Here is a 57671-nt window from a genome sequence, read left to right as displayed (position 1 = left end):
GGCCAGCAGCGAGTTGCCGCCGAGATCGAAGAAGCTGTCGTGGACGCCGACCCGCTCGCGCCGCAGGAGCCCCTCCCAGATGGCCGCGATGCGCGCCTCCAGCTCGTCGCGCGGCGCCAGGTAGTCTTGGCCCGGAGCGAGCGAGCTGGCGCGTGGCTCCGGCAGCGCGGCGCGATCGACCTTTCCGTTGGGTGTGAGCGGAAGCACCTCCATCACCACGAACACGCCGGGCACCATGTAGTCGGGGAGCCGGCCGCGCAGGTGCTCACGAAGCTCCGGCACCAGGGACTCGCCGTGGGCGGCCAGCACGACGTACGCCACCAGTTGCCGCTCGGCCCCCGTGCCGCGGGCAACGACGACGGCCTCCCTGACGGCCGGGTGGTTGCGCAGCGCCGTTTCAATCTCCTCGAACTCGATGCGAAAGCCGCGCACCTTCACCTGGTGGTCCGCGCGGCCCAGGAATTCGAGCGAACCCTCCGCGCGGTAGCGCACGATGTCACCCGTCCGGTACATCCGGGCGCCTGGAGTCTCGCAGAAGGGATCCGGTAGGAAGCGCTCCGCCGTCATCCGCGGCCGGCCGAGGTAGCCGCGGGCGACACCCGCGCCCCCGATGAACAGCTCGCCCCGGACGCCCACGGGCACCGGCGCGAGGTGCCGGTCCAGGACGTAGACCTGGGTGTTGGCCACGGGCCTGCCGATGCTAACGGGCTCGACGGCCTGGGCGGGCAGCGGCGTGTACGTGGAGTACGTCGTGGTCTCCGAGGGGCCGTACAGGTTCATCACCCGGGCCGCCGGAGTCTCCGCGTACAACCGGGCCACCAGGTCGCTGGTGAGCGGCTCCCCGGCGAGGTTGATGGTGCGGACGGAAGAAGGAATCCCACTCGCGTTGAGCAGCTCCGTGATGGCGGAGGGCACGGTGTTGATGAGCGTGACCTCGGACGCCGCGGGCAGCTCCAGCAGGTGCAGCGCGGTGTCCGCCAGGATGACCCGGCCGCCGTGGCTCAGCGGCACGAACAGCTCGAAGACCGACAGGTCGAAGCAGATGGAGGTGGCCGCCAGGACGCCCGTCAGCTCCTCCGTGGAGAACGTCTCGCCGGCCCACTGCACGAACGTCGCGGCGCTGCGATGGGAGATGGCCACGCCCTTGGGCTGCCCCGTCGAGCCGGACGTATAGAGGACGTACGCCAGCTGTTCGGGCTGGACTGGCGCAGGCGTCGGGAGGGAGCCCTCCTGCGTGTCCGGCTCCTCCAGGAACAGGAGGCGGGCCCCGTGCGGGCTCAGCCGCGAGGCCAGCGCACGCTGCGTGAGCAGGACGGGCATCTCCGCGTCGCGCACGATGAAGTCCAGGCGCTGCCGCGGATAATTCGGGTCGAGCGGCACGTACGCCCCACCGGCCTCCAGCACCGCGAGCAGGCCCACGACCAGGTCCGCGGTACGGAGGGAGAAGACACCGACGCGAACCTCCGGACCCACGCCGTGCCGGCGCAGCCGCGCGGCCAGCGTCCGGACACGCGCCATCAACCCCGCGTACGTGAGCCGCTCGGCGCCACACACCAGGGCGATCCCCTCCGGCGTTCGCTTGGCCTGGGCCGCGACCAGATGGTGAAGGCACGCGTCCTCGGGATACGGCCGGGTGGTTGCGTTCCAGTGACGCAAGAGCTGCTCGCGTTGCGCCTCGGGCAACAGGGGCAACCGCGACACGGGGGTGTCCTCCGCGTCGAGCGCGGCCGACAGCAGGCGCTCGTACTGCGCCCCGAGGCGCTCGGCGGTGCCGGCATCGAACCGCGCCGTGTCGTACTCCAGCGTGCAGGCCAGCCCCTCACCGACCGGCGCCACCGCGAGCGTGAGCTCGAACTGGGCGGCCCCTGGCGGCAGCGGGAGCAGGGACATGCTGGCCTCGCCCAGTCGCAGCCGCGCCGAACCATCACCGACGGCGAACCCCGCCAGCTCCGGCTGCTCCGACAGCGGCGCCCGCTGGTAGACGAACAGCGACTGGAAGATGGGGGTGCGGTCGCCAAGCCGCTCTGGCTGAAGGCGCTCGACCATCAGCGGAAACGGGAAGCCCTGGTGCTTCAGCGCCCCCCGCACCGCCTCACCCACGCGGTCCACCAGCAGGGAGAAGCTGGGCTCGCCCGACAGCGCCACGCGCAGCGGCAGCGTATTGACGTAGTAGCCCACCAGCCGGGAGGCGCCCTTCCAATTCCGGGTGGCCACGGGCGAGCCCACGACGATGTCGTCCTGGCCGGTCAGGCGATGCAGCAGCGCATGGAAGCCGGCGAGCAGCGTGACATAGGGGGTGAGCCCCCGCTTGCGCGAGAAGGCCGCCACGCGCTGCCGCAGCGCCCCGCCCAGCATGAACCGGTGGTACGGCTCGGAGGGCGCGGCGCCGGAAGAGGACAGGGCTGGCGCCGGCAACTCGAGGCGAGGCAGGGGGCCGGCGAGCCGCTGGCGCCAGTACCCCCAATCCTCCTCGTGGCTGGGGCCGGCCATGTACTCGGCCTGCCAACGGATGGCATCCGCGGGCTGGCCCACCGGGGGCAGCACCACCCCGTCGCCCCCCGCCTCATACAACCGGCGCAGCTCGTCGACGAGCACCGCGAGCGACCAGAAGTCCACGATGATGTGGTGCACGGACAGCAGCAGCACATGCGCGTGCGCCGCGCGGGAGAAGAGGTGGGTCCGCAGCAACGGCCCGCGCCCCAGGTCGAAGGGCCTGTAGGCCTCCCGCAGAAGCCTGCGCCGCAGCGCGGCCTCGTCATCACCGCTCGCGTCCACCACCTGGAAGGAGGCCGGGACGTGGGCGTGGACCTGCTGGACTGGCTCCTCGCCGACCATCGGGAACGTCGCGCGCAGCGCCGGGTGCCGTGCCACGAGTGACTGGAACGCGCGGCGCAGGGCCTCGACATCCAGCGCCCCCTGAAGACAGATGGCTCGCGCGATGGTGTAGCCTGGCGAGTCGGGGGCGAGCTGGTGCAGGAACCACAGGGCGCGCTGCCCGGGGGGCACGGGCAGTCGCTCCCCGGTGCCCGGCGTCGGCGCGGAAACCGGCCGCGCGTCCCGCCCTGCGGCCTCCAGCAGGTGCACGGCCAGCGCGCCGAGCGTGGGGCCCTCCAGGAGCAGGCGCAGCTCTAGCGCCACCTCCAGGTCCTGCTCGATGCGGTGCTTCAACTCGACCAGGGCCAGGGAGTCCAAGCCCAGGGCTGGGAGCCGAGCCTCTCCGGTGAGGATGGCGCGTGGCAGGCTCCCAGCGCGGGCGGCCGCGCTCGCAAGGTACGCGACGAGGGCGGGAAGCCGCTCGGCCTCGGGGCGCTCCAGCAACGAGGCGCGGGAGAGCGAGAATTCGCCCACGGGCTCCTGCGCGGTGTCCGCGCTGACGGTGTCGAGCTGGCCCTCGAGGTACGCCTCGCGGGTGGCGCCGCGTTGCACCTTGCCACTGGAGGTCTTCGGGAGACTGCTGGACTTGATGAGGACGACGGCGTGGACGCGCAGCGCGTGCTGCTCGGAGATGTCCCGCCGGATGGCGGCGATGACGTCCGGCCAGTCCCCGCCCGGGTAGCGGCGATCAACCTCCTGGACGACGACCACCTCCTCCGACGCGCCCACGCTCACGGAGAACACCGCCGCGCAACCGGGGCGCAGCGCGGGGTGGCTGCGCTCCACGGTGAGCTCGAGGTCCTGGGGGTAGTAGTTGCGGCCCTGGATGACGAGCAGGTCCTTGCGCCGGCCGGAGACGAAGAGCTCCCCGTCATGAAGGAAGCCGAGGTCCCCCGTGCGAAGCCACGGCTCCCCCGCCCCACCAGCCAGGCGGGCCTGGAAGGTCCGCGCCGTCTCCTCGGGGCGCAGCCAGTACCCCTGCGCGACGCTCGGGCCACGTACCCAGATCTCTCCGATGTGCCCTGGAGGAAGCTCGGTGCGCGACTCTGGGTCCACGATGAGGACCTGCTCATCCGGCACGACCGTGCCACAGCTCACGTGCCGCACGGTGTCGCGCGCGGCCTCCCGCGGGGACGAGGCCGCGACCGCCCGATGCGCCTCCAGCGCCCCGCGCTGGAAGTGCTCGACGCGGGCCACCCGCCCCTTGCTCACGCCAGTAACGATGAGCGTGCCCTCCGCCAGGCCGTAGCAGGGGTAGAAGGCCTCACGACGGAAACCGCACGGCTCGAACGCCTTGCTGAACGCCTCGAGCGTGTCGGGCCGGATGGGCTCGGCGCCACAGAAGGCCAGCTCCCACGAGGAGAGGTCCAACCCGGCTTTCTGCTCGTCGGAGATCTTCCGCACGCACAGCTCGTAGGCGAAGTTCGGCCCGCCGCTGCATGTCCCCCTCCGCTCGGAGAGCGTCTTCAGCCAGCGCAAGGGCTCCTGCAGGAACGAGAGCGGCGACATCAAGTCGACGGGAAGGCCCCCAAAGATAGGGGTGAGCACTCCGCCGATGAGGCCCATGTCATGATACGGCGGCAACCAGATGACGCCGCGGCTGCTGCGGCTCAACTGGAAGCGCTCATGGATGACGGAGAGGTTGTGCATCAGGTTGCGATGCGTGAGCACGACCCCCTTGGGGTCCGTCGTCGAACCGGAGGTGTACTGCAGGAAGGCCACGGAGTCTCCGCTCAGTCCCGGCGGCGTCCAGGCCCCCGCCTCCTCCAGCGCAATGCCATCCGTGGCGACCCAGCTCAGCCGCCCTAGCTCGGGAGCCAGCTCGAACATCGCTCCCGCCAGCCCTTGCAAGAAGGAGGTCGTGAGCACCACGCTCGCGCGTGAATCCCTCGCGACGGTGCGAAGCCTCAGCAGGCTGCGTTCCAGCCGCGCTGTATCCGGTGGATAGACGGGAACGGCAACAACGCCCGCATAAAGACAACCAAAGAAGGCCGCCACGTACTCCGGCCCCGGGGCATAGAGAAGCAGTGCCCGCTCCCCCACCCGACCATCGGCTTGCAAATGCGCCGCGATGGCCCGGGCCAAGACATCCATGGAGGAATAGTCCACCCGCACTGCGGGTGCCCCCGCATCCCCAAGAAATGTGAACGCCTCATGGCGTGGCTCACTCAGCGCACGCTCCTGGAGCAACTCCACCAGCGTGTGACGCATTCGTCTCCTCGACGTGACAGCAGCGGCATGCAAGGAATCGGAACGGCATGCCATCAGGATCACCCCTCAATCCTGACTTAGCGGCGCCCAAACCTAATTCGCGTCTTGCTTACTTGTCAATCAATCTGATTGATAGTATTGACACTGCCGATTCCGGGATTCCCCGCGCAGCGCGTGGGGCTCTCTTTTAGCCAGGGGGAACGACAGTGACAGAAAACTTCTATCTGTTGCGCCCGGAGCAACTGCCCCGGGAGCACAGGGAGCTGAGCGGTAATGAGGTTGCGTGTCTTGAGCCCCTGGCCACGCAGTACCGACGGGCGCCAGAAGCTCAAACGCTGTCAGCGACCCGCAAGGCCATTACCCGGCTCGGGCTCCGCCCCGAGGACTTCCAAGCCGTGGGAGAGGATCCAGAAGAGTCCCAGGGCAACCGGGACAATGACCGGGCATTCCTCATCGTGCGCGTCCAGGGAGAGGTCATGCCCCTGCTCGTGCATAGCACCCTGCAGGGCTTCGCGACGCTCCTGGACGAAGCGCTCGTCAACGGGACAGATCTGGAGCCGCAGGCGTGGGGCCAGCTGCGTGCCGCCTACAACACCCTCTTCGACACCTTCCTGGGCCGCCCTCCCGCGCGGGACGAAGAGGTTCCCATGCCGCCTCCGCGCTCCACCAGCGAGGGCGAGCGCGACGCACTGCGACGCTGGACCCGAGGCCACTATGTCTTCATGTCCATTGTGCAAGGCCTGTCCGTGGTCCTCAATGGGTTGACCCGTGACATCAATGCCTCAGACATCCCGTCCGCCCAGGTCAACTTCGAGCGGGCCACGACCATCATGATGGGTGCGGAGTCCGCCCTCCGCTTCACGGGTGACTACTCCTACAACGCATACGAAAAATCCGTTCGTCCCACCCTCATGCCGCCCATTGCGCCCCCGGGAATGACCGGCCTGCGCTGGCGCGATCACGAGCACCTGGTCAAGATCCTCTCAGGAATGCGGCCCCTGTTCTCCGCCCTGGACCCCGCCCTGGAGCCCTATCGCGAGGCATTCTACGCGTCGATCTCCCACACCTATGACTCACACAAGCTTGTCTGCTCCAGCTTCGTGGGCACCGAGCGCACCAGCCTCCTGATGGCGGAGCGCACTGAGAAGTCAGCAATCGAGATCCTCGACCACTTCAAGCGCGTGCGCCTCCAACTCGTAAAGAGCTGAGCCCGGCGGCAGCCCATTCCACTCTGCCTGCCAAACAACCATTTCATCAAACACAACCAAGACTCGCGCAGCACTCGCGCCAGGGCATTTGATGGCCACCTTTCTTGGCAGTGATGATTCCGTGAAGTGCAAGGTCGTGGTGAATCACGAGGAGCAGTACTCCATCTGGCCGGAGGATCAACCCAACCCGGCGGGATGGAGCGATGAGGGCTACCGCGGGACGCGCCGCGACTGTGTGGCGCACATCGAGGAAGCCTGGAAGGACATGCGGCCCAAGCGGTTACGTGAAGCAATGCGGTAGCAGTCACAGCTCGCAGACTCACAAGCCGATGCAACGCACACATGCCCCTCTCGCAGGAGCAGGGGCGGAGCCTTGCCGTCATCCAGACGATGACGACAGACCACGAGGAGTGGAAGACACCATCATGAAGACTGACAACTCCCTTCTGACGGTGGCGGCCCGGCCCGCCACCGGCCCGCTGTCCCTGGACGATCTCACCCTCATCCTGTTCGGCGCATCCGCCTTCCAGTACCTGAACGCGGCGTGCGAGCTGAATCTGTTTGAGCTGCTGCGAAGCAAGCCCAACAGCACCAAGGAAGAGATCGCCAGGCGCCTGGAGCTCCAGCCCCGCGCCATCGACATCCTCCTGCTCGGCACGACCTCGCTCCGGCTGACGGAACGGGTGAACGGCACCTACCGCAACGCCGCTGCCGTCGAGCAGTTGTTCGAGGAGGGGACCTGGGCGAGCTTCAAGGCCGTGGTCGGCTTCGAGCAGCACATCTGCTACGAGGGCCAGGTCGACTTCACCGAGTCGCTACGGACCAACAAGAACGTGGGCCTGCGCCGCGTTCGGGGCACGGGCCGTGACCTGTACCACCGCCTGTCCGAGAACCCTCACCTGGAGCGCTACTTCTACGACTACATGCGCTCGTGGTCGGAGCTGTCCAACCCGCTGCTCTTCAAGAGCGTGGACTTCACCCAGGTTCGCAAGGTGCTGGACGTGGGTGGCGGCGACGGCGTGAACGCCATTGCGCTCGCCAAGGCCTACCCCAACCTCGAGGTGACCGTCCTGGAGATTCCCGGCACCGCGCCCATCACCCGTCGCCGGATAGAGGAGATGGGTCTGTCGGCTCGCGTCAAGGTGCACGCGGGCGACATGTTCGCGGAGGCCTTCCCCACGGGTCACGACTGCGTCCTCTTCTCCCACCAGCTCGTCATCTGGACCCCCGAGGAGAACACGGCCCTGCTGCGCAAGGCCCATGAGGCGCTGACGCCCGGCGGACGGGTGGTCATCTTCAGCTCCATCTCCAAGGACGAGGGCGACGGTCCGCTGATGGCCGCCCTGGACAGCGTGTACTTCGCCGCCATCCCGGCCGAGGGCGGCATGATCTACTCCTACGAGCAGTACGAGGGGTGGATGAAGGACGCGGGCTTCAAGAGCGCCCAACGCATCCCCTGCGGCGCCTGGACGCCCCACGGTGTCCTCATCGGCGCCAAGTAAGGGCGCGTGGGCGGCGGCCCTCCCGGGCACTACCGCCCGCATCCTGGCACACCCCAACCCCAGCCAACGTGTCCCATGAGCATTCTTCAAAACGCATACCGCAAGCTGAGCCTGCACGACTACCGCGTGCGAGCGCATTACGGGCTTCTGGCCCGGGGCGGCTCCCTCTCCGAGGAGAGCATGTTCATGAACATGGGCTACTGGAAGGACCAGCCCAAGACGCTGGACGAAGCCGCCCGCGCGCTCGTGCGACTCGTGGCGGAGACAGCCCGGCTGGGCAAGGGTGACCGGCTCCTCGACGTGGGGTGTGGGTTCGGAGACCAGGATCTCTTCTGGATGGAGGAGTTCGGGCCGACGCGCATCGACGCGGTCAACATCAGCACGTACCAGCTCAAAGTGGTGGCTGATCGCGTCAAGGCCCAAGGGCTGGAGGACCGGTTCGGCCTGTGGGCCGCCTCGGCCACGGAGCTGCCCTTCGAGCCCGCCACGTTCGACAAGGTAACGTGCGTCGAGGCCTCCCACCACTTCAGCTCGCGGGAAGCCTTCCTTCGCGAGGCCCTCCGCGTGATGAAGCCCGGGGGGCAGATCGTCCTCGCGGACATCCTGCCGCGCCCTGGTTACAAGGTGGGTGCCTTCGAGCGGCGCAACATGCACGTCGCGGACGTCAACATGTACACGGCCGATGTCTACGCCACGAAGCTCCAGCAGATGGGCTACACCCACGTGGAGGTGCGCTCCATCCGCGAGGACGTGTGCCCGCCCTACTCCGCGTTCCTCCTGCGTCGCGTGGGCGATGGCGCGGTGGCCCAGCGGATGAATCCGCTCGTGCGGTGGGTGGCCCAGGCATATCTGCGCAGGTTCGGTACGTTCGAGAATCTGGACTTCGTGATTGCCTCCGCCGAGCGGCCCGCTCAGTAATCACCTGGGACATGGCCCCCCGTCCGAGGGCCATGGCCCCTCCCCAGAGTCCTGAACGGCCCCGCGGGGCATACGCCAGAGCGCCATGGCCCTCCGGCTTGCACATTGAGGAGGTCTGAATGATTGCGACGGAGACTCGGCCCGGGGCGCGCCTTCCCGGGCCGCGCCATGTTCCAGTGATTGGCTGGCAAATCCAGGGCTTGAAGATGTTGCGGGATCCACCGGCGCACTTCACGGAGGCGTTCCGGCGCTATGGGCCCGTCAGCGCGTGGGATCCGCGCAAGCCGCGCCATGTGTACGCGCTCGGCCCGGACTACAACAAGCTCCTGTTCACCCAACCGGAGCGGTTCATCGTGGACGCGTTCCGTGAGAGCAACCTGCCGCGCGACTCATCCATGGAGCGGCTGACCTTCGGCCTGCTGCGGCTCAACGGAGACGCGCACCGCAAGCACCGTACGCTCATGCAGCCCGCCTTCCGGGTGCAGCGCATCGAGGCGTGCCGGGAGACGATCATCGCCTCCACGCAGCACGAGCTGGACAGCTGGCGGGTCGGCGAGCGGCAACGCATCGACCTGGACCTGATGCGACTCATCGTGCGCGTGGCGATGCAGACGATGTTCGGCCTGGATTCACTCGATGGCACCGGCGTGCGGCTGCACAGCCTCATCCAACGGCTGCTCACCCTGGCCGCCGCCCCCACCACGATGCTGCTGCGGCTCAATCTGCCCGGCACGCCCTACCGGCAAATGCTGCGGGTGGCACAAGAAATCGAGCAGATCCTCGCCGGGCTCATCCGCCGCAAACGGCAGGAGCCGGGAGAGGGGCTGGACGTGCTCTCCGCGCTGGTGTCGGCACGAGACGAGAATGGCAACGCCCTCACCGACAACGAACTCATCGGCGAGGCCTACAACGTGCTGTGCCATTCAACCAGCGCCGCCTCCATGACGTGGACCCTGTTCCTGCTGGATCAGCACCCCGAGGTCATGAACACGCTCGTGGACGAGCTGCGCACGACGCTGGGCGGCGCGCCGCCCACGCTAGAACAGCTCAAGAAGCTCGAGTACCTGGACCTGGTCCTCAAGGAGAGCCTGCGGCTGTTCCCCCCTGCGTCCTTCCTGATGCGCTACGCCAGTGAGTCCTGTCAGCTCGGACCGTACGAGATCCCCGAGGGCGCCATGGTGTTCGCGAGCGGGTTCGTTACGCACCGCCTCCCCGAGCTCTTCCCGCGTCCGCTGAAGTTCGACCCCCTGCGCTGGAAGTCCACCAACCCCACCGTGTACGAGTACATGCCGTTCGGCGCGGGGCCCCACAACTGCCTGGGGCGCCATATGGCCATGCTGGAGATGAAGCTCATCCTGTCCATGGTGCTGCAGCGCTTCCGCCCATCCCTCGTCTCCGGCACGAGCGTCAACCGCGCCATGCGCATCTCCCTCGTGCCACGAGAAGGGTTGCCCGTGGTCATCCACCCCGCGGGGACGTCCCTGGCCCGGCCCGTCGCACGAGGCAACATCCACGAGTCCATTGAGCTGAACTGAGCCCACCCAGCTCACCGCCCCCCAAGCGAAAGGAACACCGTGTCGCTCGCCCCGAAGGTCATCATCGTCGGAGCTGGACCTACCGGCCTGGCACTCGCCGCCGACCTCGCCGGAGCGGGCATCCCCTGCCGGGTCCTGGAGCGCCGGGCCCAGCGCTCCTCCTGGTCCCGCGCCTTCGGCATCACCCCCTACACGATGCAGTTGCTGGACATGCGGGGTGTGGCGGACACCATGGCGAAGCACGGGTTGCCCTGGCGCCACGGCCCCCTGGGGGATGGGAAGAGCTACCTGGACTTCGGCATGTTGGACTCCCGGTTCCCCTACATGCTCATCATCCCGCAGAACCGAACCGAGGACGTCCTGGAGGAGTGGGCCCGCCAATCCGGCGCGGACATCATCCGCGGGGCGCAGGTGATGGGACTGGAGCAGGACGCCGCCGGGGTGACGCTCCAGGTCGAGGGGCCGAACGGGCCGTGGACGGAGCGCGCCAGCTTCGTCGTGGGCTGCGACGGCGTCCGTAGCGCGGTGCGCTCCCTGGCCGGCGTGCCATTCCACGGGATGTCGTATGACGGCTCGCTCATCACCGCCGACGTGCACCTGAAGCACCCGCCAAACCCTCCGGTGCATGCCCGGACGTGCGGGCGGGGGACCGTGGCCGTCTTCCCCTATGGCGATGGCACGTTCCGGTTGGTGGTGCTGGACCGCAAGCGCCTGAACGTTCCCGTCGAACAACCCGTGACGCTGGAGGAGATCCAGGAGAGCGTGACGGAAATCCTCCGCATGGACCTGGGTATCCACGAGGCACTGTGGATGTCCCGCTTCCGCAGCGATCAGCGCCAGGCGGAGCGCTACCGCGTCGGCCGGGTGCTGCTCGCTGGAGACGCGGCGCACACCCACATTCCATCCGGTGGGCAGGGATTGCAGGTCGGCATCCAGGACGCCATCAACCTGGGCTGGAAGTTGAAAGCCGAACTCGAGGGCTGGGCGCCCGAGGGGCTGCTGGACTCGTACGAGCAGGAGCGGCACCCCATCGCGGCGGCGACCCTGCGCAAGACTGACCTGGTGTACAAGTATGAGATCTCCAGCGCCGCGCCCTTGCGTTTCATCCGCTGGCTCATCATGCAGACGATGAAGGTCAAGGCATTCCAGCTCCCGGTGGTGAAGGAGCTCACCGGCCAGTCGCTGCGTTATCCCCCCCCGCGCGGCGCCGATGCTCACGCGATGGTGGGCCGCGGCATTCCAGACGCCCACCTCGAGCAGGGCGGTGAGGCCTCCCGCGTGTACGAGTTGCTCCGAACGCGCCGCTTCGTGCTCGTAGACCAGACACCCGAGGGCCTGTTCGCCGCATGTGCCGGCAGCGGCTGGGAGGGGCGGCTCGACGTGAGGCAGGGGAAGCTCACGAACCGGAAGGAGCTGCCCGCCGCACTGCTCATCCGGCCGGATGGCATTGTCGCGTGGGCTCCCACCCGGACGGGTACCCATGGACTGAGGGCCGCGCTTCGCCAGTGGTGTGGCGATCCACTGACCCACGACGCGGAGCGTACGCCCCCCCGTGTCGCCGCGCGAGCCTGAGTGGCGGTGACAGAGAGCTGCGTGAGGTGGGCGGCGCCATCGACGTGGACGTGCGACTGGAGAGGCAGTGTGGAGGAAGGAGCACGGGATGCCTACGGAGTCGGGGCAGGCCTGGACTTCGGGAGTCCTCTCCAGCCGTGTCGGTGCACGGCCCCGAAAAGCGCCGCATTGACCTGCTGGTCGGCGCGCCGGGCGCACGCCCAGAGCCGGTCCTCAAGGTCCGCCACTGCGTTGTCGCTCTCCAGCAGCGTGACCAGAACTGGGACGGAGCCAGCGAGCACGGCGGAAGCCGCGTGAGAAGTGGAAGCCAACGCTCTCGCGGCCTGCCCCAGTGACGAGGCATGGCGGATGCGCGCGGCGGACTCCGTGTCGAGGCGCAAGTCCTTGCGCGCGGTCCGTGGGCTGCCCGCACAGGCCAGAAGCAGGACACTGCTCGCCCAGAGGAGGACTTGCTTCCAGGTCGGGGATTGGCGGAAGGGCATGCCTGCCTCCGGACAACCGTCAGGGGCAGGCCGACTTTTTCGAGCGGGGTTTCCCGCCTAGGCCTGATGCGTTTTCGCGAGTGAGGAATTGAAGAAGACCGCCTGCTCGCGGGGTTGCGTTCGCGAGGGATGACCGGATTCGTGCTCGACCCGACGACGGATGCTCCCGCTGATCCCATCCACTGGTGGGAGGGCTGCGCTCAAAATAGTCCCCATGGCAACGTCGGACCAGACAGCCGCCCACACGCGTATGAGTTCCCCCGAAGGGTCCCCACGCCCGGGCCGAGACAAGCTCATGGGTTGCGCCACCCTGGCCCCAGAAACGAAAAAGGCCCCCGAGTCTTTCGACTCGGAGGCCTGATTCGGAGTGCCCAGGGCGGGATTCGAACCCGCACACCTTTCGGCGCCACCCCCTCAAGATGGTGTGTCTACCAGTTCCACCACCTGGGCGTTTGCTGCGGCGTCCATCTACCGGAGCTTGCTGATTCACGCAACGACAATCTCAACCGCTGCGTGAATCAGATTCTTCCTACTTCGAACCGCGTACCACGAAGCCTACTGCGCCGGAGCCGGCTCCTGCGCCGCGGGAGCGGCCTCATCCGTCGCCGGGTTGCCACCTCCCTCGACAGGCGGGGTCGACTGCTCGCCGCGCGGCTGCTCCATGCTGCCCGGCGCCGCGCCACCCGGGGTCGCCGGGGCCGTCTGCGCCGGAGGCGTGGCCACCGAGCCACCCGCCGCCACCGAGGAGCGCAGCCCCACGAAGGACAGGCCGAGCGAGCTGAAGAAGAAGAGCGCGGCGAAGACGCCGGTCAGCTTGCTGAGGAACGTCACCGCACCCCGGCCGCCGAAGGCGCTCGTGGCGGCACCACCGCCCAGCGCGGAGCCCATACCGGCGTCCTTACCCGGCTGGAGCAGAATGACGAAGATCATGAACACGCACACCAGGACGTGCACGATCGTGACGAAGGTCAGCATGTGGACTCTTTCAGACGTTCCGTGAAAGGAGGCGCACCCTACACCAAAGTAGTGAACGGGTGACAACATCTTCCGCCCGCCTCCTGGATCAACTCGAAGTGGCCGCCTTGACGATGGCCGCGAAGTCGCCCGCCTTCAGGCTCGCGCCCCCGACAAGCGCCCCATCCACGTCCGGCTGCCCCAGCAATTCCGCGGCGTTGTCCGGCTTCACGCTGCCGCCGTACTGGATGCGCACCCGCCCGGCCGTCTCCCCGTCATACAGCCGCTCAATCAGGCCCCGGATCGCCGCGTGGACCTCCTGCGCCTGCGCCGCCGTGGCGTTGCGCCCCGTCCCAATGGCCCACACCGGCTCGTAGGCCAGCACGAAGCCCGCCACGTCCTTGGCGCCGAAGCCCTCCAGCGCCCCGCGCACCTGGCGCTCCACCACCGCCAGCGTCTGGTTCGCCTCGCGCTCGGCCAGCGTCTCACCCACGCAGATGATGGGCGTCATCCCCGCCGCGCGGACCGCCTTCGCCCGCTTGTTCACCTGCTCGTCCGTGTCCCCGAAGAGCTGCCGGCGCTCGGAGTGCCCCACGATGACGTAGGCGCACCCCAGCTCCGCCAGCATCGGCGCGGAGATCTCACCCGTGAAGGCGCCCGAGGACTCCCAGTGGCAGTTCTGCCCCGCCAGCGCCAGCGGCGCGCCTTCCAACGCCACATGCAGCGGCTGCAGCGCCACGAACGGCGGCGCCACCACCACCTCCACCGTGTCCCCCAGGGAGGCCACCTGGCCCCGCAGGTCCCGCACCAGGGCCAGCGCCTCCGGTACCGACTTGTTCATCTTCCAGTTGCCAGCAACGATCTTCCGGCGACGCGCGGTGGCCATGGTGCCCCCCAGGGGTGTTTGGTGTGTCGGACGCGGAGCCTACCGCGTCTCCAGCGCCTTGATGCCCGGCAAGTCGCGTCCTTCCAGGAACTCCAGGGACGCACCTCCACCAGTGGACACATGGCTCATCTTGTCGGCGAAGCCCATCTGCTCCACGGCCGCCGCGCTGTCCCCGCCGCCGATGACGGTGGTGGCCTGCGTGTTGATGGACATGGCCGCGGCGACGGAGCGGGTGCCCTCGGCGAACTTGGGCACCTCGAACAGGCCCATGGGCCCGTTCCACACCACCGTCCTCGCGTCGCGGATGTGCTGCGAGTAGATGGCGCGCGTCTTGGGACCGATGTCCAGGCCCATCATGTCCGGCGGAATCGCGTTGTCCGGCGTCTCCTGCGCGGGGCTGTTCTCCGTGGGCTCGGTGCCCACGATGTGGTCCACCGGCAGCACCAGCTGCGTCTTGAACCGGTGCGCCGCCTCCAGCAGGCGCGTGGCCAGCGACAGCTTGTCGCCCTCGACGCGGGACTTGCCCACCTCGACGCCCTGCGCCTTCAGGAAGGTGTACGCCATGGCGCCGCCGATGAGCAGCGCGTCCACCTTGGGCAGCAGGCTCTCGATGACCTTGATTTTGTCGCTCACCTTCGAGCCGCCCAGGATGGCCACGAAGGGCTTGTCCGGGTTCTTGAGCACCTTGCCCAGGTACTCAATCTCCTTGCGCATCAGGAAGCCGGCGGCCTTCTCCTTCACGAAGGGCACCATGCCCGCGGTGGACGCGTGGGCGCGGTGGGCGGTGCCGAAGGCGTCGTTGATATAGACGTCCGCCAGCGCCGCCAGTTCGCGGGCGAACGCCTCGTCGTTGGCCTCCTCTTCCTTGTGGAAGCGGAGGTTCTCCAGGACGACCACCTGGCCCTCCTTGAGCTCCTTCACCTGCTTCTTCACTCCGTCACCGACGCAGTCGTCGGTGAGGATGACCTCGTGCTTGCCGCCGAGCAGCTCGGCGAGCCGCGCGGCGACAGGCTCCAGCGACAGCTTCGGGTCCGGCCCCTTGGGACGGCCGAGGTGGGAGGCCAGGATGACCTTCCCGCCCATGTCGAGCGCGCGCCGGATGGTGGGCATCGCCTCGCGGATGCGGGTGTCGTCGGTCACGCGCCGGCCGTCCATGGGGACGTTGAAGTCCACGCGGATGAAGACGCGCTTCCCGGTCAGCTGCAGATCATCGATGTAACGGATCATCTCGGTCCTTCCCTCTCTCGGTGCCCGGAACGCCCTTGGGACTCAGACGCCCTTGGAGACGAGGAACTTCGCCGTGTCCACCATGCGGTTGGAGAAGCCCCACTCGTTGTCGTACCAGGCCATGACCTTGAGCAGGTTGTCGCCCACCACGAAGCAGTTGGTGGAGTCGAAGATGGCCGAGTGCGGGTTGCCGTTGTAGTCCACCGACACCGTCTGCGCGTCGCTGAACTCCAGCACGCCCTTGAGCGGGCCTTCGGCGGCCTTGCGGAAGGCCTCGATGACGGCCTCGGCGGTGACCTTCTTCTCGGTGTTCACCGTCAGGTCCACCAGGGACACGTTCGGGGTGGGCACGCGGACGGCCAGGCCGTGCATCTTGCCCTTGAGCTGCGGAATCACCTCACCGATGGCCTTCGCGGCGCCGGTGCTGGTGGGAATCATGGAGAGCGCGGCGGCGCGGGCGCGGCGCATGTCCTCGTGGGTGAGGTCCAGGATGCGCTGATCGTTGGTGTAGCTGTGGACCGTGGTCATCAGGCCCTTCTCGATGCCGAAGTTGTCCACCAGCACCTTGGCGATGGGCGCCAGGCAGTTGGTGGTGCAGGAGGCGTTCGAGATGACGTGGTGCTTCGCCGGGTCGTACTCGTTGTGGTTGATGCCGTAGGCGATGGTGATGTCCGGGCCCTTGGCCGGGGCGGAGATGATGACCTTCTTCGCGCCCGCCTTCAGGTGCTTCTCCGCCCCGTCGCGCGCGGTGAAGCGGCCGGTGCACTCCAGCACCACGTCCACGTTCAGGCTCTTCCAGGGCAGCGCCGTCGGGTCCTTCTCCGCGGTGACGGTGATCTCCTTGCCGTCCACCACGATGCCCTTCTCCGTCGCCTTCACCGTGCCCGGCCAGGTGCGGTGCACGGAGTCGTACTTGAACAGGTGCGCCAGCGCCGCGGGCTTGTCGAGGTCGTTGATGGCGACAATCTCGAGGTCTTCCTTGCGGCTGAGCACCGCGCGCAGAATGCAGCGACCGATGCGGCCAAAGCCATTGATGGCAATCCGGGTAGCCATGTTCGTCGTCTCCTTGAGCAGTGGGTGCCAGGCACCCACGGGTCGTCACGTCAAAATCGAGGGCGGCCGACCGTAGGCATCGCGACCCGCCGAGTCAACGCCCGGCGACATCCCCGCGGCGACGCGCACGCCGAAGCTGAACAATCACCCCAAGCAACAGCCAGACAGCGGTGCCCGTTCCCCCACCCGCCCCGCAGCCACAGCCAGCATCGCCCAGTGGATAGAACTGCGGCAGCACCCCCACCAGATGGGGCTCCGGCTCGGGTTCAGGCTCCGGCTCCGGCTCCGGCGGCGGGTGCGGGTCCACGCCCCGCGCCGCCACGCAGGCGGTCAGCAGGCTCGCGGCGCCGGACTCCTCGGCCGGCGGCGGAGGCGCCTGGGTGAGCAGGCCCGCATGCACCAGGAACGAGGACATGAGCCCGGCGCGCTGCACCGGACTGACGATGGCCTCGAAAGGCATCCCCAGCAGCAGCACCCGCCCGTTGGGCGCCGACGCCACGCCCGCCGCCCACTCGGTTCCCACGTAGCGCAGCACGGACGAGCCACCCGACGCGGGCGTCAGCACGTCCGTCACGCCCACCGCGTAGCCGCCCCGCGTGCCGTCATCCAGCGCCACCCCGGAGAGCTGCGCCAGCCAGTCGCCCGGCACCCCCTCCACGGAGAATAGAGGTTTCCCACTGCCCGGCGCCGCGCGCAGGATGTCCGCCAGGAAGGCCTGGTCCTCCGCCGAGCCCACGGCCAGCGCCGACGTCACGTGGCTCCCCGACAGGAGCAGGTGCCCGCCCTGCATCACGAAGCCGCGCAGGGCATCCTGCTCCTCACGGGAAGGCCGGACCCCTCCCGCCCCGCCCCGCCCGGTGAACCAGTCCACCAGCCGGTACGGCGCGCCCACCGTCACCAGGTTCGCCGCCACCGCCGCGCGCGTCGCGCTGTCGAAGGCCGTGCCCGCGTGCGCCAGCGCGGCGCCGTGGCGGCGCACGTAGGTGCCGTCGTTCATCGTCTCCACCAGCAGGCGGACGGGCGCCTGGAGGTCGTAGGCGTCCAGCGGCTCGGCGCACGCCTGGGAGGCGTCCAGCCGCTCGAAGCCGTTGACCACCAGCACCGGCGACTCCGCGCCGCCCGGCGTCCGCACGCCCACGGTGGCGGACGGGAAGCCCTCGCCGCCCGCGCTCACCGCGGCCACGCGGAAGTAGCGCGTGGTGCCCGGCGCCAGCGTGGCGCGGAACGACAGGCCCGCCTCGTCCGTGCCGTCGTCCCAGCCCAGCCCGTCCGCGCTCTGGTAGACGCGGTAGCCGGTGGGCGCGTCGCGGCCCTCCTCGTCCGGGTTGGCCGGCGGCGCCGCCCAGCGGAGCTCCACCGTGCCGCCGCTGCCGTTGAGCGCGGCCACCGCCTCGGGCGGCTCGGGCGGCAGGACGACGGGCACGCTGTCCCGGGCCGCGTAGTACTTGATGAGGCCCTGGAGGATGGCGCGCGCGGCCACCCGGCGGAACGCGGGCTCCTTCAGCCGGTTCGAATCGGTGACGTTGTCGTGGTAGGCGATCTCCAGCAGCACGGACGGCATCTCGTTGTTGTGCGTGGGGTTCACCTCGCCCAGGTTCGCCGAGCGCAGGTTGCGCACCCGCCAGCTCGGGTCCACCTCGCGGCGCATGTCCCGCGCCAGCTCGTCCAGCAGCGCCCGCGCCAGCACGTCACTGCCCGGGAACCCGGTGAAGTTGAGCGTGCCGTCCACCGGGTTGGGCCCGTACACGTAGGCCTCCGAGCCCGACACGTTGCCCGACGTGGACGCGTTGGTGTGCCACGCCACGTACACCGCGTCCTCGCCCTCCTCGTGCAGCCACGCGGCGAAGCGCGGGCGCGCGGTGACGTCCGCGTTGCGCTCGTTGGACAGCGCGTTGGCCCCCGTGGGCGCGTACACCGTGCGCGGCGCGCCGCTGAACTGCACATGGTAGCGCGCGGACTCCTCGTAGCGGGGCCGCGCCAGGGGCGCCATCGCATCGTCACCGATGACGCCGCTGCCACCGCCAAAGCGCACCGCGTCCAGCGACAGCGTGCCGCCCTCCGCCGTGTCATTCAACGCCACCACCGCGCCGGAGTCCGGGTGCTGCCCCGCCTTGAAATAGAAGCGCCCCAGCAGCACCCACGTCCCGCCGTGACGGCGCTGATTGACGCGGAAGTGGCTCTCACCGCCCGCGTGCTTCACCACGTAGTGCGCGTCCGGCGCGCGCGTGGGGTCGGCCGCGTAGGAGACGTAGACGTGGTAGCTGCCCTCGGCGGGGAGCTCCGGCGCCCACGTCGCGCTCGCGGTGACACCGCGCGCGGAGGCCATCACCCGCGTCGTGCCCAGCGCGAAGGGCTCCACCCCGTTGCCCATGGGCGTGGGCGGCGTGCCCCAGCCGGGCTGCGCGGAGGCGTCGAACACGTCGCCGTCCTCCGAGTAGCCGGCCTGCCCGTCGTCGACGATGGCCATGTGCCTATTGAGGTCCGGCTCACGCAGGGGCACCACGGTGGCGCCGGCGCCCGTCAGCATGGGCAGCAGGTACTGGTTGAGCACCTCGGCGGAGATGAGGTCCTCCACCACGGCCCAGGTGTTCGGCCGCTGCGTGGCCCAGCGGTTCAGCGGCGCGCTGCGCGTGAAGCCGTGGCCCGGGCTCAGGTACACCACCTTGCCGGAGAGCGCGCCCGTGCGCTGGCGCGTCTGCGGCACGCCCGACTTCGTCCCGGAGGCGCCCGGCCGGAGCTCACGCCGGACCACGGGCGGCTCCTCGGCGGACAGGCGGCGCGTCTCATGCGGCCGGGGCCCGGGCATCGGCACGTACCGCGCGCCCGGCGGCTCCAGGCCACACGCCCCCTCGTCCAGCGCAGGGTCGTGCGCGGCGTGGGATTCGGCGCGGGCCAGGGAGGAAGTCAACACCAGCGCGAGAAGTGCGCCACCCAGACGGACACGAAGCGGGTAGGAAGGGGCATTCACAGGGTCGGACCATACCCCTTCATGACGAAGGGGCAATCCGTCCCACGGGTGTTAGCCTCCCCCGCGCCTTCGCCATCGATGAACGCACCTGCCCGGCCACCCGCGTCCTTCCCTCCCCGTCACGGCTCGGGGCTGCTCGCCTCCTTCGGCCATGCGTGGGCGGGGCTCATCCACACCGTCATCTACCAGCGCAACATGCGCGTCCACCTCATCGCCGCCGTGCTGGTGGGGCTGGTGGGCAGCGGCATCGCGCTGGGGCTCGCGGAGAAGGTGACGCTCATCTTCTGCGTCCTGCTCATCTTCTTCGCCGAAATCCTCAACAGCGCGCTGGAGCACCTGGTGGACCTGGCCGTCCAGCAGTTCGACGAGAAGGCCCGGCTGGCCAAGGACGCCGCCGCCGCGGGCGTGCTGGTGCTCGCGCTGGGCACGGTGGTCATCTTCGCCGCCATCCTGGTGCACAACTGGGACACGGTGCGCACCAGCACCGACGCCATCGTCCGCCAGGTGGTGCTGGGGCTGCCGCTGACGGCCTGCGTCCTGGTGCTGGTGCTGCCGCGGCGCCGTCCCGCGTGGGTGGATGTGGCCGCCTTCACCGCGGGCGGCGTGCTGATGGCGCTCCAGGCCACGCAGACGGCCAGCAGCGTCTTCAGCGCCCTCACCGCGGGTCTGCTCTTTATCGCCGGCGCGGCTGCGTACCAGCGGAGGCGGGAGCAAGGGGCGCCCCGCGCCTGACGCTTCCAGCTCAGGCGTGCGGGCGGAGCTCCGGGGCATGCTCCTGCGCCGCCTGGACCGCCGTCGCCTTGTCGCCTTCCTTGATGTCCGTCGTCACCAGCTCGAGCAGCTCCGTGGCGATGCCAATCACCTGGTGCGGGGTGTAGCCGCTCGCGCGCAGCTGGTTGAAGAACGTGCGCGCCAGGATCCGGGTGCCCTTTTGATCGGTGCTCAAGGTCAGTGCCTCCATGAAGCGGCCGGGAAGGAGCCCCGCCTAATCACGATACGGCCCTGTTTCAACCCCCGTGCCAGCCAATCTCATCCACACGGATTCCTCAACATTTCCCAAGGGTTGAAGTAGACCAAGGCCCCGGAAGGCCCTGGAGGGCAGTGCGAACGCGGTTGCGCAGTTCTCGGCGGTACGGGGGATTGGCGAGGGGGGGTGCATCAGCGGGTTCGCACCCGGATTTCAAGGGCTTGCAATCTTTCAACGGGGCGGCGAGATACGCGCCCCACCAGGAGCGGATGGTCATGGCGTATCGGGTGAACAACATCGGGCTGTGGCTGGACGAGCCGGAGGAGCTGCTTGGTCAGCGCGCCGCGGAGAAGCTGGGCGTCACCCGCTCCGACCTCGCGTCCGTGCGGGTGGTGCGCTCCGTGCTGGACGCGCGGAAGAAGGGCAGCCCGCGCTACATCTACACGCTGGAGGTGGAGCTGGCCCGGGGCAAGCAGCCGGCGAAGCTGCCACCGGACGTGGGTGAGGCGCCGCCGCCTCCGGAGCCGCTGGCCCCGGTGAAGGCGCCGGAGCAGTGGCCCATCATCATCGGCACGGGCCCCGCGGGGCTCTTCGCCGCGCTGGGCCTGCTGGAGCGCGGCGTTCGCAGCATCCTGCTGGAGCGGGGCCGCGAGGTGGTGTCGCGCCGCAAGGACGTGGCGAAGCTCATGCGCGACGGGACGCTGGACCCCGAGAGCAACATGAACTTCGGCGAGGGCGGCGCGGGCGCGTACACGGACGGCAAGCTGTCCACGCGCATCAACCACCCCATGGTGCGCAAGGTCATCGAGGCCTTCGCCCGCTACGGCGCGCCGGACCACATCCTCATCGAGGGCAAGCCGCACATCGGCTCGGACCTGCTGCCCGGCGCGGTGGCGAAGCTGCGCGAGGAGCTCATCGCCGGCGGCTGCGAGGTCCACTTCAGCACGCGCGTGGACGACCTGCTCTACAAGGATGGCCACATCGCGGGCGTGAAGCTGTCCGACGGCCGCACGCTCGAGAGCAACCGCGTCATCCTGGCCCCCGGCAACTCCGCGCGCGAGCTGTACGAGCGCTTCGCCGCCGACGGCCAGGTGATGGTGGAGGCCAAGCCCTTCGCCCTGGGCTTCCGCGCCGAGCACCCGCAGGCGCTCATCAACGGCATCCAGTACGGCAACGCGGCCAAGAACCCGCGCCTGCCCCCGGCGGACTACAAGCTGGCGGAGAACCTGGAGGTGGACGGCGAGGTGCGCGGCGTCTACTCGTTCTGCATGTGCCCCGGCGGCATCGTGGTGCCCACGCCCACGCAGGACGGGCTCCAGTGCACCAACGGCATGAGCAACTCGCGGCGCAACGCGCGCTACGCCAACGCGGGCATCGTCGTGTCCGTGTCCGTGGCGGACTTCGAGCGCGAGGGCTTCCGCGGTCCGCTGGCGGGCCTGGAGTTCCAGCGCCACTGGGAGAGCAAGGCGCATGAGCTGGGCGGAGGCCGCTTCTACGCCCCGGCCCAGACGATTCCGGACTACCTGGCCGGGCGCGTGAAGAAGGCCCCGGGCGACACCAGCTACCGCCCGGGCCTGGCGCACACGGACCTCAACCAGCTCTTCCCGGAGCGGCTCACCGAGTCGCTGAAGCAGGCCCTGCGCACCTTCGAGCGGAAGATGCGCGGCTTCATCAGCGAGGAGGGCAAGCTCATCGGCATCGAGAGCCGCACGTCGTCGCCGGTGCGCATCACCCGCGGCGAAGACTTGCAGTCAGTGTCCATGAAGGGCCTCTACCCGGCGGGCGAGGGCTGTGGCTACGCGGGCGGCATCGTGTCGTCCGCCATTGATGGACTGCGCGTCGCTGAGCAGATTGCCACCGAGCTGTCCTGACGGACGGCCGGGAGGAGGGCGCATGGGATACGTCGTGCGGACGCCGGAGGGCGAGCTGGTCTACCCCAGCCTGCTGGAGGTGGAGCGGGCCTACGTCCAGGGGCTGGTGGACGCGGAGGACGACGTCCGGGAGGAGACCGCCACCACCTGGCGCAAGGCGGCGAGCATCCCCGTCCTGGCCCAGGCGAAGCCCGCGCGCTCGGGGGCCATGCAGCGGGGACAGGTGCTTCGCGTGGCGGCCGTGGTGCTGCTGAGCGCGCTGGCCCTGTCCCTGGTGTTCCGTGACGAGCTGCGGCTGCGCGGCATCGGCATCGTGCTGGCGCTGGTGGCCAGCACCCTGCTCTTCCAGGTCACCACCCAGGCCTTCAAGCGCGCGCCTGGCGGAGGCTGAAGCAACGGGGCGACGGCGCACGGGCCCGCCCGCCCGGCTGCCCCCCGACGTGGCGCTCCGGGACGGGCAGCCATCCACGGGCCAGCGCCCCATGTTCTCCCCTGGCAGCACGCCCCGGGGCGCCGGTGCCCTCGGGTCGCCGCGAGAGGAGAACCCATCGTGCTCAGCACCTTTTTGTCCCGCGACGCCGCCCGCCGACTGCGCCATGGCGCGCCGTGGTTGCGCCGGGAAGACATCGTCTCCATGGAAGGCACGCCGCAGCCCGGCGAGCCCGTGCAGCTTCGGGACGAGGACGGCTCGGTGCTGGGCCTGGGTGACGTGGATTTAGACGCGTCCTACGCGGTGCGCCGGCTCGGCCAGCCGGACGAGGTGGTGGAGGGGCTCATCCCTCGCCACCTCCGCCACGCCTTCGAGCGGCGGGGCCGGCTGGTGGACGACCCGCGCTTCTGCCGCGTCGTCAACGATGACGGAGACGGCCTGCCCGGCCTCATCGTGGACCGCTATGACACCCACTACGTGGTGCAGACGCTCACCCGCGCCATGGACGCGCGCCATGAGGAGCTGACGCGCGCGCTGGTGGAGGTGGCGGGCGCGGGCGCGGTGCTGCTGCGCAACGACACCCTTCGCCGAAAGGCGCTGGGGCTGCCCACGCAGCGCCCCCACGTCCTCTACGGCACCCCACCCCGCTGGTGCCGGCTGCTGGAGCTGGGGGCCCGCTTCACCGTGGACCTCACCTACGGCCAGGGCACGGGCTACGCGTATGACCAGCGCGAGGTCCGCCGCTTCGTGGCGCGCATGGCCCAGGGTGCGCGCGTGCTGGACGCGTGCTGCAACGTGGGTGGGCTCTTCGTCCACGCCGGCGTGCACGGCGCCCGGTACATCCTCGCCTTCGACGCCAACGCGGACGCCGCGGACCTGGCGCGGGAGAACGCGGAGGCCAACGGCCTGCTGGGCCGGGTGACGGTGGAGACGGGCAAGCCCCTCCAGGTCCTGCGTGCGGTGCGCGACACCTTCGACCTGGTCCTCCTGGACACACCGGCCGTGGCGACGGACGAGGAATTCGTGGAGTTGCTGCGTCACGCGCTTCGCAGGACGCGCCACGGTGGCTGGCTGATGGTCACCGGGTACCATCCACCCCTCCCCCAGGACGGCTTCGACGAGCTGGTGGCCACCGCCTGCGAGGGCGAGGCCCGCATCGCCACCCGCCTGGCCCGCCCAGGGCTGCCGCCGGACCACCCGACCCTGGCCGGCTCCCATGGGGCGGAGCACCTCCACGCGGTGGCGTTGGAAGTCAGCTGAAGCCGTCCCCCCGCGCGGCCGCTGGAGTGCTAGTGTCCGCCGCCGCAATGACCAACGAAAACGTGCCCGAGTCCGCGCCCCCCACCCAGGAAGGTTCCGTGGAGACCGTCCGCAAGGTGTATGCGGCCGACCTGCGGGAGAAGGACCGCGTCCATACCGTCTTCCGCGTCACCAAGAAGGAGAAGGTGACCGCCCGCAGTGGCAAGGTGTTCGTCGCCGCCACGCTCGTCGACAAGAGTGGCGAGGTGGACGCGCGCGTCTTCGACAACGTCGACGCGCTCGAGCCCGTCTTCCAGCCGGGTGACTTCGTGCTCGTCCAGGGCAACGTCATCCAGTTCCACGGCCGCTCCCAGATTGTCGTGGAGGCCGTGGAGCGCCTGGACCCCGAGCCCCTGGACCCCAAGGAGTTCGAGCCGCCCCCGGCCCCGCCCGCCGCCGAGGCGAAGCCCGCGCCGGAGGCCAAGGCCGCCCCGGAGGCCAAGCCTGAGAAGCCCGAGAAGGCCGACAAGGGCGAGGCCCGCGGCAACGAGGGCCCGGGTGGCGCGCGCGCCGCCGGCCTCATCCGGGAGATGGTCACCGAGCGCATCGGCGACACGTTCGTGAAGCAGCTGCTGCTGGCCTTCCTGGACGACCCGAAGATCGCGGCGGGCCTGCCGGTGGCCCAGGGCGCCCGGGGCACGCACCACGCGTGGCGCGGCGGACTGGCGGAGCACCTCCTGTCGGTGATGCGGCTGACGCTCCGCGTGGCGGACCAGTACCCCATGGTGGACCGCGACCTGCTGCTGGCCGGCGCGCTGCTGCAGCAGGTGATGAAGGCGGCGGACGCCGCCGAGTCCTCTGATGAGGCCCGGCTGGTGGGCAACCTCGTCCTGACGGCGCAGAAGCTGCGCGAGAAGGCGCTGGCCATCCCCGGCTTCCCGCCGCTGCTGGAGCAGCACCTCACGCACCTGGTCATCTCCCAGCACGGCGACGCGCAGCACGGCAGCCCGAAGTCGCCGGTGACGCTGGAGGCGCAGATCGTCCACTCGCTGGAGTCACTGGACGCGCGCATCGCCTCGTGGCTGGAGGCCATGCAGCGCGACTCGCACGACAAGTGGACGGACGTGGTGCGCCCCTACGAGCGCCAGCTGTGGAAGGGGCCCTCGCCCACCTCGCGGGGCCGCGCCCCGGTGGAGGGAGGGGGTGGCCGCCGCAAGGGCCGCGAGGAGAAACGCAAGGCCCGGGCGGAGAAGCCGCAGCAGCCGGGCACCCCGGCCGAGGGCGCCCCGAAGCAGGAGCAGGCCCAGCGCCCGCCGCGCAAGGAGCGCCCGCCCCGTGAGGAGCGCTCGCGTGAGGAGCGTCCGCCTCGCGAGGACCGCCCGCCCCGTCCGCCCCGCGAGGAGCGTCCGCCGCGTGACGCGAGCTCGCTGCCCAAGGAGCTGACCTTCAAGCCGTTCAGCGCGCTGACATCGGCACCGCCCGAGTCCGGAAACAAGGGCGGCGAGGGTTCTTCGGAGAGCTGAGGCAGCACATGGCGAAGAGGTTGGGAGAGCGCCTCATCGAGGCGGGACTCGTCAACGCCGGGGCCGTGGAACAGGCCCTGGAGCACCAGAAAATCACCGGCCACAAGGTCGGTGATTGCCTGGTGGAGCTGGGGCTGCTCCAGGAGGCGGCGCTGCTGCGCTTCCTGGCGGCGGAGTTCCAGACGCGCTTCGTCAGCGCGGACAAGCTGGCGAAGGCGCGCATCGCCACCGAGGTGCTGGACCGGCTCCCGGTGCGCCTCGCCGAGGCACAGAACGTGCTGCCGCTGGCGGTGGACCCGGAGCGCAAGCTGCTCTCCGTGGTCGCCGCCGAGCCGCAGAACAAGTCGCTGATGGACGAGATTGCCCTCGTCACGGGCATGTCGGAGGTCTACGCGTACGTGGGCCTGCGCAGCGCCATCTCCGCCGCCATCCGCAAGCACTACTACGGCGACCCCACCGCCTTCGCCGCGCTGCTGGAGGGCGCCAGCGCGCAGGGCCAGGCCCCGGCCGCGCCGTCCCGTACGGGCGCGCCGGAGCACGGGCGCACCAACGCGGGCAGCGGCACCGGGACAGGCGCGGGCCAACGGGGCGGACTCAGCCTCAGCTTCCGCGTGGAGACGGACGCGCGGATGCGGCTGCAGCGAGGCAGCAGCACCGGCACCCCCGCCGTCCGCCCGTCCACCCAGCGACGCGAGCCCGGCGGCCCGCGCGGCCTGGTCAGTGACAGCGACTACGTGGAGACGCTGGGCATCATGGTCGGCCTGCTGGAGCAGGACCGGCAGCGCCACCGTGGACACTCCGCGCAGTTGGCGCGGCAGGCCGGCATCGTGGGCCAGCGCATGGGCATGCCCCACAAGGAGCTGGCCGCGCTGTCCATCGCCGCGTACCTGCACGACTTGGGCAAGCCGGCGGAGCGGCACTTCTCGCTGGCGAGCAACGCCGTCAACCCGGAGTGGAAGGCGCAGGCGAAGCAGGCCTGCCGCGTCCCCACCCGCATGTTCGAGACGGTGCACCTGCCCGCGCAGACGAACACCATCCTCGCGCAGCTGTACGAAGCCTGGGACGGCTCTGGTACGCCCCAGGGCGCCAAGGGCGAGGACATCACCCTGGGCGCGCGCATCCTCGCCGCGGTGGACAGCTTCCTGGAGCTGACGAAGAACCCGGGCAACGCCCTGGGCCGCGTGCTGCCGAAGGAGCAGGCCCTGGAGCACCTGCGCAAGTACGCGGGCGTGCTCTATGACCCGGTGGTGGCGGACATCGTCATCCAGCTCCAGAGCGGTGAGCTGCTGCGCCACCGGCTGGCGAGCGAAGGCCGCCAGGTGCTCGTGGTGGAGCCGGACGAGACGGCGCGCGGCGAGCTGCTGGAGGCGGTGCTGAAGCAGGGGCTGGTGGCGCACGCGCTGTCCACCGTCGAGGGCGCGCAGGACGGACTGGCGCGGCAGGACTGCGACGTGCTGGTGGTGAGCCTGCGGTTGGGCCAGCAGGATGTCATGGACCTGCTGGAGCAGGCCCGCTCGGCGCCGGAGACGGCGGGGCTGCCCATCGCGGTGGTGGGCGAGCCCGACAATGCCACGAAGGAGCGCCTGCTCATGGCGGGCGCCACGGACGTGCTGTCGCCCGCGGACAAGCCCGCCATCGCGAAGACGGTGCAGGCCCTCTTCGACGACCGGGTGCAGCACAACGGCCCGGGGCGCGTGGTGCGTGGCAGCTTCGACGAGCTTCCCCCGCGCGAGCTGCTGCGCACGCTGGGCGGTGGCCACAAGAGCGGCCGGCTCAACCTGCGCCAGCACACGCTGGAGGGATACCTGCACCTGGAGCGAGGCCGCGTCGTCTTCGCGTCCTTCGGTGGCCACTCCGGAGAGCCCGCTCTGCAGGCCCTGCTGAAGCTGAAGCAGGCGGACTTCCAGTACGACCCGGACGCGTTGCTGCTGGACGTGCCGCAGATGGACCAGGACCTCGCGGCCCTGGCCGGCGGCCTCAACGCAGGTTGAGGTTGAAGAGGGCGGCGGCGTTGGCGGTGGTGACAGCGGCCACCTCCTCCAGCGTCACGCCCTTGAGCTCGGCGACCTTCTTCGCCGTCTCCACCACGTGCGAGGGCTGGTTCTTCCGCCCTCGGTGAGGCACCGGCGCCAGGTACGGGCTGTCCGTCTCCACCATCAGCCTGTCCAACGGCGCGAAGCGCACCGCGTCCTGGAGCGCCTCCGTCTTCTTGTAGGTGATGACGCCTGACAGCGACAGCAGGAAGCCCCGGTCCAGGTAGCGCCGGGCGGCGTCCGTGTCGCCGGTGAAGCAGTGGATGACGCCCTTCGCCACGCCCGTCTCGCCCAGAATCGCGTCGCAGTCGTCATGCGCGTCGCGCACGTGCACCACCAGCGGCTTGCCCAGCCGGAGCGCCAACGCGCACTGCCGCCGGAAGACCTCCGCCTGCGCCTCGCGCGGTGAGTGCTCGTAGTAGTAGTCCAGGCCCGCCTCTCCCACCGCCCGGACCTCGGGGCGCGCGCAGGTGCGCTCCAGCGTGGCCAGGTCCTCCTCGGTGGCCCGCGCCGCCTCGTGCGGGTGGATGCCCAGCGTGGGCGACAGGAACTCCGGGTGCGCCGCCGCCACCTCCAGCGCGTTGCCCCAGTTGCCCGGGCCGTGGAACTGGCCCACCACGACGGCGTGGACCAGCCCCGCCGCGCGCGCCGCGTCCAGCACGGCCATGACGTCCGGGTAGTCCTTCACCTCGAGGTGACAGTGGGCGTCGACGAATCTCATGGCTCCTCCTGCAACAGCGCTTCCAGTTCGGCGCGGGCCTCGGGTGAGGGAAAGCTACTCACCGCGTCGCGAACGGCCTTGCGCGCCTCCGGCCCGCCCAGGCGCCACAGGCCATCCGCGGCGTCCAGCCGGTTGTCCTCGGAGTCCTGCGTGTCCTGGAGCAACCCGACCAGCCAGGGCAGCGCCCGCGCATCTCCCAGCCGGCCCAGGCCCCGCGCGGCCGCGCCGCGGCAGGGGTCCTTCACGTCGTCCAGGACTTCCCTCAACCGCTCTAGCGCGCCGGGCACCTTCACCTCGCCGCACAGCTCCACGGCCAGGGCCCGGTCCGGGCTCCACCGCTTCTTCGCCATCCGCTGGAGGAGGTACGCCGCGCCGTCCGCGTCCCCTAGCTTCGCCAGCACCCCGGCGGCCTGCGTCTTGTCGAAGGCGGGCAGGAGCCACCGGCCGAACAGCTTCTTCACCTGGGGCAGCGCGCGCGCGTCCCCCAGCTCCGCCAGCGCGCCCAGGGCCCTGAAGCGCAGCAGGTCCGCGTCCAGCGCCTCCAGCAGCACCTCCAGGCCCGCGGCGTGCTGGAGGCTGGCGATGCCGCGCGCGGCCTCGAAGCGGACTTCGAAGGCGCCGTCCTCCAGCATGGAGGCCAGCGCCCCGCGCAGCTCCGGCCGGGCAAGGTCCGCCATCCGGCCGGTGGCCTCCAGGCGAATCTGCCACTCCTCGTCCCGAAGCCGAGCGATGAGCAGGTCCGGCAGCTCATCCAGAGGCACCACCACGGAGGCCAGGCTCACCCCCGCGCGGCGCACCTCCACCTGCTTGTCCGACAGCAGTCGGGGGAGCGCCTCGAGGAACTCGGCGGCGTGCTCGGGGACCTCCGACGCGAGGTGATAGAGCTGAAGCGCGGCCTCCGTCCTGAACGCCGGGCGCTTCTCGCGCTCCAGCGTCAGCAGGGCCCGGTCCCGGTCGGCACGCCAGTCCGTCACCTCACTTCACCTCACTGCCAGGGGCCACATCGCCCGGGTCGAGCAGCGACAGCTCCTTGCCGCCCGGCCCCGCCGTCAGGAGCATGCCGCGCGACTCGATGCCCTTGAGCTTGCGCGGCTTGAGGTTGGCCACCACCACCACGTTGCGCCCGGTGAGCGCCTCGGGAGCGAAGGCCTCCGCGATGCCGGAGACGATGGTGCGCGGGCTCCCTTCGCCCACGTCCACCGTGAGCTTGAGCAGCTTGTCCGCCTTCTGCACCTTCTCCGCGGCCAGCACCTTGCCCGCCTTCAGCACCACCTTGGCGAAGTCGTCGTACTCGATTTCACCCGAGGATTCGCCCGCCCCCGGAGCAGCCGGCGTCGCGGCGGGAGCCTCGGCGGCGGGCTTCTTCTCCGCCTTGGCGCCCTTGGCCGGCCTGGCCTCCGCGGCCTGCGGCGCTGGGGCGCCTTCCGGCAGCTTGATGATGGCGTTGACGCGCTCCTCCTCCAGCCGCGGCAGCAGCGGCTCGGGCGTGCCGATGGGACGGCTGCGCTCCAGCAGCGGGTACTTCGCGCCCTCCAGGGCCTGGAACGTCAGCGGCTCCGCGCCGAGCTGGGCGAAGAGCTTCTCCGACAGGCGCGGCGTCACCGGGGCGAGCAGCGCGCCCAGGAGGTAGGCCACGTCCGCGGCGTCGGACAGGTCCGCGCGAGCGACCTCCGCGTCCTTCTTCACCTGGGCCCACGGCGCGGCCGTCTGGAGAAAGCCGTTCGCGGCCGAGGCAATCTCGGTGATGACGCGGATGGCGGACCGGTACTCAAGCTTCTCGAACGCGTCGCGGACCTCCGGCACGCGGGCGAGCGCGGCCTCCACCAGGGCGCGGCCCGGGCCCTCGGCGCGGCCGGGCGCCAGGCGCTTCTCCAGCGGACCGGCCAGCAGCGACAGGGCGCGGTTGGCCAGGTTGCCCACGTTGTTGACCAGCTCGCCGTTCACGCGCTGGCGGAAGTCCTTGAGGTTGAGGTCCAGGTCCTCCACGCCCGGGCCCAGGTTGGCCGCGTAGAAGTAGCGCAGGTAGCTGGGGTCCAGCTGGTCCAGGTAGTCGCGCACCGGCACCATGGTGCCGCGGCTCTTCGACATCTTCTCGCCGTTCACCGTGAGGTGACCGTGGACCTTGATTTCGCTGGGGCCGTGGAAGCCCGCGACGTTGAGCACGGCCGGCCAGAACAGCGCGTGGAAGTAGACGATGTCCTTGCCGATGAAGTGGATGATGCGGGTGTCGGCGTCCGCGCTCCAGTAGTCCAGCGCGCTCTTCGCCTTGCCCGTCTCCTTCGCCCACTTCTCCGTCGTGGCGATGTAGCCAATGGGCGCGTCCAGCCAGACGTAGAAGTACTTGTCCGTCTCACCCGGAATCGCGAAGCCGAAGTACGGCCCGTCGCGGCTGATGTCCCAGTCCGCCAGGCCCTTCTCGAAGAAGCCCTGGAGCTGGGTGGCCAGGCCCGGGTGGAGGAAGCCCGGCTTGCGCAGCACGTCCTGGAGGAAGTCCGCGTGTCGCGACAGCTTGAAGAACAGGTGTTCGGAGTGCTTGCGGACCGGGGGCGTGCCACACAGGGCGCAGCGCGCGTCGATGAGGTCCGTGGGGGCGTAGGCCTTGCCGCACTTCTCGCAGGCGTCGCCGTACTGGTCGGCCGCCTTGCAGTTGGGGCAGGTGCCCTTGATGAAGCGGTCCGGCAGGAAGCGGCCGTCTTTCTCGCAGTAGGTCTGCTCGATGTCCCGGCGCTCGATGTCGCCCTGCGCCTTCAGCCGCCCGTAGATGAGCTCCGCGTACTGGCGGTTCTCCGGCGAGTTGGTGGAGTGGAAGCAGTCGAACCGGATGTCGAGGTCGCGGAAGTCCCGCTGGTGCTCCTCGTGGAAGCGGGCGATGAACTCCTCGGGCTTGAGGCCCTGCTTCGCCGCGTTCAGCTCGATGGGCGTGCCGTGGGTGTCATCGGCACAGAAGTAGACGACGTCCCTGCCGCACGAGCGGAGGAAACGCACGTAGATGTCGGTCTGCACGTACTCGACGGCGTGGCCGATGTGGACCGGGCCGTTCGCGTAGGGCAGCGCGCTGGTGACGAGGATTCTCTCCGCCATGGACTCTCCTGAGGGCGGCGGACCTTAGCCGCTCGGATGGCCGAGGTCATCGACGGCGTGAGGGCCGCGGGCTCGAATGCGCCGCGGCGCCGGGGATGTTATCGACCGGATACGCATGTGCACCATCATCATCCTGCGCCACGTCCACCCCGAATGGCCGCTGGTGCTCGCGGCCAACCGGGACGAGTTCTACGGCCGCCCCGCTACTGGCCCCCAGGTGCTCCTGGAGTCCCCGCTCGCCGTGGGCGGCCGGGACGAGGAGCGCGGCGGGACGTGGATGGGTGTAACGCACGCCGGGCTCTTCGTCGGCCTGACGAACCAGCGGGGCGAGCGAGGCCAGGGGCCGGCCCCTCGCTCGCGGGGCGAGGTGGTGCTGCGCGCCCTCCAGGCGGGCAGCGTGGACGCCGTGGACCGCTACCTGGAGACCCTGCCCGGCGACGAGTTCATGCCCTTCAACCTCCTCTATGGGGACGCCCAGCGGCTGCGCGTGGCGTACGCCCGGAGGACGGACCGGAAGCTGCGGCGGGAGGACGTCCCCCCGGGGGTGCATGTCCTGCCCAATGACGTGCTGAACGCCCCGGAGCTGCCCAAGGTGGAGCGGGCGCGGCTGCTGACGACCGAGGTGGCGAAGAAGCCCTGGCCGGAGCTGGAGGCGGGCTTGAAGGCGGTGCTGTCCGACCCGACCCTCCCCGCCGAGGAGCTGATTCCGCCCCCGAGCGCGGGCGAGGACCTGCCCCGCGACTTCCTGCAACGGCTCCAGGCGCTCTGCATCCACACGCCGCTGTACGGCACGCGCTCGTCGGCCGTGGTGGCGCTGGCGCCGGGGCGCGTCGGGCACTACCTCGCCTCGGACACGCCGCCCTGCCAGGGGCCGTGGAAGGACGTCACGGGGCTGCTGTCGGCGTAACCGGGCCGTGCTCACCCACGATGACGCGGGCCCGCCCATCCATGGAGAGCTTCACCTCCTCCACGGTGGTGAAGCCGGACTCGCGAGCCAGCTCGGCCAGGTGCCGCATCCACGGGTTGTAGGGCATGCCGTTGTCGGAGCAGCACGGCACCACGGCGAAGGGCAGCCGGTGCGCCGCCGCGTACTGGATGATGATGCGGGTGGCGCCGTCCGGGTGCATGCCCACCACCAGCTCCGCCTCGCACGGCTCCTCCAGCGTGAAGATGCGCTGGGCGTAGGTGACGGGCAGATGCTTGTGCCGCAGGTCGAACGTGGTGACGGCGCGGCCCCGCTTCGTCAGCGCCTCGTTGAGCTTCCCCTGCCCGCCCGCCACGTCGAAGACGCGCGGCGCGTGGAAGCGCTCCACCAGGAAGTCCGCGAAGAGGTCGAAACGACGCTTGTCCGCCATGTGCGCCTCCTCTAACCCGCGCCGTGCTGGCGCACACACACGGTGGCCAGCAGCCGCTCGATGACCAGCCGGCCGTTCGCCGACGACTTCAGCGCCAGGTCCGCCTCGGCGCAGGCCACCAGCGCGCCCAAGAGCTCCCGCCGCTCATAACCCGCCGCGGCCTTCATGCTGAACGTGAGCGCCCACGCGTTGGGCAGCTTCCGCTTGCTGCCCTTCAGCTCCGCTTCCAACCGGGGGAAGACGCGCGCCTCCACGTCCTTCGCGGTGCGGGGCGGATTGCCCCCCGCGTAGCGCCACAGCCACTCATGGCTCTCCAGCAGCCCTCGGACGATGGAGGCCACCGCGCCCAGGAGCTGCAACGCGTGCGTCCCCTGCCCCATGGCGTCATTCGCGTAGGACAGCGCTCCACCGAAGTCGCGCTTCTGGAGCGCCTCGGACAGCTCGAAGAACTCCTCCTCGCGCGCGTGGTGGACCAGCGCGGCCACGTCCGCCCGCTCAATCGCGGGCCCCTCCGAGTACGTGGCCAGCTTCTCCAGCTCCGACTGGAGCAGGCGGATGTTCCCGCCGATGCGCTCCTTGAGTTCCTCCAGCGCGCCGGGCCCCAGCTTCTTCTTGAAGGGCGTCAGGAACTCCTTGGCGATGCCGGTCAGGTCCAGGTCCTTGTGGCGCGCCGCCACCTTCCGCTCGACGACGAAGCCCTTGTCGTGGGCCAGCTTCACCAGCGGATTCTTGGCGTCCACGTCGGACGCGGCCAGCACCAGCGCATGGCCCGCCGGCACGCCCTTCTGGATGAGGTCCAGCAGCACCGTGGCGTCCCCCTCCGGCGCGGAGATGCGCTCCTCGCGGCAGAAGGCGGCCGCCTCCTTGAGGAAGGCCACGTCCGCGTCGGCCAGCTCCACGTTGAGCTCGTCCTTCCACTGCTCCACGGACGGCGCCCCGGGAGTGCCCGGGTCCAGTTGCTCCACGCCCCAGCCCGCGCGGGCCGCCAGCGCCAGCAGCCGCCGCGCGCCTTCCTTCCGCTTGCCCGCCTTCCACGCCTCGCGCGCCTTGCCCAGCGCGTCCCCTCGCCCCTTCTTCGGCGCCAGGAACTCCGGGTCTCTGACGAGCACCACCTTGCGGCCGGGAAACAGCGGCAGCGTGGCCAGCTCATGCGCCACCTCCCGCGGGCTGCCCGCGTCCAGCACGGCCAGGTTGAGGCCCATGGCCGCGTCGGGGACCAGCAGCTTCACCAGCTCGTCGGCGCCCTTTCGGACGAGGAACTCCTCGCCCACCAGCAGGTACACCGGGGCGACCTTGCCCCCCTTCACGCTGGCCAGCACGTCATCCAAATCACTGGCGCTCATCGCGACGTCTCCGTGAACAGGTCGATGAGCATCCGCTCCATCTGGAGCCGGGGCGCGCCGTTCCGGGCAATGCCCGCGCGCGCCGCCTCCATCAACGAATGCCGGCGGTGCAGGAGGATGTCAGACGTGCGGCCGGCGACCTGCCGGGCCAGCTCCACCAGGTCGCGGTTGGCCAGCCCCGACTCCAGGCCCGCCTTCACCAGCGCCACGTCGCGCGTCCACAGCGCCAGCAGCTCCAGGGTGCTCTCCGCCTCCTCGCGCGAGCCGCCATGGGCCTCCGCGAAGCGCAGCAGGCCGACGGCGTCCTCGCCGCGCAGGGTCTCGAAGGCGGTGACGATGTCCTTGCGCCGCGACAGCGCCGCCACGTCCAGCGCCATGGCCCGGCCCAGGCTGCCGCCCGCCATGACGGCCGCGAGCTTGGCCGTCTCCGCGTCCAGCTTCCGCGCCTCGGCCACGCGCTGGGCCACCAGGTCCACCGGCAGCGGGCCGAAGTGCACCTTGCCGCACCGGCTGCGGATGGTGGGCAGCAGCCGGTCCATGGCGCTGGCCACCAGGATGAGGGTGGTGTCCGAGGGCGGCTCCTCCAGCGTCTTGAGGAACGCGTTCTGCGCCTGCACGTTCATCGTCTGGGCGGAGACGATGAGCGCCACCTTGCGGCGCGACTCCAGGCCACGCAGGGCGATGCGCTCCTGGAGCTGGCGCACCTGCTCCACGCGCAGCTCCCGGCTGGGCGTCCCGGTGAAGTCGGACCGGCCCGCCAGCCCTCGGGACACCCGCTCATCGTCCGGCATCACCCAGGTGACGTCCGGGTGGAGGCCCCGCGCCACCCGCTGGCAGCTCTCACAGGCGCCGCAGCCCACGTCTGGCTGCTCGGGGCACGTGAGGGCCTGGGCCAGCCCGACGGCCGCCAGCTCCTTGCCCACCCCCTCCGGCCCGGCGAAGAGGTACGCGTGGTGGACCGCGCCGCTGCGCAAGGCCGCCTGGAGGGCGTCCACCGCGCGAGGCTGTCCCAGTACCGTTGCGAGCGTCATGGCGCGTGTATCCCCGCTCGCGCGGCACGCGTCAACGGCCGCCTTGACCCCCGTGGAGATGGCGGGAGACATTCCACCCGCCTTGCTGCCCTTCCTTCAGAGCAACCTGTCCCTGGCCGTGGGTGCGCTGCTCGTCGTCGTGCTGATGGGGGTGCGCGCCGCCTCCCATGACGCCGACCTGCGGCAGGACTTGAAGAGCGCCGTCCGGCTCCTCATCGCGTTCATCGTGCTCCGGCTGGCCACGTGGGCCCTGCCCGCGACGGCGCCGGAGGGAATGAAGAAGGCGCTCCAGGTCGGCTGGATGCTGATGTTCACCTTTGGTGGCATCCGCGCCAGCGTGGCCCTGGCGCTGAAGCTGATCCGGCTGCGCGCGCCAGCGGTGGGCACGCCGAAAATCCTGCGCAACGTCATCGACTTCACGCTGTACCCACTGGCGGTGCTGCCGCTGCTGCGCACCGAGTTCAACGTGGACCTGGCGGGCCTGGTGGCCACGTCCGCGGTGCTGTCGGTGGTCATCGGTCTGGCGCTCCAGGAGACGCTGGGCAACCTCTTCGCGGGCCTGTCCCTGCAGTTGGACCGCCCCTTCGAGGTCGGCCACTTCATCCGAATTGGCACGCACGCCGGGCGCGTGGTCTTCATCGGCTGGCGCTCCATCCGCCTGTCCAACTTCCGCCGCGAGGTCATCACGCTGCCCAACAGCATGGTGGCCAAGGAGCTGGTCCTCAACTTCACCCAGGACCTGGACCCCGTCGGCATCGACGTGGAGTTCCGCCTGTCACGGGACGCCCCGCCCAACCAGGTCAAGCACGCGCTGCTGGAGACGATGCGGGAGACGCCCCTCATCCTCCCGGAGCCGCCCCCCATCACGCGGACGCTGGGCTACGAGGACTCCGCCATTCGCTACATGGTGCGCTTCTTCATCGCCGAGTACGGTCAGTCCGACGCGGTGAAGGAGGACCTCCACTCCCGCCTGTGGTACCGGCTGCGCCGGGAGAACATCGAGATTCCCTACGCCCAGCGCACCGTCCACGTGCGGCAGGAGTCGGCGCGCACGGAGCTGTCCGAGGACACCATCCGCGGCCTCCTGGGCGCGGTGGACCTCTTCCAGACGCTGGACACGGAGGAGCTGGACCGGCTGCGCCAGGAGTCGCTGGTGCGCCGCTTCGGTGCCGGCGAGCGCATCATCCAGGAGGGCGACGAGGGCCGGACCTTCTACGTGCTCGCCTCCGGCGAGGTGAGCGTGCGCACGGGGAAGTCCCAGTCGGAAGTCACGCGCCTGGGCCGAGGCAGCTACTTTGGAGAGATGTGCCTGCTGACGGGAGAGCGGCGGTCGGCCACGGTGGTGGCGGTGGAGGACTCGTTGCTCCTCGAAATAGACCGGCCCACCTTCGCCCGCCTCTTCGAGGAGTCCCCCGGACTGGCCCGGCAGCTCTCCTCCATGCTCGCCCAGCGGCGGACCCAGCTTCGGGCCGTGGCCGAAGCGCGAGGAGCGAGCCACGACGCCATCCCCGCCGAGGTCGGCCGTATACTCGGGCGGCTGCGCCAGATATTCGGGCTCAACGCCACACACGAGTAGGCTGGACGCAGCGGGGGGATGCCGTGACAGAGCTCGGTGATCCGGTTCCAAAGCTGGGGCAGGTTAGACCCGCCTCATCCTGTGCTGATTTGAACTGCTGGAAGCGGTACTTTGCAGGGCTACTGTCATGACGGAAGACGTTGAAGGGCTGTCGGAGTCACCAGACATCGCGGTGGTGGGGATGGCCGCGCGACTGCCTGGGGCGCGGGATGTGGACACGTTCTGGCGCCGCGTGCGCGACGGCGTCGAGTCCGTCACGCGGTTCAGTGACGCGCAGCTCCTGAGCGCGGGCGTGGACCCGGCGCTGCTCCAGGACCCGAACTACGTGAAGTCGGGCATGGTGTACGAGGGCCTGGAGGACTTCGACGCGGGCTTCTTTGGCTTCAGCGCGCGCGAGGCGTCCCTCATGGACCCGCAGCACCGCCACTTCCTGGAGGTGTGCTGGGAAGCGCTGGAGCACAGCGGCCACCCGCCGGAGCGCTTCAAGGGGCCCGTGGGCGTGTTCGGCGGCTCGGGCATGAACGCGTACATGCCCTACAACCTCTTCACCAACCCGCAGTTGATGGAGCAGGTGGGCCTGTTCCTGGTGCGGCACACGGGCAACGACAAGGACTTCCTTACCACGCGCGTGTCGTACTGCCTGGACCTGCGCGGGCCCAGCCTCAACGTGCAGACGGCGTGCTCCACGTCGCTCGTCGCCATCCACTCCGCCTGCCAGAGCCTGCTTGCGCGCGAGTGCGACCTGGCGCTGGCGGGCGGCGTCACGCTGGAGCTGCCTCACTACCGCGGCTACCTGTACCAGGAGGGAGAGATCCTCTCACCGGACGGGCACTGCCGCGCGTTCGACCACCGCTCGCAGGGCACGCTCTTCGGCAGCGGCGCGGGCATCGTCGTGCTGCGCCGGCTGGAGGACGCGCTGGCGGATGGGGACACCATCTACGCGGTGGTGAAGGGCAGCGCGGTGAACAACGACGGCGCGCGCAAGGTGGGCTACCTGGCGCCGTCCGTGGACGGGCAGGCGGACGCCGTCGTGGAGGCGCTCAACGTCTCCGGCATCAGCGCCGACTCCATCGACTACATCGAGTGCCACGGCACCGGCACGCCGGTGGGCGACCCGATTGAAATCACCGCCCTCACCCAGGCCTTCCGCACGCAGACGCAGAAGAGCGGGTTCTGCCGCATCGGCTCGGTGAAGACGAACATCGGACACCTGGACACGGCCGCGGGCGTGGCCAGCTTCGTCAAGGTCGTCCAGATGCTGCGCCACAAGCAGATGGCGCCCACGCTGCACTTCGAGAAGCCCAACCCTCAAATCGACTTCGCGCGCTCGCCCTTCAGCGTGAACGCCACGCTGCGCGACTGGGCCCCGGCCAAGGGCCGTCCGCGCCGGGCGGCGGTGAACTCGCTGGGCGTGGGCGGCACCAACGCGCACGTCATCCTGGAGGAGGCGCCCGCGCAGCCGCGGACGTCCGCCGCGCGCCCCTTCGAGACGCTGTGGCTGTCCGCGCGCACCCCCGCCGCCCTGGAGCGCGCCGCCCAGCGGCTGGCCACTCGGCTGGGTGAAGCCGACGCGCCGAACCTCGGTGACATCTCCTTCACCCTGCTCGCGGGCCGCCGCCGCTTCGCGCACCGGCGCGCCGTGGTGGCGTCGTCGCGCGAGGAGGCCGTGCGCCTGCTGTCGCAGCCGGAGGCCGCGCGGACGGCCCAGGCCCAGACGGAGGCGGAGGGCCGCTCCGTCGTCTTCCTCTTCCCGGGCGGCGGCGCGCAGTACCCGGGCATGGCGAAGGGCCTCTACGAGCAGGAGCCCGTGTTCCGCCGCGCGCTGGATGAGTGCCTGTCGCTGCTCGAACAGCACCAGTCGCTGAAGCTGCGTCCCCTGCTCTTCCCGGAGGCCGGCGCCGAGCAGGAGGCCCGCGCCCGGCTGGAGCAGGCCACGTACGCGCTGCCGGCGCTGCTGTCCGTGGAGCTGTCGCTCGCCGCGCTGTGGAAGGCGCGGGGGCTGACGCCGCAGGCCTGCATGGGCCACAGCATGGGCGAGTACGCCTGCGCCCAGCTCAACGGCGTGTTCTCGGTGAAGGACGCGCTGGGCATCGTCGCCTGCCGTGGCCGCCTCTTCGACCAGCTCCCCGCGGGCGCGATGCTCAGCGTGGAGCTGCCCGAGGCGGAGCTGAAGCCGCTCTTGGGCGAGGGCCTGGACCTGGGCGCGCACAACGCGCCGGGGCTGTGCCTGGTCTCCGGAGAAGTGGCCGCCATCGAGGCGCTGGAGGCCCAGCTCAAGGCGCGCGAGGTGGAGGCGCGGCGGCTGCACATCCGCGTGGCCGCGCACTCGCGCATGCTGGAGCCCATCCTCGCGCCCTTCCGTGAGTTCCTGGGCACGGTGCGCTTCTCCAAGCCCACCGGCCCATGGATCTCCAACGTCACCGGGGCGTGGGTGACGCCGGAGGAGGCCACCTCGCCCGACTACTGGGTGCGGCACCTGCGCCAGCCGGTGCGCTTCGCCGAGGGCGCGGGCGTGCTCCTGGCGGACAAGGCGCGCGTCTACCTGGAGGTCGGCCCCGGCCAGACGCTGACGCAGCTCCTGCGCGCCCAGGTGGAGAAGCCGAAGGCCGAGCAGCTGGTGCCGTCGCTGCGGCACCCCAACGACACCGTGGCGGACCTGGCGTTCTTCCAGCTCGCGCTCGGCCGCCTCTGGGCCGCGGGCGTGGACCTGGACGCCGCGGCGCTCTTCGACGGCCAGCAGCGGCGCCGCGTGGCGCTGCCCACGTATGCCTTCGAGCGCGAGCGCCACTGGGTGGAGCCGGGCAGCGGCACCTTCATGGCGCGGCGCGAGGGTGAGCGCCCGCTGGTGCGTGAAGAGAACGTGTCGCGCTGGGGCTACGCGCCGCGCTTCCGCGAGCAGGCCGGCGCGGCGCCCGAGGCTCCGGCGGAGAACGAGCGCTGGCTCCTCGTGGGCGAGCAGCACCTGCTCATCAGCGAGCTGGCGCGCGAGCTGGCGGCGCGCGGCGCCCAGGTGCTGCGCGCGCTGCCGGGCGACGCCTTCGGCCGCGTGGACGAAGGGCACTTCAACCTGCGGTTCGATGCGCGCGAGGACTGGGAGGCGCTCTGGGACGCGCTGGGCGCCGAGGGGCGCGTGCCGCCTCGCATCGTGGACGTCACCGTCCGGGACCTGGTCCCGCTCGACTGGGAACGCGCGGTGTCGCGCAACTTCCTGACGCCGCTGGCGCTGATGCAGTCCCTGACCGCTGAATCGCTGCCCCCGGACCTGCGCTACATGCGGGTGACCCAGGAGGCCCTGCCCGCCGAAGGGCACGCCATGTGCCCCGAGCAGGCGCTCAGCTTCGGCCCGCTGCTCGTGGGGCCCAAGGAGCTCCCCGAGCTCAAGGCCCGCGTGGTGGACCTGCAACTGGTGGTCAACGTGATGGGCCAGGCGCGGGAGCTCGCGGACGAGCTGCTGCGCCCGGACGTCGACGCGCCCGTCGCGCTGCGCGGTCGACGCCGACTGGTGCAGGTGATGGAGCGGACGGCGCTGGACGAGGGCCCGACGCCGCTGCGTGAGCAGGGCGTCTACCTCATCACCGGCGGCCTGGGCGGCATCGGCCGCACGCTCGCCGAGCTCTTCGCGCGCAAGGTGAAGGCCCGGCTCGCGCTGGTGTCCCGGTCGGCGGCCAGTGCGTCGCACGCGGAGCTTCAGCGCACGCTGGAGAGCCTCGGCGCGCAGGTGCTGCTGCTCAAGGCGGACATCACCGACGCCGGCCAGCTGCGCGCGGCCATCGCCCAGACGCGGGAGCGCTTCGGCGCCTTGCATGGCGTGGTGCACGCGGCGGGCACGCTCGAGGACGGGCCGCTGGAGGCGAAGACGCGCGACTCGGCCCTGCGGGTGCTCGCGCCCAAGGCGCTGGGGGCGCTCGCGCTGGAAGAGGTGCTGCAAGGCGCGGCCCTGGACTTCTTCGTCAGCTTCGCGTCGACGAGCGCGTGGCTCGGGCCCCCGGGACAGGTGGACTACGTCGCCGCCAACGCGTACCTGATTGCCCAGGCCTCGCGGCTGAAGGCCCTGGGCGTCGCGAAGCGCGCGCTCGCGCTGGGCTGGGGCGTCTGGCAGGAGGTCGGCATGGCCGCGGCGCAGCTCGCGCCGCAGTTGCCGCCCGGCGAGTCCGTCAGTCACCCGCTGCTCCAGCGGCGCGTGGAGGCGCCCGAAGGACACCACGTCTACCGCGCCATCTACGACGCGAAGGCCCACTGGGTGCTGGACGAGCACCGCATGCGCGGCGGAGGCCCCGTCCTCCCTGGCACGGCCTACGTCGAGCTGGCCCGCGCCGCCTGGACCCTGGCGCGTCCTGGCGAGCCGCTGGAGCTGTCTCAGCTCTCGCTGGTGTCGCCGCTGGACGTTCCGGACGGAGAGGTGCGGGAAGTGGAGATCGGGCTGGCGCCGGAGGGCGACGGCTTCACCTTCCGCGTGCGCAGCCGCGCGGCCGGCAACGCGTGGACAGAGCACGCCACCGCGCGGCTCCACCAGGCCACGGGCCAGCGCCCCGCCGCGCTGGACGTGTCCGCGGCGAAGGCTCGCTGCGGTGAGCGGCCGTTGACCTTCGGCGAGGGCGAGCAGACCCTGCCGCAGGACGCGCTCATCGCGTTCGGTCCGCGCTGGAAGGTGCTGCGCGGCGCGGGCTTCGGCGCGGCCGAGGCCCTGGGCCGGCTGGAGCTGCCCGGCGCCTACCGCGAGGACCTGTCGACGTACGGGATTCCGCCGGGGCTGCTGGACATCGCCTCCGGCTTCGCCTTCTCCCTGCTCCCCGACGCGGGACAGCCGGGGAAGCTGCACGTGCCCGTCTCCTACCGGCAGCTCCAGGTCTGGGGGCCCTGGCCCGAGGTGGCGCTGAGCCACGTCCGCGTGCGCCAGGATGAAGGCCGCGGCGCGCTGCTCGACGTCACGCTCAGCGACGCGGACGGGAAGGTCTTCTGCGCCATCGAGGGCTACTTCGTCGCGTCCGTCGAGGCGCGGCGCTTCGGCCGCTCGCCGCAGAAGAAGGGCTCACTGCTGGAGAGCTGGCTGCCCCTGGGCATCAAGCCGGCGGAAGGTCAGGACGCCTTCCTGCGCGCGCTGGCCCTCGAGGACACGCCCGCGCTCTTCGTCAGCTCCATGGACCTGCACGCCCTCGCGGCCCGCATGCGCCCGAAGCAGGAGGCGAAGCCCGCGGCGGCCGTGGCCACGGCCCAGGCAGGCGCGCCATCCGGTGTGGCGGCGGTGGACGCCCCACGCGATGACGTGGAGCGCAAGCTGGCGGAGCTGTGGCAGCAGTTGCTCGGCGCGCCGAAGGTGGGGCTCAAGGACAACTTCTTCGAGCTGGGCGGACACTCGCTCATCGCGGTGCGCCTGTTCGCGCGCATCAAGAAGACGCTGGGCGCGGACCTGACGCTGGCCACCCTGTTCGAGGCCCCCACGCTGGAGCAGTGCGCCGCGCTGGTGCGTGAGGCCGCCGGGATTCCCTTCACGCCGGACGCCGCTCCGGGTGACGCGGCGTCAGCCGCGCAGGCCCCGGGCGTCAAGGCGGCGCCGAGGAGCTGGTCTCCGCTGGTCACCATCCAGAAGGGCGGCAAGGACCTGCCCTTCTTCTGCGTGCACGGCGCGGGCGGCAACGTCCTCAACTTCCGCGAGCTGGCGCAGACGCTCGGCAAGGAGCAGCCCTTCTACGGGCTCCAGGCGCGCGGCGTGGACGGCAAGCTGCCTCCGGCCGACAGCATCGAGGAGATGGCGTCCATCTACCTGGAGGGCATCCGCCAGGTGCAGCCCCACGGGCCCTACCTGCTCGGCGGCTACTCCGGCGGCGGCGTGGTCGCCTACGAAATGGCGCAGCGGCTGCACGCGCTGGGCGAGCCGGTGGCGCTGCTCGCGTTCCTGGACACCTTCCACCCGTCCACCCAGGAGCGGCGCCAGTCCCTCCATGAGCGCCTGCGAGAGCTGCGCCGGGAGGGCGCGGCCCGCTATGTCAGCCGGAAGCTGCGCACCAAGGTGGAGCGCGACGGCACCCGGCTGGTGAGCCAGCTCAAGCTGCGCTGGTACGAGCAGCGAGGCGAAGCGCTGCCCATCGAGCTGCGCAACCTCCAGCTCACCGAGCGCTTCCAGGCCCTGGCCAGCCGCTACGTCCCCAGCCCCTATGCCGGCCCCGTGACGCTGTTCCGCGCGCAGGAGATTCACGCCATCTACGCCCACATGGGGACCAGCCTCGGCTGGGAACCCCTGGTGCCTGCGCTGAACATCCGCGAGGTGCCGGGCGACCATGACAGCCTGGTGCGCGAGCCCAACGTCCACGTCCTGGGGCGGCTGCTCCGCGAGGCCCTGGACACCGCACAGCGCGGCGCGCGTGACGAGGCGCGCCGGGTGGGAACGAAGTGAGAGCGGTGCGCTTCAAAGTGAACCAGCGCTTCCCGCTGGTCACCATCGGCGTGCTGGCGGTGGGAATCCTCATGCTGGGACTGTCTCGAGACGACGCGGAGCTCCCGTTCCCGTACACGGGCGCGCCGCTGTCGACGCAGGCGCGGGCGGAGCTGGCCTCGGAGGGCTGGACGGTGACGGGCCCTGATGAACCGCCAGGGCTCGTGGCGCTGACGCGGCCTCCCGCCGCGGGTGAGACGCGGTGGCTGGTCTACTTCGGTGGCAACACGCCGGGGTACCTCGCGGAGGCGAAGTCCGTCCTGCTCGCGCTGGATGAAAGCCGCGGGCTCGGGCTTGCCGCCATCGCGCCTCCCGGGTTCGACGGCTCGCCAGGCAAGCCCTCCCCCGAAGCACTCCGTGACAGCGCCGCGAGCGCCATGCGCTGGCTGACGGAGACGCATCCTGCCGCGGCGGAGGGCCTCCACCTCGTGGGCTTCTCCATGGGGACCATGTCGGCGCTCGCGGCGGCCCACGCGCTTCATGCGCGGGACACGCCCGCTCGGAGGCTGGTGCTGTTCGCGCCGTTCCATGTGATGAAGGTGGGGCGCACGGGGCTCATGGGCAGCCTCATCGGGCGGCACCGGTATGACAACCAGCCGCTGCTGCAACCCGAGCGACTCCCGCCCGCGCTCGTGCTGCATGGAGGCGCCGACAGCGCGCTGCCTCCCGTCCAGGGCGAGCGCGTCAGCCGCGGGCTTCGCGTCCCCCTCAAGACGTACCCTGGTATCGGGCACGCCGACCTTTTGAAGCATTTCCCCGCGCTCGCGGATGCCCGGCAAGGCCTGGGCTTGTGAGCGGGGGACACCCGAATCGCAGCACCCCAGGAGGTACTGAATGAGCCCGGCTCCGGAGTCGCCCAGTTGTTTCATCATCGGCGAGGGCACCCTCGTCGTCCCCTGCGCGCAGGCGCTCACCGAGCGCGGCGTCCGGATTCTCGGGCTCGTCACGCGCGAGCCCGCGCTCCAGCAGTGGGCGGAGGCGCAGGGTGTCCCGCACGTGCCGCCCGGCGAGCAGGTGCTGCACTTCCTGTCCCAGGCGCCCTTCGACTGGCTCTTCAGCATCGTCAACCTGAGCATGGTGAAGGACGAAGTCCTGCGCCTGCCCCGGCGCATGGCCATCAACTTCCATGACGGCCCGCTGCCCCGCTACGCCGGCCTCAACGTCACCTCGTGGGCGCTGCTGAACCGCGAGCCCCAGCACGGCGTCACCTGGCACGAGATGACGACGGGCGCGGACAAGGGCCGCATCCTCAAGCAGCGCCTCTTCGACATCGCCCCCGGCGAGACGGCCTTCAGCCTCAACGCCCGCTGCTACACGCTGGGCATGGAGACCTTCGCGGAGCTCGCGGAGGAGCTGGTCGCGGGCACGTCCGAAGCGAGGGCGCAGGACTTCGCGCAGCGCAGCTACTTCGGCCTCGCGCGGCGCCCGGAGGCCGCGGGCGTGCTCGACCTCCACGGTGACGTGGACGTGGCGCACGCGCTGGTGTCGGCGCTCGACTACGGCGGCTACCCCAACCCGCTGTCCTTCGCGAAGGTGTGGCTGGGCAACGGGCCCATCGCGCTCTCCGAGGCCCGCCGCGCCGAGCCGGCCTCCGAGGCAGCCCCGGGCACGGTGCTCGACATCGAGGGTGACGCGCTGACAGTGGCGCTCCAAGGAGGAGACCTCACGCTGAAGGGCCCCAAGGGCCTGTGCGGCGCGCCGCTGTCGTGGGCCGACGTGCTCGGGGCGCGCATGCTCGCCAGGGGTGACGTCCTGCCCGCGACCTCGCCGGAGCTGCGCGCCCGGCTGACCGAGGTGGGCACGCAGGCGGGCAAGGCGGAGGCGTTCTTCCTCCGTCGCCTGGAGACGCTCGCGCCACCGGACCTGTCCTTCCTGGGCGGCAGCTCCAAGGACGTGGGGACGCACACGCTGAAGTTCGAGGCCAGTGACCTTGCCCCGGGCTGGGTCACGGACCTGCCTCCCGAGGAGCGGCTGCTCTTCACCGCCGTGGCCTTCCTGGCGCGCCTGTCTCCCGAGCCCCGCTTCGACGTCGGCTACGCGGATGCGTCCACGCGCGCCCGCATCGAAGGCGTGGAGGGCTTCTTCGCCTCGCAGCTCCCGCTGCGCATCGAGCTGCCGATGAAGGACGCGCCGGAGCAGGCCGCGGGCGCCTTCCGCAAGGCGCTGACGCAGCTGCGCGACAAGGGCGTGCTCGCCCGGGACGTCCTGGGTCGCTCCGCCCAGCTCTCCAACCTCCAGCGCCACGCGGGTGAGGTGGCGTATCCCGTCGCGCTGCGCCTCGGCGCGACGAACCCCAGCGTGGGGGGCGCGGCGCTCGTCGTTGACGTGGACGCCCAGGGCCGCCACGCCCACCTGCACTTCGACGCCACGCGCGTGGACCAGGCCCGCGTGGACGACGTGGCGCGGCAGCTCACCGCGTTCCTCGCCTCGCTCCGAGACGCGCCGGGCAAGGCGGTGGGCGAGCATGACCTGCTGGGCGCGGAGGAGCGCCAGCTGCTGGCCCGCTGGAACGACACGCGGCGGGACTTCCCCCGCGACGCCACCCTGGCCTCGCTCTTCCAGGCCCAGGCGCGGCGCACGCCGGACGACACCGCCCTCATCTGCCGGGGCGCCTCGCTGACGTACCGAGAGCTGGACGCGCGCGCCGAGGTGCTCGCGCGGCACCTGCGCGGCGCGGGCGTGGGCCGCGACGTGCGCGTGGGCATCTTCATGGAGCGCTCGCTGGAGATGATGGTGGGCGTGCTGGCCACGCACAAAGCGGGCGGCTGCTACGTGCCGTTGGACCCGGCCTATCCCCCGGAGCGCATCGCCTTCATGGTGGAGGACGCGGGCTGCCACCTGGTGCTCACCCAGGAGCGGCTGCTGCCGGGCGTGCCGTCCGCGGCGAAGGCCGTGCTCGCGGTGGACCAGCAGTGGGAGCGCATCGCCGCCGCGCCGGAGGCCCAGACGCCGCCGGCCACGCCGGACAGCCTGGCCTACGTCATCTACACCTCCGGCAGCACGGGCAAGCCCAAGGGGGTGATGATTGAGCACCGCAACGTCGTGAACTTCGGCGTCGGCATGGACGAGCGCCTGGGCACCGAGCGCGGCACCTGGCTGGCGGTGACGAGCCTCAACTTCGACATCTCCGTGCTGGAGCTGCTCTGGACACTCACCCGCGGCTTCACGGTGGTGCTGCACGCGGAGCGGCACGACGCGGCGCAGGCCGGCAAGCACGCCTCGCGTGCCATGGCGTTCAGCCTCTTCTACTTCTCCAGCGACGAAGGCGAGCGCCCGGAGGGCCGCTACGACTTGCTCATGGAGAGCGCGCGCTTCGCGGATACGAACGGCTTCTGCGCCGTGTGGACGCCGGAGCGGCACTTCCACGCGTTCGGCGGGCTCTTCCCCAACCCGGCCGTGACGTCGGCCGCGCTGGCGGCGGTGACGCGCAACGTGCAACTCCGCGCGGGCAGCCTCGTGTCGCCGCTGCACCCCACGCTGCGCATCGCCGAGGACTGGTCCGTGGTGGACAACATCTCCCACGGCCGCGTGGGCATTTCGTTCGCCGCGGGCTGGCAGCCCAACGACTTCGCGCTGCGTCCGGAGACCTTCCCGGACCGCAAGCGAATCATGTTCCAGCAGATTGAGGACGTGCGCCGGCTGTGGCGCGGCGAGGCGCTGGAGACGAAGAGCGGCACGGGCCACACCGTGAAGCTGCGCACCCTGCCCCGCCCGGTGCAGAAGGAGCTGCCCATCTGGGTCACCACCGCGGGCAACCCGGAGACGTTCGAGGAAGCGGCGCGCGCGGGCTGCCACGTCCTCACCCACCTGCTGGGCCAGTCGGTGGAAGAGGTGGCGCAGAAGATTGCCCTCTACCGGGAGACGTGGACCAAGGCCGGCCACCCTGGCAAGGGCACCGTGTCGCTGATGCTGCACACCTTCGTCGGTGACTCCGAGGCCTCCGTGAAGGAGGTCGTCCGCGAGCCGATGAAGTCGTACCTCAAGTCGTCAGTGGGCCTCATCAAGGAGGCGGCCTGGAGCTTCCCCGCCTTCAAGGCGCAGACGACGCTGGCCAACGGCAACTTCGGCACCGACCACCTGTCCGCCGAGGAGCTGGACGCGCTGCTCGACTTCTCCTTCGAGCGGTACTTCCAGTCGTCGGGCCTGTTCGGCGGCGTGGACGCGTGCGTCGCGCTCGTGGACCGGCTCAAGGGCCTGGACGTGGACGAGATTGCCTGCCTCGTGGACTTCGGTGTGCCCACGGAGCTGGTGATGAAGCACCTGCCGCTGCTGGCCGAGGTGCGCCAGCGCGCCAACGCCGGCGTGGGCCAGCCGGGCGCCGAGCCCGAGCTCGACGGCTCCATCCCCGCGCTGTTGGAGCGCCACGCCGTGACGCACCTCCAGTGCACGCCGTCCCAGGCGAGCATGCTGCTGGCCGAGGACCGCTCGCGCGAGGGCCTCAAGCGGCTGAAGAAGATGATGGTGGGCGGCGAGGCCTTCCCCGTCCCGCTGGCGCGCCAGCTCTCCGAGACGGTGTCCGGCGACGTCATCAACATGTACGGCCCCACCGAGACGACCATCTGGTCCTCCACCCACCCGGTGAAGGACGTGGGCGAAGGCGTCCCCATCGGCACGCCCATCGCGAACACGCAGCTCTACATCCTGGACGCGCAGCAGCGTCCGCTGCCCATTGGCGCGGCCGGTGAGCTGTACATCGGCGGCGCGGGCGTGGTGCGGGGCTATCACCACCGTCCGGAGCTGGACCGCGAGCGCTTCGTGCCGGACCCGTTCTCCTCCCAGCCGGGCGCGCGGATGTACCGCACCGGCGATGCCGCGCGGTGGCGGCAGGACGGACTGGTGGAGTTCATCGGCCGCCTGGACCACCAGGTGAAGGTGCGCGGCTTCCGCATCGAGCTGGGCGAAATCGAGTCCCGGCTGGGTGAACACCCGGCGGTACGGGAGACGGTCGTCATCGTCCGCGAGGACATTCCGGGCGACAAGCGGCTGGTGGCCTACCTCATCGCGAAGCCGGGTGAGCCGCCCGCGGCGGACGCGCTGCGCGAGTTCCTGCGCACGCGCCTGCCCGAGTACATGGTGCCGCAAGCCTTCGTGACGCTGAGCACCTTCCCGCAGACGCCAAACAAGAAGGTGGACCGCAAGGCCCTGCCGCCCCCGGAGCAGGCGCAGGCGCGCGGGGAGCTGGTCCGGCCGGAAGGCGAGACGGAGGCGCTCATCGCCAGCATCTGGCAGGACGTGCTCAAGCTCGACAAGGTCGGCGTGGAGGACAAGTTCGTCGACCTGGGCGGCCACTCGCTGCTGATGGTGCAGGTGCTGGAGAAGCTCAAGGCCCAGGTGGAGAAGCCCCTCACGCTGGTGGACCTCTTCCGCTACCCCACCATCCGCGCCCTCTCCGGGTTCCTGTCGGGCGACAGCGGCGAGGAAGAGGCGCTCAAGGAAGTCGCGGCGCGCGGTGAGGCCCGGGCCGCGGCTCGCCGGGCGATGCAGCAGCGCCGCCGCCGGTAGACGTCCATTGCCGCAAGAGCCGCACTCCATGAATAGTCTGCAATTAAAGGCAGGCCGTTTCCACGATTCCTGGAGTGCCTCATGCGTTTCAAAGCCTTGCTGTGTACCGCGCTCTGCGCCGCCCCTGCCCTCGCCGCCAACGAGTCCGTCCAGGTCTGGTTGACGACGACGTCGGGGAGCGCGCTGGTGAAGCGGCTCCACGCCGAGCCGAACCAGACCTTCGGCCCCGACACCGGGGCGGCGACAGCCATCGACGTCAAACCCGGCGCTCAGCTATCAAACCATTGACGGGTTTGGTGGCGCGCTCACGGATGCGTCGGCGTGGCTCATCTTCAACTCGCCCCATCGCAACGCCATCATGAATGACCTGTTCCGCGTGAGCGCTGGCACGGGACAGAGCATGTTGCGCCTGCCGATGGGCTCATCGGACTTCGCGCGCAACCATTACACCTACGACGACACGTGCTGTGACTTGAATGACTTCTCCGTCGCGCACGACGCGCCGTACATCATCCCGCTTCTTCAGCAGGCGCGGCGGCTCAACCCACTTCGCGGCCCACCACTTGCGCCCGGCGATGAACACGGCGGGCTTCGGCGCGGTGAAGATCATCGCGTGGGACCACAACTGGTACGACCATGGCGGTCCCGCCGGCTATCCGCTCGAGGTCATGCGCTTCAACAACGGTCAGGCCCAGTCCGCCGTCGCGGGCGTCGCCTACCACTGCTACGAGAGCCCCGACGGCAGCTACAGCGTCCAGAGCACCTTCCAGAACGCCTATCCCAACAAGGAGGTCCACTTCACGGAGTGCACTGGCGGCGCCTGGTCGACGAATGCCGCGGGGAACCTGGAGTGGGCGCTCCAGAACAACCTCTTCGACCCTTTGCGCCACCACGCGCGCAGCTCGCTGTACTGGAACCTCGCGTTGGACCCGAGCCATGGTCCTCGCGTGGGTGGCTGCCCGGACTGCCGGGGCATGCTCACCGTGAACAACGGCGCGGGCACCTATACGCGCAACGAGGAGTTCTACGCCTGGGGGCACCTGGCCAAGGTGGTGCGCGGCGGCGCGGTGCGCATTGGCGCCACGACGCTGGGCAACAACGAGCTCGAAACGGTGGCCTTTCGCAACCCGGACGGCTCGCTGGCGCTGATTGCGCTCAACTCCAATGATGGTGCCTCGCGGACCTTCAAGGTGCGGTGGGGGGCCAGTCCTTCACATACGGTCAAGTCCCGAATCCTGTGTAGTTGGTTCGGAGGGGGTTCGGGGGAGGAAGGCTCCTCGGCGGCGTCATGCAGCGGAAGTGTCAGGGGTTGATTTCAGCAGAGACATGTCAAGGTAGCGACGGTCATCCCAGACACCGGTGACTTCAAGTGCGACGGCGATGATGAGGCGCACGGCTCCAGCAGTGGGTCTGGGCGAACAACGACTGCCAGCCGTTCCGGCTGGAGCCGATGTAGCGCCAGTCATCCGCTGGCCCCCCGCGCGGCCAGAACGTCCAGGTCCTGCGCAAGCCCTTGCTGATGACTCACGCCTGTCCAAGCGTCTCCATCAAATACGCCTTGAGCGCCTGGACACGCGGCGGCACGGGCTTGCCGGGCCGGGAGACGAGGAAGAGCGGCGCGTCGCGGAGGGCCACCTCCGGCAGGACGCGCACCAGCGCCCCCACTGCCACGTCCCGCGCCGCGAGAAAGGTGGGCAGCAAGGCCACGCCCCCTCCCGCCCGCGCCACGTCCAGCAGGAAGCCAAAGTCGGAACACGCCAGGGAGGCGGCGCGAGGCGGCTGCCCTGACCCCGTCCAGAACGGGCGCTTGCCCCTGGGCGGAGCGGGCCACAGGCCCTCATGGCGCGCGAGCTCCGTCGGTGACGCCGGCTGCCCCCTGCGCTCCAGATAGCGAGGCGCCGCGAAGAAACCCGCCTCCAGGTCCATCACCTTTCGCGCGACGAAGGTCCCCGAGCCGGGCCTGCCTACCCGCAGGGCCAGGTCCATGCCCTCCCCCAGCAGATCCACCACGTCGTACGTCAGCACCACGCGCACCCGCACCGACGGGAAGCGAAGCCGGAACCCGGCCAGGACGGGCGCCAGCAGCGCGCGCCCCACGTCCGGCGGCGCGGTGAGGGTGACTTCTCCGCTGGGAGCGCCAGGCCCCTGGGGCGTCCGTGCCACCACGTCCCTGAGCCCCGAGAGCAGCGGCGCCACCTGGCTCAACAAGGACTGCCCCTCCGGCGTCAGCCGCACCATGCGCGTCGTCCGTGAAAGCAATGCCGCGCCGAAGCTGGTCTCCAGCGCCCGCAGCGCGCGGCTGACCTTCGACTTGTCGAGCCCCAACCGCACGGCCGCCTTCGTGAAGCTCTGCGTCTCCGCGACGGCCTGGAAGATGGCGAGGTGGTTCAGGTCCATTGTTGCGCTTCTACAACAGTGTTTTGGATATCCGCTGGATTGTTGTCCATCCCACTCCCGAGCACTGTGTCCGGAGAGCCTTCCGCTCATAGGCGCGACTGGCGCCCTCCTCCCACGAGACGACGATGACGCAACCCGGATTGAAGTGGCTGTGGCTGTTCTCCCTGCTGGTCGCGGGCTGCGGCACCGCGCGCACCAGCGCATTCCCCCTGGAGGCCACGCCGGGACCTGCGCCCGTGCTCACCCTCGTCTGGGTCGGCAGGGGCGAAGCGGAGCGACTGGAAGACGGAGCGTGGAAGCGGGTTCCCCAGTTCGACTACGACTTCACCGTCGAACAGCGCCGCTACGCCCACCACTGGGAGTCGGTGAAGAGCCTACGCCGCCGCCACCCGGACTACGACGGCAGCGCGGGCCCTCGCGAGCAGACGATGTTCTTCCGGCTGGAGTTCACCACTCCGGGAGGAGACGGCCGCGTCGCCAGCACCGTCCGCTCGTCCCTGGGAGAAGGCACGGGTCACACCGACATTGAGTTCCGGCGAGCCGTCCTGGAGCTGCGTCCAGACCTCAGCCGCTTCGCGCCCTTCGACCGCTATCGCATTACACAGACGTATGCCTATGAGCGCGGCGCGCTGGAAGAGACTGTCATGCTGCTGGATGGCGAGAAGCCCTGGGTGCGGAACACGGAGAAGGCGGCCCTCTTCGCCCCCCACATCTTCAGCGCCGCGCCCACCTCCGCCACGCGCTAGAGGGCTCCAGCGGCAGCAACCGCCCTTTGCGGCGAGGGCACGGTCCGCTCCAGGACAAACCCTGCTCAACAGCGCGGGATACCCGACATTCGCTCCGACGTTCACCTCGACCCGCGGGGCAGCCCCGGTTCCAGCGGCCAGACGGCCCGTGTATCCGTCGCGCCCGGCACCACCTCCAGGAAAGCCCACCCCCACCTCACCCAGGGAGTTCCGCGCATGGCCGAACCAATGCAGATCGACTTCAACAAGTTCGAGGGAACGGTTCCCTACAAGAACATCGACTTCCTTGGCAGGTGCTACGACATCATCCGAATCAACCCGCTGGACCTGAGCCAGCGCATCCGGGACGGCGGCGGCGCCACGACGGAGAGCATCATCCAGATTGCCCCGGAGTCCTGCACCCAGCTCACCCCGGACAAGAGCCTCTACATCCCCGAAGGGACACGCTACCTCCCGGAGTCCCGGGGCGAGCGAACCTCCCGCACGCAGACGTGGTTCTCCTCCTTCGACTTCTCTCAGTCCTTCGAGCACACCGTCAGCGCGGGCCTGGACATTCCGCTGCTGGTGTCGTTCAGCGCCAGCGCCACCTACCGCCAGTTGGAGAAGACGAGCGGCTCGAACGAGACCATTGAGACCTTCGTCCAGAGCTTCTTCGAGGACTGCTCGCTTCAGCTCAACGACGACTTCACCAAGAAGCTGCCACTGAGCAGCCGGTTCACCAGCGAGGTGGCGAAGCTCACCTCGGAGGCCGCCTGCGCCGCGTTCATCAAGACCTTCGGAACGCACTACGCCCGCGAGGTCACCTTCGGCGGGAGGATGTACCAGCGCATCCACATCTCCGCCCAGGAGTACTCCAAGCTCGTGGAGCGGGGCGTCGACATCTCGACCTCCGCGTCGGCCACCTTCAAGGGCGCCACCGCCAACACGGGGAGCAGCACCTCCACGTCATCCAGCTCCGCCTTCAAGCAGTCCAGCGGGCTGACCATCGACAGCGTCCAGTGGGTGGGCGGCACGCCCAGCACGGACTTCAACGAGTGGGTGAAGAGCATCCGGCAGGACCCCAAGCCGCTCCAGCTCGACTTGAAGCCGCTGTACGAGCTCTTCACGTCCGACTACTTCCCCAAGGACCCGGACATCCAGAAGAAGAAGAACTGGATGATGCAAGCCGTCGACAAGCACATCCGGACCGAGGGCTTCACCCGCCCCGACGTCTCCGCGCTCGCGAACAAGGAGTTCTACTTCCGCAGCCGCTGGCGGGCCGACCCTGGCGAGAAGCGCGTCAACATGTCCCTGGGCTTCTACGGAGAGGACGTGAAGCTGTACAAGGAAGACAACACGAACGACCTCGTCCCCTGGAAGTTGATTCCCGTGCCGGGCAAGCCAGACGAGTACTACATCCGCAGTCGCTGGCGCGCGGACCTGGGCGACAAGCGGCTGGACTACCACCTGGCCTTCTACGGCGACGCGCTCAAGCTCTACCACCGGGACAACGTGGCGGACCTCGTCCCGTGGAAGTTCATCCCGGTGCCGGGCAAGACGGATGAGTTCTACATCCGCAGCCGCTGGCAAGCCGAGAAGGGCGACCGCCGCACGGACAAGTCGATCGCCTTCTACGGCGACGAGGGCAAGCTCTACCCCAAGGACGACTACTACAACCTCGTCCCCTGGAAGCTGGAGCCCGCGACGGCCTGAGCCGCGCGCGGTGACAGGAGCGGCGCGAGGCGTCTCGCGCCGCTCCGTCGGGCCCGCCGCTACGCCTTGCCTCGGCGGGCCATGTGCGGCCCAGTCAGGGAACCCTTGTGTGAGGCGAGCTTCCCAGGGAGCCCCTCGAAGATGACCCGGCCGCCCTCGTGCCCGGCCCCGGGCCCCAGGTCGATGACCCAGTCCGCGCGCGAGACGACGTCGAGGTTGTGCTCGATGACGATGACGGTCGACCCGGCATCCACCAGCCGGTCAAACAAGCCAATCAACGTGTCCACGTCGTTCATGTGCAAGCCCGTGGTGGGCTCGTCGAGCACGTAGATGTTCCCGGAACGACCCAGCTCCGCGGCGAGCTTCAACCGCTGCCGCTCACCGCCCGACAGCGTCGACAGCGGCTGGCCCAACGTCAGGTAGCCGAGCCCGACGTCATCCAGGCCCTGGAGAATCCTGGCGATCGCCGGCTCGGTGAAGAAGGCCACCGCGTCACTGATGGCCATCTCGTAGACGTCGCTGATGGACTTGCCGCGCAGCCGGTGCGCCAGCACCTCCTCGGTGAAGCGCTTGCCCTCGCATGTCTCGCAGACGGTCACCATCGGGTCCAGGTGCGCCAGGTCCGTGTAGATGACGCCCAGGCCGCTGCAGTCCGGGCAGGCCCCCTTCGAGTTGGCGGAGAACAGCGCGGCGTCCACCTTGTTCGCCTTGGCGAAGGCCTTGCGGACGTTGTCGAGGATGCCGGTGTACGTGGCCGTGTTGGAGCGGCGCGAGCCCCGAGCCAGGTTCTGGTCGATGATGAGGGTCTCCGGGTACGCCTTGGGCAGACAGCCCTGAATCAGCGACGACTTCCCCGAACCCGCCACGCCCGTCACCACCGTGAGCACACCCCGCGGAATCGAAACGGACACGTCCTGGAGGTTGTTGAGCCGGGCGCCCTTGATTTGAAGCTGCCCCGTGGGCTTTCGGGGCGTGGTCTTCAGCGGCTGGTGCTTCTTCATGTGGTCGCCCGTGAGGGTGCCCGAGGTCAGCAGCCCCTCGTAGGTGCCCTCGAAGACGACCTGTCCACCCTTGCTGCCGGCCTTGGGCCCCATGTCGACCACATGGTCCGCAATGGCAATCATGTCTGGCTTGTGCTCCACGATGAGCACGGTGTTGCCCTTGTCGCGGAGCTGCTGCATCAGGCCCGCGAGCCGGCCCACGTCGTGCGGGTGGAGCCCCACGCTGGGCTCATCGAAGATGTACGTGACGTCGGTGAGACTGGAGCCCAGGTGCCGCACCATCTTCACCCGCTGGCTCTCTCCGCCTGACAGCGTCGAGCTCTCGCGGTCCAGGCTGAGGTACCCCAGACCAATGGTCACCAGGTTGTCCAGCCGGTGGGCCAGGGCCTCCAGCATGGGCCCCACGGAGGGCGCGGCAATCTTCCGGACGAACGCCGCCAGGTCAGACACCTGCATCGCGGAGCACTCAGCGATGTTCTTCCCCTGGATGCGGCTGCCGAGCGCGGCCTGGTTGAGCCGTCCACCCTTGCAGGAGGGACAGGTGGCCCGGGTGAAGATGCGCTCGTATTCGGCGCGGACGTGCGGCTGGACTGTCTCAGGGTCCTTGGAGCCCAGGGTCCGGCGCAGCTTGGGGACCAGGCCCTCGTAGGTGAGGTTCATCTTGTCGACCTTGATCTTCCGGCCGTCGTCCAGGTGGAGGAGCTTCTCCATTTCCTCCTTCGTGTACTTGGACAGCTTCTTGTCGACGTCGAAGTAGCCGGAGCGCGCGTAGATGGCCCAGTACCAACTGTCGACCGCGTAGTCCCTGGGCAGGATGGCGCCCTCGTTGAGGGACTTGGACCTGTCGATGACGGCGTCCATGTCCATGGACGCGACCTGGCCAATGCCCTCGCACTCGGAGCACAGCCCCCGGGGGTCGTTGTAGGAATAGAGGCCCGGGCTGCCCAGGTGCGGCTCGGCGAGGCGGGAGAAGACCACGCGGAGCATCTGCGCGGCGTCCGTGACGGTGGCGACCGTCGAGCGAGAGTTCCCGCCCAGCCGCTGCTGGTCCACGATGATGGCGGCGGAGATGTTCTCCAGGCTCTCCGCGTCCGGCTGGCCGTAGCGCGGCATGAACTGCTGCACGAAGGCCGGATACGTCTCATTGATGAGCCGTTGGCTCTCCGCCGCGATGGTCCCGAACACGAGGGACGACTTGCCCGACCCCGAGACGCCCGTGAAGACGGTGATCTTCCGCTTGGGGATGTCGAGCGAGACATTCCTCAGGTTGTTCTCGCGCGCACCGCGAATCTTGATGGAGCCGTACATGATTGGCTTCTCCTTGGAGTGACGTCCTGCCCGCAAATCGCTCGACAACTTTTCAGTCGCCCTGTAACTTCGTACAGCACACGGGGTTTAGCACAACAACCCCGTACACTGTAAATAGTTATCCCGAGGTACGGATGAGCGACGAGATTTCCGGACGGGGTGACCCGTTGAAGTCACTGCAGTTGCTGTGGGGGCGGACGGAGGCGCCGAAGCGCGGCCCGAAGGCGAAGGCCAGCGTCGCGGAGTTGGTGGCCGCGGCCGTCGCCATCGCGGACGCAGAGGGGCTCGAAGCGGTCAGCACGCGCCGCGTCGCGGAGGCGGTGGGTATCTCCCCCATGTCGTTCTACACGCACATCCCTGGCAAGGCCGAGCTGCTGGACTTGATGATGGATGCCGTGTCCGGCGAAATCCTGAAGGACCGGCCCGTCTTCAAGCCCGCGAACTGGCGCGCCAACCTGACGCGGGTGGCGACGGACTACCGCGACTTCTATCTGGCCCACCCGTGGGTGATTCCGCTCGCGACCCACCGGACCGTGCTAGGCCCGAACACCTTCCGCTCAGCCGACATCGCCTTGAGTGCGATTGAAGGCCTGGGGCTCACGGACCTCGACATGGACCGGACCCTCACCCTGGTCCTCGACTACGTCCACGGCGCGGTCCGCAACGCGGCCCGGGAGAAGCGGGTCAAGGACCTGACCGGCATGACGGACGAGGAGTGGTGGTACCGCGTCGCGCCGTTCCTGGAGACTGTCGACTTCATGCCCTACCCTGTCCTGTCCCGCGTCGGGAAGGCCGCGGGAGAGACCTACGGCGCGCACGACCCCAAGGGTGCGTTTGCCTTCGGCCTGGAGCGCATGCTCGACGGGCTGGCCGCGTTCATCGACGGCAAGGCACCCGGCAAGAAGCGACGCTGAGCGGCCTGGGGGCAGCACGGGCACGCGCAGAGACATAGAAAAACGTCTCTACATAACAAAAGACATATCAAGACATAGCACGACCTCCCAAGCACCCCGTCGCAATTGATTGTCCATTCCCTTGACGGAGCGGAGCGACAGGAGTACCCAGACAAGCACTGATTCATCGCGCCTCGAGCGAGCCCTCCGTGTTTCACGGACGGCGCGGTCACGGGTGCGCGCGGTGCAGGCCCTACCCCCGGAGGCGTGATGAAGTTCACCCGGTATTGCCGCTCCATCCTGTTCACCCCGGCGCTCGCAGTGGACCGCTTCGCACGGGGGCAGCAAGCCGGCGCGGACATCAGCCTGGTGGACCTGGAGGACTCCGTTGCCACCAGCCACAAGGACGCGGCGCGGCAGCACGCGGAGGCGTTCTTCACCGCGCCACGCGGTCCCAGCCGCCGGGCCATCCGCATCAACACCGTCACCCGGCCCGAGGGCCTTCGTGACGTGCTCGCCCTGCGCAACTACGCCGTCAAACCCGACGTCATCCTGGTGCCGAAGGTCGAATCCCCCAGGGACCTGGAGATCGTCGAGCAGGTGCTCGGCGCGAGCTGCGCGCAGGTGGACCTGCTCGCCCTGGTGGAGACGCCTCGCGGCGTGGAGAACGTCCACGCCATCGCCAGCGCGACCCCACGGCTGAAGGCGCTCGTGTTCGGCTCGGCGGACTTCTCCTTCAGCATCGGCGCGTCCCTGTCCTGGGAGTCCTTGCACTACGCGCGCTCCCGGCTCGTCACCGCGGCGCGTGCCGCCAACGTGCAGGTCGTCGACTCGCCGCTGTTCGACATGGCGGACATGGAAGGTCTGCGCCGTGAGTGCCTGTTGGCCCGGAGCATGGGCTTCAGCGGCAAGGCCGCCGTCCACCCGCGCCAGGTGGAGCTCATCAACCAGGCCTTCTCCCCGGACGAGAACACGCTGCGCAAGGCGCGGAAGATCGTCTCGGAGAGCCAGGCCCGCGACTTCAACATCTGCGTGGTCGAAGGGACCATGGTCGGTGCCCCGTTCGTCGAGGCGGCGAAGCGCACGCTCGAGGAGTTCGGCCCCCAGGAGGGCTGAAGCCCCAGCGCCGCCCCCGCCTCCCC

38 protein-coding genes, 1 tRNA gene and 1 pseudogene (1 of these 40 running past the window's edge) are annotated in these 57671 nt (G+C 69.9%); 24 read left to right on the top strand and 16 right to left on the bottom strand.

Translation table 11 applies throughout. From position 1 onward, the window contains the following. On the bottom strand, positions 1 to 5085 hold the 5' portion of the coding sequence (locus tag HV826_RS11935; protein ID WP_176417134.1) for a non-ribosomal peptide synthetase. Its footprint begins 174 nt before the window's first position; 5085 of the gene's 5259 nt are visible here — the first part of the coding sequence; its start codon is at positions 5083 to 5085; its stop codon lies off the left edge, out of view. Positions 5086 to 5561: 476 nt separating this feature from the next. Here HV826_RS11935 and HV826_RS11930 point away from each other — a divergent pair, with 476 nt between their 5' ends. From HV826_RS11930 to HV826_RS11905, 6 genes are all read left to right on the top strand, one after another. Beyond that, positions 5562 to 6293, top strand: coding sequence for a hypothetical protein (locus HV826_RS11930; protein WP_176417133.1), 732 nt, complete (start codon positions 5562 to 5564; stop codon positions 6291 to 6293). A 91-nt stretch (positions 6294 to 6384) separates the two neighbouring features. Next, complete coding sequence (locus tag HV826_RS11925; protein WP_176417132.1) at positions 6385 to 6594, top strand: MbtH family protein; 210 nt, start codon at positions 6385 to 6387, stop codon at positions 6592 to 6594. Positions 6595 to 6718: 124 nt separating this feature from the next. Continuing rightward, complete coding sequence (locus tag HV826_RS11920) at positions 6719 to 7795, top strand: methyltransferase (RefSeq protein WP_176417131.1); 1077 nt, start codon at positions 6719 to 6721, stop codon at positions 7793 to 7795. A 75-nt stretch (positions 7796 to 7870) separates the two neighbouring features. Further along, complete coding sequence (locus HV826_RS11915; protein ID WP_176417130.1) at positions 7871 to 8713, top strand: methyltransferase domain-containing protein; 843 nt, start codon at positions 7871 to 7873, stop codon at positions 8711 to 8713. Positions 8714 to 8832: 119 nt separating this feature from the next. Further along, the gene (locus tag HV826_RS11910; protein WP_176417129.1) at positions 8833 to 10248 is read left to right on the top strand and encodes a cytochrome P450; all 1416 of its coding nucleotides are present in this window, start codon (positions 8833 to 8835) and stop codon (positions 10246 to 10248) included. Between the two features lie 39 nt (positions 10249 to 10287). Beyond that, the gene (locus tag HV826_RS11905) at positions 10288 to 11820 is read left to right on the top strand and encodes an FAD-dependent monooxygenase (RefSeq protein ID WP_176417128.1); all 1533 of its coding nucleotides are present in this window, start codon (positions 10288 to 10290) and stop codon (positions 11818 to 11820) included. A gap of 850 nt (positions 11821 to 12670) precedes the next feature. Here HV826_RS11905 and HV826_RS11900 read toward each other — a convergent pair. From HV826_RS11900 to HV826_RS11875, 6 genes are all read right to left on the bottom strand, one after another. After that, positions 12671 to 12752: transfer RNA gene (locus HV826_RS11900), tRNA-Leu, on the bottom strand. Between the two features lie 105 nt (positions 12753 to 12857). Beyond that, positions 12858 to 13277 (bottom strand): preprotein translocase subunit SecG, encoded by a 420-nt coding sequence (secG, locus tag HV826_RS11895; RefSeq protein WP_176417127.1) that lies wholly within the window; start codon positions 13275 to 13277, stop codon positions 12858 to 12860. 88 nt (positions 13278 to 13365) lie between these two features. Further along, positions 13366 to 14142 carry a triose-phosphate isomerase gene (gene tpiA, locus HV826_RS11890; protein WP_176417126.1) on the bottom strand — a complete coding sequence of 259 codons (777 nt, stop codon included), beginning with the start codon at positions 14140 to 14142 and terminating at the stop codon, positions 13366 to 13368. 39 nt (positions 14143 to 14181) lie between these two features. Next, entirely contained in the window at positions 14182 to 15369 is a 1188-nt protein-coding gene (locus HV826_RS11885) for a phosphoglycerate kinase (RefSeq protein WP_163782739.1), read from the bottom strand. A 42-nt stretch (positions 15370 to 15411) separates the two neighbouring features. Further along, positions 15412 to 16422 carry a type I glyceraldehyde-3-phosphate dehydrogenase gene (gene gap / locus HV826_RS11880; RefSeq protein WP_176417125.1) on the bottom strand — a complete coding sequence of 337 codons (1011 nt, stop codon included), beginning with the start codon at positions 16420 to 16422 and terminating at the stop codon, positions 15412 to 15414. Between the two features lie 94 nt (positions 16423 to 16516). Beyond that, positions 16517 to 19390 carry an N-acetylmuramoyl-L-alanine amidase gene (locus tag HV826_RS11875; protein WP_176417124.1) on the bottom strand — a complete coding sequence of 958 codons (2874 nt, stop codon included), beginning with the start codon at positions 19388 to 19390 and terminating at the stop codon, positions 16517 to 16519. A gap of 78 nt (positions 19391 to 19468) precedes the next feature. Between HV826_RS11875 and mprA the strand changes: the two genes are divergently transcribed. Further along, complete coding sequence (gene mprA, locus HV826_RS11870) at positions 19469 to 20122, top strand: MprA protease, GlyGly-CTERM protein-sorting domain-containing form (protein ID WP_176417123.1); 654 nt, start codon at positions 19469 to 19471, stop codon at positions 20120 to 20122. A gap of 10 nt (positions 20123 to 20132) precedes the next feature. Here mprA and HV826_RS11865 read toward each other — a convergent pair whose 3' ends face one another. Beyond that, positions 20133 to 20336, bottom strand: a complete 204-nt coding sequence (locus tag HV826_RS11865; RefSeq protein WP_255217170.1) for a hypothetical protein — start codon at positions 20334 to 20336, stop codon at positions 20133 to 20135. A gap of 296 nt (positions 20337 to 20632) precedes the next feature. Between HV826_RS11865 and HV826_RS11860 the strand changes: the two genes are divergently transcribed. From HV826_RS11860 to HV826_RS11840, 5 genes are all read left to right on the top strand, one after another. Then, positions 20633 to 22228, top strand: a complete 1596-nt coding sequence (locus HV826_RS11860; protein ID WP_176417121.1) for an NAD(P)/FAD-dependent oxidoreductase — start codon at positions 20633 to 20635, stop codon at positions 22226 to 22228. A gap of 22 nt (positions 22229 to 22250) precedes the next feature. After that, on the top strand, positions 22251 to 22619 hold the full coding sequence (locus tag HV826_RS11855; RefSeq protein WP_176417120.1) for a hypothetical protein: 369 nt from the start codon (positions 22251 to 22253) through the stop codon (positions 22617 to 22619). A 159-nt stretch (positions 22620 to 22778) separates the two neighbouring features. Beyond that, on the top strand, positions 22779 to 23918 hold the full coding sequence (locus HV826_RS11850; RefSeq protein ID WP_176417119.1) for a class I SAM-dependent methyltransferase: 1140 nt from the start codon (positions 22779 to 22781) through the stop codon (positions 23916 to 23918). A 47-nt stretch (positions 23919 to 23965) separates the two neighbouring features. Continuing rightward, positions 23966 to 25420 carry an OB-fold nucleic acid binding domain-containing protein gene (locus tag HV826_RS11845; protein ID WP_176417118.1) on the top strand — a complete coding sequence of 485 codons (1455 nt, stop codon included), beginning with the start codon at positions 23966 to 23968 and terminating at the stop codon, positions 25418 to 25420. A gap of 8 nt (positions 25421 to 25428) precedes the next feature. Beyond that, a complete protein-coding gene (locus tag HV826_RS11840; protein ID WP_176417117.1) occupies positions 25429 to 27411 on the top strand; it encodes an HD domain-containing phosphohydrolase in 1983 nt (660 codons plus the stop codon). Here the strand turns inward: HV826_RS11840 and HV826_RS11835 are convergent. Genes HV826_RS11835 through metG form a run of 3 tightly spaced genes read right to left on the bottom strand, consistent with a single transcriptional unit; the run spans position 27398 to position 31255 of the window. Beyond that, positions 27398 to 28174 carry a TatD family hydrolase gene (locus HV826_RS11835; RefSeq protein ID WP_163779529.1) on the bottom strand — a complete coding sequence of 259 codons (777 nt, stop codon included), beginning with the start codon at positions 28172 to 28174 and terminating at the stop codon, positions 27398 to 27400. The two genes, HV826_RS11840 and HV826_RS11835, sit on opposite strands and share 14 nt — an antisense overlap. Then, positions 28171 to 29148, bottom strand: coding sequence for a HEAT repeat domain-containing protein (locus tag HV826_RS11830; protein WP_176417116.1), 978 nt, complete (start codon positions 29146 to 29148; stop codon positions 28171 to 28173). The genes HV826_RS11835 and HV826_RS11830 overlap by 4 nt, the downstream gene beginning before the upstream one ends. Before the next feature lies 1 nt (position 29149). Beyond that, positions 29150 to 31255, bottom strand: a complete 2106-nt coding sequence (gene metG / locus HV826_RS11825) for a methionine--tRNA ligase (RefSeq protein ID WP_176417115.1) — start codon at positions 31253 to 31255, stop codon at positions 29150 to 29152. A 115-nt stretch (positions 31256 to 31370) separates the two neighbouring features. Here metG and HV826_RS11820 point away from each other — a divergent pair, with 115 nt between their 5' ends. After that, on the top strand, positions 31371 to 32162 hold the full coding sequence (locus HV826_RS11820; protein WP_176417114.1) for an NRDE family protein: 792 nt from the start codon (positions 31371 to 31373) through the stop codon (positions 32160 to 32162). On the opposite strand, the gene HV826_RS11815 is transcribed toward HV826_RS11820, so the two are convergent. Genes HV826_RS11815 through holB form a run of 3 tightly spaced genes read right to left on the bottom strand, consistent with a single transcriptional unit; the run spans position 32140 to position 34984 of the window. Next, on the bottom strand, positions 32140 to 32610 hold the full coding sequence (locus HV826_RS11815) for a hypothetical protein (protein ID WP_176417113.1): 471 nt from the start codon (positions 32608 to 32610) through the stop codon (positions 32140 to 32142). The genes HV826_RS11820 and HV826_RS11815 overlap by 23 nt on opposite strands. 11 nt (positions 32611 to 32621) lie before the next feature. Then, complete coding sequence (gene holA, locus HV826_RS11810; protein ID WP_176417112.1) at positions 32622 to 33953, bottom strand: DNA polymerase III subunit delta; 1332 nt, start codon at positions 33951 to 33953, stop codon at positions 32622 to 32624. Then, positions 33950 to 34984, bottom strand: a complete 1035-nt coding sequence (gene holB, locus HV826_RS11805) for a DNA polymerase III subunit delta' (protein ID WP_176417111.1) — start codon at positions 34982 to 34984, stop codon at positions 33950 to 33952. Before holB ends, holA begins: the two co-directional genes overlap by 4 nt. On the opposite strand from holB, the gene HV826_RS11800 reads away from it, so the two are divergent. The 7 genes and pseudogenes from HV826_RS11800 to HV826_RS37085 all read left to right on the top strand — a co-directional run bounded on the left by HV826_RS11800 (position 34983) and on the right by HV826_RS37085 (position 49805). Further along, positions 34983 to 36560: a mechanosensitive ion channel family protein gene (locus HV826_RS11800; protein WP_255217169.1), complete on the top strand. Its 1578-nt coding sequence runs from the start codon at positions 34983 to 34985 to the stop codon at positions 36558 to 36560. The genes holB and HV826_RS11800 overlap by 2 nt on opposite strands. Positions 36561 to 36687: 127 nt before the next feature. Continuing rightward, the gene (locus HV826_RS11795) at positions 36688 to 42951 is read left to right on the top strand and encodes a type I polyketide synthase (protein WP_176417110.1); all 6264 of its coding nucleotides are present in this window, start codon (positions 36688 to 36690) and stop codon (positions 42949 to 42951) included. 5 nt (positions 42952 to 42956) lie between these two features. After that, positions 42957 to 43784: an alpha/beta hydrolase family protein gene (locus tag HV826_RS11790; protein ID WP_368670894.1), complete on the top strand. Its 828-nt coding sequence runs from the start codon at positions 42957 to 42959 to the stop codon at positions 43782 to 43784. 40 nt (positions 43785 to 43824) lie between these two features. Further along, complete coding sequence (locus tag HV826_RS11785; protein ID WP_176417108.1) at positions 43825 to 48492, top strand: MupA/Atu3671 family FMN-dependent luciferase-like monooxygenase; 4668 nt, start codon at positions 43825 to 43827, stop codon at positions 48490 to 48492. Between the two features lie 81 nt (positions 48493 to 48573). After that, positions 48574 to 48780, top strand: a complete 207-nt coding sequence (locus HV826_RS37095) for a hypothetical protein (RefSeq protein WP_255217168.1) — start codon at positions 48574 to 48576, stop codon at positions 48778 to 48780. Further along, positions 48776 to 48979: pseudogene (locus HV826_RS37090) on the top strand (glycosyl hydrolase); the annotation flags it as partial. The gene HV826_RS37095 and the pseudogene HV826_RS37090, both read left to right, overlap by 5 nt. An 88-nt stretch (positions 48980 to 49067) precedes the next feature. Continuing rightward, on the top strand, positions 49068 to 49805 hold the full coding sequence (locus HV826_RS37085; RefSeq protein WP_255217167.1) for a glycoside hydrolase family 30 beta sandwich domain-containing protein: 738 nt from the start codon (positions 49068 to 49070) through the stop codon (positions 49803 to 49805). Positions 49806 to 50016: 211 nt separating this feature from the next. Here the strand turns inward: HV826_RS37085 and HV826_RS11775 are convergent, their stop codons facing one another. Beyond that, positions 50017 to 50889 (bottom strand): LysR family transcriptional regulator, encoded by an 873-nt coding sequence (locus HV826_RS11775; RefSeq protein ID WP_176417107.1) that lies wholly within the window; start codon positions 50887 to 50889, stop codon positions 50017 to 50019. Between the two features lie 125 nt (positions 50890 to 51014). Here HV826_RS11775 and HV826_RS11770 point away from each other — a divergent pair, with 125 nt between their 5' ends. Together HV826_RS11770 and HV826_RS11765 are read left to right on the top strand one after the other, a co-directional pair. Continuing rightward, positions 51015 to 51635 (top strand): hypothetical protein, encoded by a 621-nt coding sequence (locus HV826_RS11770; RefSeq protein ID WP_176417106.1) that lies wholly within the window; start codon positions 51015 to 51017, stop codon positions 51633 to 51635. Between the two features lie 216 nt (positions 51636 to 51851). Further along, positions 51852 to 53327, top strand: a complete 1476-nt coding sequence (locus HV826_RS11765) for an MAC/perforin domain-containing protein (RefSeq protein ID WP_255217166.1) — start codon at positions 51852 to 51854, stop codon at positions 53325 to 53327. 59 nt (positions 53328 to 53386) lie between these two features. Here the strand turns inward: HV826_RS11765 and HV826_RS11760 are convergent, their stop codons facing one another. Next, on the bottom strand, positions 53387 to 55636 hold the full coding sequence (locus HV826_RS11760) for an excinuclease ABC subunit UvrA (RefSeq protein ID WP_176417105.1): 2250 nt from the start codon (positions 55634 to 55636) through the stop codon (positions 53387 to 53389). Between the two features lie 134 nt (positions 55637 to 55770). On the opposite strand from HV826_RS11760, the gene HV826_RS11755 reads away from it, so the two are divergent. Both HV826_RS11755 and HV826_RS11750 read left to right on the top strand, forming a co-directional pair. After that, positions 55771 to 56550 (top strand): TetR/AcrR family transcriptional regulator, encoded by a 780-nt coding sequence (locus tag HV826_RS11755; protein ID WP_176417104.1) that lies wholly within the window; start codon positions 55771 to 55773, stop codon positions 56548 to 56550. 249 nt (positions 56551 to 56799) lie between these two features. Beyond that, on the top strand, positions 56800 to 57645 hold the full coding sequence (locus HV826_RS11750; protein WP_176417103.1) for a CoA ester lyase: 846 nt from the start codon (positions 56800 to 56802) through the stop codon (positions 57643 to 57645). Positions 57646 to 57671 lie beyond the last annotated feature (26 nt).

It is taken from the genome of Myxococcus sp. AM010 (genome assembly GCF_013372585.1).
Lineage (GTDB): Bacteria > Myxococcota > Myxococcia > Myxococcales > Myxococcaceae > Myxococcus > Myxococcus vastator.
The sequence above is the reverse complement of the archived record's forward strand: the minus strand, read 5'-3'. Positions and strand labels throughout refer to the sequence as shown.

Bases quoted from the DNA above. Each gene is read 5' to 3' on its own strand.
- HV826_RS11930 (WP_176417133.1), top strand. From the start codon at position 5,562: ATGCCCCTGCTCGTGCATAGCACCCTGCAGGGCTTCGCGACGCTCCTG.
- HV826_RS11925 (WP_176417132.1), top strand. From the start codon at position 6,385: ATGGCCACCTTTCTTGGCAGTGATGATTCCGTGAAGTGCAAGGTCGTG.
- HV826_RS11920 (WP_176417131.1), top strand. From the start codon at position 6,719: ATGAAGACTGACAACTCCCTTCTGACGGTGGCGGCCCGGCCCGCCACC.
- HV826_RS11915 (WP_176417130.1), top strand. From the start codon at position 7,871: ATGAGCATTCTTCAAAACGCATACCGCAAGCTGAGCCTGCACGACTAC.
- HV826_RS11910 (WP_176417129.1), top strand. From the start codon at position 8,833: ATGATTGCGACGGAGACTCGGCCCGGGGCGCGCCTTCCCGGGCCGCGC.
- secG (WP_176417127.1), bottom strand. From the start codon at position 13,277: ATGCTGACCTTCGTCACGATCGTGCACGTCCTGGTGTGCGTGTTCATG.
- tpiA (WP_176417126.1), bottom strand. From the start codon at position 14,142: ATGGCCACCGCGCGTCGCCGGAAGATCGTTGCTGGCAACTGGAAGATG.
- HV826_RS11885 (WP_163782739.1), bottom strand. From the start codon at position 15,369: ATGATCCGTTACATCGATGATCTGCAGCTGACCGGGAAGCGCGTCTTC.
- gap (WP_176417125.1), bottom strand. From the start codon at position 16,422: ATGGCTACCCGGATTGCCATCAATGGCTTTGGCCGCATCGGTCGCTGC.
- mprA (WP_176417123.1), top strand. From the start codon at position 19,469: ATGAACGCACCTGCCCGGCCACCCGCGTCCTTCCCTCCCCGTCACGGC.
- HV826_RS11860 (WP_176417121.1), top strand. From the start codon at position 20,633: ATGGCGTATCGGGTGAACAACATCGGGCTGTGGCTGGACGAGCCGGAG.
- HV826_RS11855 (WP_176417120.1), top strand. From the start codon at position 22,251: ATGGGATACGTCGTGCGGACGCCGGAGGGCGAGCTGGTCTACCCCAGC.
- HV826_RS11845 (WP_176417118.1), top strand. From the start codon at position 23,966: ATGACCAACGAAAACGTGCCCGAGTCCGCGCCCCCCACCCAGGAAGGT.
- HV826_RS11840 (WP_176417117.1), top strand. From the start codon at position 25,429: ATGGCGAAGAGGTTGGGAGAGCGCCTCATCGAGGCGGGACTCGTCAAC.
- HV826_RS11835 (WP_163779529.1), bottom strand. From the start codon at position 28,174: ATGAGATTCGTCGACGCCCACTGTCACCTCGAGGTGAAGGACTACCCG.
- metG (WP_176417115.1), bottom strand. From the start codon at position 31,255: ATGGCGGAGAGAATCCTCGTCACCAGCGCGCTGCCCTACGCGAACGGC.
- HV826_RS11820 (WP_176417114.1), top strand. From the start codon at position 31,371: ATGTGCACCATCATCATCCTGCGCCACGTCCACCCCGAATGGCCGCTG.
- HV826_RS11815 (WP_176417113.1), bottom strand. From the start codon at position 32,610: ATGGCGGACAAGCGTCGTTTCGACCTCTTCGCGGACTTCCTGGTGGAG.
- holA (WP_176417112.1), bottom strand. From the start codon at position 33,953: ATGAGCGCCAGTGATTTGGATGACGTGCTGGCCAGCGTGAAGGGGGGC.
- HV826_RS11800 (WP_255217169.1), top strand. From the start codon at position 34,983: ATGGCGCGTGTATCCCCGCTCGCGCGGCACGCGTCAACGGCCGCCTTG.
- holB (WP_176417111.1), bottom strand. From the start codon at position 34,984: ATGACGCTCGCAACGGTACTGGGACAGCCTCGCGCGGTGGACGCCCTC.
- HV826_RS11795 (WP_176417110.1), top strand. From the start codon at position 36,688: ATGACGGAAGACGTTGAAGGGCTGTCGGAGTCACCAGACATCGCGGTG.
- HV826_RS11785 (WP_176417108.1), top strand. From the start codon at position 43,825: ATGAGCCCGGCTCCGGAGTCGCCCAGTTGTTTCATCATCGGCGAGGGC.
- HV826_RS37095 (WP_255217168.1), top strand. From the start codon at position 48,574: ATGCGTTTCAAAGCCTTGCTGTGTACCGCGCTCTGCGCCGCCCCTGCC.
- HV826_RS37085 (WP_255217167.1), top strand. From the start codon at position 49,068: ATGAACACGGCGGGCTTCGGCGCGGTGAAGATCATCGCGTGGGACCAC.
- HV826_RS11775 (WP_176417107.1), bottom strand. From the start codon at position 50,889: ATGGACCTGAACCACCTCGCCATCTTCCAGGCCGTCGCGGAGACGCAG.
- HV826_RS11770 (WP_176417106.1), top strand. From the start codon at position 51,015: ATGACGCAACCCGGATTGAAGTGGCTGTGGCTGTTCTCCCTGCTGGTC.
- HV826_RS11765 (WP_255217166.1), top strand. From the start codon at position 51,852: ATGGCCGAACCAATGCAGATCGACTTCAACAAGTTCGAGGGAACGGTT.
- HV826_RS11760 (WP_176417105.1), bottom strand. From the start codon at position 55,636: ATGTACGGCTCCATCAAGATTCGCGGTGCGCGCGAGAACAACCTGAGG.
- HV826_RS11755 (WP_176417104.1), top strand. From the start codon at position 55,771: ATGAGCGACGAGATTTCCGGACGGGGTGACCCGTTGAAGTCACTGCAG.
- HV826_RS11750 (WP_176417103.1), top strand. From the start codon at position 56,800: ATGAAGTTCACCCGGTATTGCCGCTCCATCCTGTTCACCCCGGCGCTC.